General features: G+C 71.0%; 47 protein-coding genes, 1 pseudogene and 1 CRISPR repeat array (1 of these 49 running past the window's edge). Of the genes and pseudogenes, 34 read left to right on the forward strand and 14 right to left on the reverse strand.

What is annotated here, in order from left to right:
• Positions 1–606: IS630 family transposase (locus ABT369_RS39835; RefSeq protein WP_350620454.1), on the forward strand; the 606-nt coding region annotated here is incomplete at its 5' end.
• 18 nt (positions 607–624) lie between these two features.
• A CRISPR array of direct repeats spans positions 625–1507; the repeat unit is 28 nt; unit sequence GTCGTCCCCGCACGCGCGGGGGTACTCC.
• A gap of 498 nt (positions 1508–2005) precedes the next feature.
• Positions 2006–2398, forward strand: a complete 393-nt coding sequence (locus ABT369_RS39840; RefSeq protein WP_350620456.1) for a hypothetical protein — start codon at positions 2006–2008, stop codon at positions 2396–2398.
• Between the two features lie 1036 nt (positions 2399–3434).
• Here the strand turns inward: ABT369_RS39840 and ABT369_RS39845 are convergent.
• Together ABT369_RS39845 and ABT369_RS39850 are read right to left on the reverse strand one after the other, a co-directional pair.
• Positions 3435–4478, reverse strand: coding sequence for a DUF4232 domain-containing protein (locus ABT369_RS39845; RefSeq protein ID WP_350620458.1), 1044 nt, complete (start codon positions 4476–4478; stop codon positions 3435–3437).
• Positions 4478–4978 carry a SigE family RNA polymerase sigma factor gene (locus ABT369_RS39850; RefSeq protein ID WP_350620460.1) on the reverse strand — a complete coding sequence of 167 codons (501 nt, stop codon included), beginning with the start codon at positions 4976–4978 and terminating at the stop codon, positions 4478–4480. Before ABT369_RS39850 ends, ABT369_RS39845 begins: the two co-directional genes overlap by 1 nt.
• Positions 4979–5388: 410 nt before the next feature.
• Here ABT369_RS39850 and ABT369_RS39855 point away from each other — a divergent pair, with 410 nt between their 5' ends.
• The 3 genes from ABT369_RS39855 to ABT369_RS39865 all read left to right on the forward strand — a co-directional run bounded on the left by ABT369_RS39855 (position 5389) and on the right by ABT369_RS39865 (position 9581).
• Entirely contained in the window at positions 5389–6456 is a 1068-nt protein-coding gene (locus ABT369_RS39855) for a hypothetical protein (RefSeq protein ID WP_350620462.1), read from the forward strand.
• Positions 6457–6560: 104 nt separating this feature from the next.
• Complete coding sequence (locus ABT369_RS39860) at positions 6561–7826, forward strand: hypothetical protein (RefSeq protein ID WP_350620464.1); 1266 nt, start codon at positions 6561–6563, stop codon at positions 7824–7826.
• Between the two features lie 963 nt (positions 7827–8789).
• Entirely contained in the window at positions 8790–9581 is a 792-nt protein-coding gene (locus ABT369_RS39865; RefSeq protein WP_350620466.1) for a pentapeptide repeat-containing protein, read from the forward strand.
• A gap of 827 nt (positions 9582–10408) precedes the next feature.
• Here ABT369_RS39865 and ABT369_RS39870 read toward each other — a convergent pair.
• The 4 genes from ABT369_RS39870 to ABT369_RS39885 all read right to left on the reverse strand — a co-directional run bounded on the left by ABT369_RS39870 (position 10409) and on the right by ABT369_RS39885 (position 16363).
• The gene (locus ABT369_RS39870; RefSeq protein WP_350620468.1) at positions 10409–11209 is read right to left on the reverse strand and encodes a proprotein convertase P-domain-containing protein; all 801 of its coding nucleotides are present in this window, start codon (positions 11207–11209) and stop codon (positions 10409–10411) included.
• A 510-nt stretch (positions 11210–11719) separates the two neighbouring features.
• The gene (locus ABT369_RS39875; RefSeq protein WP_350620470.1) at positions 11720–13969 is read right to left on the reverse strand and encodes a DUF8189 domain-containing protein; all 2250 of its coding nucleotides are present in this window, start codon (positions 13967–13969) and stop codon (positions 11720–11722) included.
• 284 nt (positions 13970–14253) lie between these two features.
• Entirely contained in the window at positions 14254–15510 is a 1257-nt protein-coding gene (locus tag ABT369_RS39880) for a hypothetical protein (protein ID WP_350620472.1), read from the reverse strand.
• An 82-nt stretch (positions 15511–15592) separates the two neighbouring features.
• On the reverse strand, positions 15593–16363 hold the full coding sequence (locus ABT369_RS39885) for a hypothetical protein (RefSeq protein WP_350620474.1): 771 nt from the start codon (positions 16361–16363) through the stop codon (positions 15593–15595).
• A gap of 250 nt (positions 16364–16613) precedes the next feature.
• On the opposite strand from ABT369_RS39885, the gene ABT369_RS39890 reads away from it, so the two are divergent.
• The gene (locus tag ABT369_RS39890) at positions 16614–18104 is read left to right on the forward strand and encodes an AfsR/SARP family transcriptional regulator (protein ID WP_350620475.1); all 1491 of its coding nucleotides are present in this window, start codon (positions 16614–16616) and stop codon (positions 18102–18104) included.
• Positions 18105–18120: 16 nt separating this feature from the next.
• Here the strand turns inward: ABT369_RS39890 and ABT369_RS39895 are convergent, their stop codons facing one another.
• The 3 genes and pseudogenes from ABT369_RS39895 to ABT369_RS39905 form a co-directional block, all read right to left on the reverse strand.
• On the reverse strand, positions 18121–18312 hold the full coding sequence (locus tag ABT369_RS39895) for a hypothetical protein (RefSeq protein ID WP_350620477.1): 192 nt from the start codon (positions 18310–18312) through the stop codon (positions 18121–18123).
• A gap of 309 nt (positions 18313–18621) precedes the next feature.
• Positions 18622–18885, reverse strand: a pseudogene (locus tag ABT369_RS39900) (RNA polymerase sigma factor); the annotation flags it as partial.
• A 10-nt stretch (positions 18886–18895) separates the two neighbouring features.
• Positions 18896–19519, reverse strand: coding sequence for a hypothetical protein (locus ABT369_RS39905; protein WP_350620479.1), 624 nt, complete (start codon positions 19517–19519; stop codon positions 18896–18898).
• A gap of 28 nt (positions 19520–19547) precedes the next feature.
• Between ABT369_RS39905 and ABT369_RS39910 the strand changes: the two genes are divergently transcribed.
• From ABT369_RS39910 to ABT369_RS39985, 16 genes are all read left to right on the forward strand, one after another.
• A complete protein-coding gene (locus tag ABT369_RS39910; RefSeq protein ID WP_350620481.1) occupies positions 19548–19835 on the forward strand; it encodes a hypothetical protein in 288 nt (95 codons plus the stop codon).
• A gap of 205 nt (positions 19836–20040) precedes the next feature.
• On the forward strand, positions 20041–21402 hold the full coding sequence (locus ABT369_RS39915) for a S53 family peptidase (protein WP_350620483.1): 1362 nt from the start codon (positions 20041–20043) through the stop codon (positions 21400–21402).
• Positions 21403–21542: 140 nt separating this feature from the next.
• Positions 21543–22052, forward strand: coding sequence for a mycothiol transferase (locus tag ABT369_RS39920; RefSeq protein WP_350620485.1), 510 nt, complete (start codon positions 21543–21545; stop codon positions 22050–22052).
• A gap of 94 nt (positions 22053–22146) precedes the next feature.
• A complete protein-coding gene (locus ABT369_RS39925; RefSeq protein ID WP_350620487.1) occupies positions 22147–23469 on the forward strand; it encodes an NAD(P)/FAD-dependent oxidoreductase in 1323 nt (440 codons plus the stop codon).
• Positions 23470–23547: 78 nt separating this feature from the next.
• Positions 23548–24867, forward strand: a complete 1320-nt coding sequence (locus ABT369_RS39930) for a reverse transcriptase family protein (protein WP_350620489.1) — start codon at positions 23548–23550, stop codon at positions 24865–24867.
• Positions 24868–24888: 21 nt separating this feature from the next.
• Positions 24889–25956 (forward strand): calcium/proton exchanger, encoded by a 1068-nt coding sequence (gene cax / locus ABT369_RS39935; RefSeq protein ID WP_350620491.1) that lies wholly within the window; start codon positions 24889–24891, stop codon positions 25954–25956.
• 61 nt (positions 25957–26017) lie between these two features.
• Positions 26018–26923, forward strand: coding sequence for an expansin EXLX1 family cellulose-binding protein (locus ABT369_RS39940; RefSeq protein ID WP_350620659.1), 906 nt, complete (start codon positions 26018–26020; stop codon positions 26921–26923).
• Positions 26924–26932: 9 nt separating this feature from the next.
• Positions 26933–27385, forward strand: a complete 453-nt coding sequence (locus ABT369_RS39945; protein ID WP_350620492.1) for a MarR family winged helix-turn-helix transcriptional regulator — start codon at positions 26933–26935, stop codon at positions 27383–27385.
• 87 nt (positions 27386–27472) lie between these two features.
• Positions 27473–29716 (forward strand): hypothetical protein, encoded by a 2244-nt coding sequence (locus ABT369_RS39950; protein WP_350620494.1) that lies wholly within the window; start codon positions 27473–27475, stop codon positions 29714–29716.
• A gap of 425 nt (positions 29717–30141) precedes the next feature.
• The gene (locus ABT369_RS39955; RefSeq protein WP_350620496.1) at positions 30142–31458 is read left to right on the forward strand and encodes a ferric reductase-like transmembrane domain-containing protein; all 1317 of its coding nucleotides are present in this window, start codon (positions 30142–30144) and stop codon (positions 31456–31458) included.
• Positions 31455–32963, forward strand: coding sequence for an NADH-ubiquinone oxidoreductase-F iron-sulfur binding region domain-containing protein (locus tag ABT369_RS39960; protein ID WP_350620498.1), 1509 nt, complete (start codon positions 31455–31457; stop codon positions 32961–32963). Before ABT369_RS39955 ends, ABT369_RS39960 begins: the two co-directional genes overlap by 4 nt.
• 4 nt (positions 32964–32967) lie before the next feature.
• Complete coding sequence (locus tag ABT369_RS39965; protein ID WP_350620500.1) at positions 32968–33558, forward strand: sigma-70 family RNA polymerase sigma factor; 591 nt, start codon at positions 32968–32970, stop codon at positions 33556–33558.
• Between the two features lie 119 nt (positions 33559–33677).
• The gene (locus ABT369_RS39970) at positions 33678–34319 is read left to right on the forward strand and encodes a COG4315 family predicted lipoprotein (protein ID WP_350620502.1); all 642 of its coding nucleotides are present in this window, start codon (positions 33678–33680) and stop codon (positions 34317–34319) included.
• Complete coding sequence (locus ABT369_RS39975; protein WP_350620504.1) at positions 34319–35230, forward strand: DUF4142 domain-containing protein; 912 nt, start codon at positions 34319–34321, stop codon at positions 35228–35230. The genes ABT369_RS39970 and ABT369_RS39975 overlap by 1 nt, the downstream gene beginning before the upstream one ends.
• 180 nt (positions 35231–35410) lie before the next feature.
• Positions 35411–35953, forward strand: a complete 543-nt coding sequence (locus ABT369_RS39980; RefSeq protein ID WP_350620506.1) for a hypothetical protein — start codon at positions 35411–35413, stop codon at positions 35951–35953.
• A 312-nt stretch (positions 35954–36265) separates the two neighbouring features.
• Positions 36266–36481 carry a hypothetical protein gene (locus ABT369_RS39985; RefSeq protein WP_350620508.1) on the forward strand — a complete coding sequence of 72 codons (216 nt, stop codon included), beginning with the start codon at positions 36266–36268 and terminating at the stop codon, positions 36479–36481.
• Between the two features lie 104 nt (positions 36482–36585).
• Here the strand turns inward: ABT369_RS39985 and ABT369_RS39990 are convergent, their stop codons facing one another.
• The 3 genes from ABT369_RS39990 to ABT369_RS40000 form a co-directional block, all read right to left on the reverse strand.
• A complete protein-coding gene (locus ABT369_RS39990) occupies positions 36586–37800 on the reverse strand; it encodes an RNA polymerase sigma factor (RefSeq protein WP_350620512.1) in 1215 nt (404 codons plus the stop codon).
• Between the two features lie 10 nt (positions 37801–37810).
• Complete coding sequence (locus tag ABT369_RS39995; protein WP_350620514.1) at positions 37811–38455, reverse strand: LysE family translocator; 645 nt, start codon at positions 38453–38455, stop codon at positions 37811–37813.
• Between the two features lie 484 nt (positions 38456–38939).
• On the reverse strand, positions 38940–40379 hold the full coding sequence (locus ABT369_RS40000) for an MFS transporter (protein WP_350620516.1): 1440 nt from the start codon (positions 40377–40379) through the stop codon (positions 38940–38942).
• A 66-nt stretch (positions 40380–40445) separates the two neighbouring features.
• Between ABT369_RS40000 and ABT369_RS40005 the strand changes: the two genes are divergently transcribed.
• The 8 genes from ABT369_RS40005 (at position 40446) to ABT369_RS40040 (ending at position 52043) form a co-directional block, all read left to right on the forward strand.
• A complete protein-coding gene (locus ABT369_RS40005; protein WP_350620518.1) occupies positions 40446–41684 on the forward strand; it encodes a helix-turn-helix domain-containing protein in 1239 nt (412 codons plus the stop codon).
• A gap of 359 nt (positions 41685–42043) precedes the next feature.
• A complete protein-coding gene (locus ABT369_RS40010; RefSeq protein ID WP_350620520.1) occupies positions 42044–42457 on the forward strand; it encodes a VOC family protein in 414 nt (137 codons plus the stop codon).
• A gap of 14 nt (positions 42458–42471) precedes the next feature.
• Positions 42472–43743 (forward strand): adenosylmethionine--8-amino-7-oxononanoate transaminase, encoded by a 1272-nt coding sequence (locus tag ABT369_RS40015; protein ID WP_350620522.1) that lies wholly within the window; start codon positions 42472–42474, stop codon positions 43741–43743.
• Positions 43744–43969: 226 nt separating this feature from the next.
• Positions 43970–45997, forward strand: coding sequence for a glycosyl hydrolase family 28-related protein (locus tag ABT369_RS40020; protein WP_350620524.1), 2028 nt, complete (start codon positions 43970–43972; stop codon positions 45995–45997).
• 814 nt (positions 45998–46811) lie between these two features.
• Positions 46812–47360 carry a hypothetical protein gene (locus tag ABT369_RS40025; RefSeq protein WP_350620525.1) on the forward strand — a complete coding sequence of 183 codons (549 nt, stop codon included), beginning with the start codon at positions 46812–46814 and terminating at the stop codon, positions 47358–47360.
• Between the two features lie 47 nt (positions 47361–47407).
• Entirely contained in the window at positions 47408–47842 is a 435-nt protein-coding gene (locus ABT369_RS40030) for a T3SS (YopN, CesT) and YbjN peptide-binding chaperone 1 (RefSeq protein WP_350620527.1), read from the forward strand.
• 74 nt (positions 47843–47916) lie between these two features.
• On the forward strand, positions 47917–49476 hold the full coding sequence (locus tag ABT369_RS40035) for an aldehyde dehydrogenase family protein (RefSeq protein ID WP_350620529.1): 1560 nt from the start codon (positions 47917–47919) through the stop codon (positions 49474–49476).
• Between the two features lie 80 nt (positions 49477–49556).
• The gene (locus ABT369_RS40040) at positions 49557–52043 is read left to right on the forward strand and encodes a DUF7933 domain-containing protein (protein WP_350620531.1); all 2487 of its coding nucleotides are present in this window, start codon (positions 49557–49559) and stop codon (positions 52041–52043) included.
• 58 nt (positions 52044–52101) lie between these two features.
• On the opposite strand, the gene ABT369_RS40045 is transcribed toward ABT369_RS40040, so the two are convergent.
• Positions 52102–53427: an MFS transporter gene (locus tag ABT369_RS40045; RefSeq protein WP_350620661.1), complete on the reverse strand. Its 1326-nt coding sequence runs from the start codon at positions 53425–53427 to the stop codon at positions 52102–52104.
• Positions 53428–53446: 19 nt separating this feature from the next.
• Between ABT369_RS40045 and ABT369_RS40050 the strand changes: the two genes are divergently transcribed.
• Both ABT369_RS40050 and ggt read left to right on the forward strand, forming a co-directional pair.
• Positions 53447–54433 carry a GlxA family transcriptional regulator gene (locus ABT369_RS40050; protein ID WP_350620533.1) on the forward strand — a complete coding sequence of 329 codons (987 nt, stop codon included), beginning with the start codon at positions 53447–53449 and terminating at the stop codon, positions 54431–54433.
• Positions 54434–54475: 42 nt separating this feature from the next.
• Positions 54476–56257, forward strand: a complete 1782-nt coding sequence (ggt, locus tag ABT369_RS40055; RefSeq protein ID WP_502891877.1) for a gamma-glutamyltransferase — start codon at positions 54476–54478, stop codon at positions 56255–56257.
• 53 nt (positions 56258–56310) lie between these two features.
• Here the strand turns inward: ggt and ABT369_RS40060 are convergent, their stop codons facing one another.
• Complete coding sequence (locus tag ABT369_RS40060) at positions 56311–56685, reverse strand: HAAS signaling domain-containing protein (RefSeq protein ID WP_350620535.1); 375 nt, start codon at positions 56683–56685, stop codon at positions 56311–56313.
• Between the two features lie 104 nt (positions 56686–56789).
• Here ABT369_RS40060 and ABT369_RS40065 point away from each other — a divergent pair, with 104 nt between their 5' ends.
• Positions 56790–57239, forward strand: a complete 450-nt coding sequence (locus tag ABT369_RS40065; protein WP_350620536.1) for a MarR family winged helix-turn-helix transcriptional regulator — start codon at positions 56790–56792, stop codon at positions 57237–57239.
• A gap of 68 nt (positions 57240–57307) precedes the next feature.
• A protein-coding gene (gene pulA, locus ABT369_RS40070) for a pullulanase-type alpha-1,6-glucosidase (protein ID WP_350620537.1) crosses the window boundary here: on the forward strand, positions 57308–57671 show its beginning. 5375 nt of this gene lie beyond the right edge of the window; 364 of the gene's 5739 nt are visible here — the first part of the coding sequence; the start codon lies at positions 57308–57310; its stop codon lies beyond the right edge, outside the window.

The raw sequence follows: 57671 nt of genomic DNA on the forward strand, positions 1-57671 counted from the left end.
CTCGACCCGCCGGACAAGGCGATGGTCCTCGCGGTCGACGAGAAGTCCCAGATGCAAGCCTTGGACCGCACCGCGCCGATGCTGCCGATGATGCCCGGCGTGCCCGAGCGCCGCACGCACGACTACGTCCGGTACGGCACGACGAGTCTGTTCGCCGCGTTGGACATCGCCACCGGCAAGGTGATCGGTCAGCATCAGCGCCGGCACCGCCATCAGGAGTTCCTCCGGTTCCTGCGCACCATCGACGCGAACACCCCACCCGACCTGGACCTGCACCTGGTCTGCGACAACTACGCCACCCACAAAACCCCAGCGATCCGGACCTGGCTGGCCGCGCACCCCCGCTTCCACCTGCACTTCACACCAACGTCCGGCAGTTGGCTCAACCTGGTCGAACGTTGGTTCGCCGAACTGACCAACCGCAAACTACGCCGCTCCACCCACCGCAGCGTCAAAGCCCTCGAAGACGACGTCAACGCCTGGATCGCGGCATGGAACGACAACCCGAAACCCTTTGTCTGGACCAAAACCGCCGATCAAATCCTCGACAACCTCGCCAACTACTGCAACCGGATCAATAAAGCTTCTAACGACTCAGAACACTAGCCGCCCTGTGGGGGTTCTGTCGTCCCCGCACGCGCGGGGGTACTCCGATGCTGCCGCCGCCGTGGCTGCGGCCCGCACCGTCGTCCCCGCACGCGCGGGGGTACTCCGTGTCCGCGGCGCTGAAGCGCGGCAGCGAGGCGGTCGTCCCCGCACGCGCGGGGGTACTCCAGTCCTCAACACGACGGGCAAGACCGCCGAGCAGTCGTCCCCGCACGCGCGGGGGTACTCCCCAGGGCAACGGCTCGACGATGGCGGCGCTGGCGTCGTCCCCGCACGCGCGGGGGTACTCCTGATCCGGTGATGCAAGCACTGCTGAGGCGAAGGTCGTCCCCGCACGCGCGGGGGTACTCCATGGAGTGACGCACCGTGAAAAACTACGCAGCGGTCGTCCCCGCACGCGCGGGGGTACTCCCGGCGGTTTCGAGCCCGAGTCGGTGAAGGCCGCGTCGTCCCCGCACGCGCGGGGGTACTCCGCACCGCGCCGGCCTGGAGACCGTCAAGGCGTGGTCGTCCCCGCACGCGCGGGGGTACTCCGCTGATGGCCCCGCACCGGCACCTCGTGGAGGAGTCGTCCCCGCACGCGCGGGGGTACTCCCGTCGACGTGACGTGGACGTGCTGGTACATGCCGTCGTCCCCGCACGCGCGGGGGTACTCCCCGGTCCGGGTTGGCCTGAAGGTGCGGTGCGTCGTCGTCCCCGCACGCGCGGGGGTACTCCCCCCGAGCACCTCGCACGCGGGCTGTGGGTGCGGTCGTCCCCGCACGCGCGGGGGTAATCCCCACCTGCTGGCCGCGTGCCCACCAGGCGCTCGGTCGTCCCCGCATGCGCGGGGGTAATCCGCAGAACCAGTTGATCCGCAGGGCCCGTGACGGGTCGTCCCCGCACGCGCGGGGATAATCCGGTGGACCATGACCGATCCGCAGAGCGCCCGCGGTCGTCCCCGCGCGCGGGGGTACTCCGCGGCGCATCGAGGCGGCGCTGCGGTTGCTGCCATCGTCCCCGCGCGCGGGGATAGACCGGTGATGCCGGTCCCTTTCTCGCCCGCCGCCTCGTCGTCCCCGCACGCGCGGGGGTACTCCCGACAACTACCCGGGCATCGAGGCGATGGAGGTGTCGTCCCCGCACGCGCGGGGGTGCTCCCCTGGCCATCGCAGGCCTGGGCGTGTTGCTCGTGTCGTCCCCGCACGCGCGGGGGACTCCGCACCTGGGGCTGTGGCAGCCCCGCCACGTCCGGTCGTTCCCGCACCCGCCCCGTTACCTCGGCGGCCAGGCCATGGGCCGGTGGTCCCTGAGACCGACGGCGACTTGATCGAACCCGCGAGGCAAGCGTCCATGGCGTTGATGCATACGCCGCCCGGCCGAACCGGCCGGCGGCGCCCGACAGCTGAGGAGGCGTCCGTTGCCCGAAACGATCACCCTCGACCACCGACCCGATGCAGCCAGCGTCGAACACCAGCCACCGGTTCCCGTCGTCGCCGATGACGAGCACGAGTTCGTTCCCGCGGCCCTGCGCCGGTTGCGGGACGCGGCCCGCAACTGCTGCCACATCGCCGCGCGCAACGGCTCCTACCCGGCTGACCTGGCCGTGGCCGTTCTGGCCGACACAACGGCGGCGCTCACGGAGCTCGCCGGCTGGGTGGCGCCCTACGCCGGCGACTTCTGGCCAACCGCAGGCGGTGAGGTGGACGTCGCGCGCACGGCGCTGACCGCGGCCCGGGGACATCTCGACGCCGCCCGCCATCACATCGACCTGGTCCCGGCGCAGGACGATTCGGTGACGGCGGTGGTGTAGCTCGCCTTGGCGGCTGTACCCAGTGCGCCCGGCTCGACCGAGCGGGCGCACCCCCGTCACGGCCGCTCGCCGTGGCCGACGATCATGCACCGATCGCCGTCCGGCGGCGTTGACGATCATCGCGGTATGACTCCGAAAGCGGACCGCCCCAGCGTCCGGGCTCGCGTCGTGCATGACCGACGCGCAGGCGTGCCCGTTGCGGCCTTGGCCACGCAGCTATCGCGGCCTCGAGGGCGGTGGCCGCGACCAGGTGCAGGAGCCGATCCGCCGCCGCGGATTCCCCCACAGTAAGGTGCCGCTGGCCGCGGTGGCCACACGACCGCGCCCGCGACGGTGTGGCGCAGGAGGTGGCTGGTGCGCTGCAGGTGGGATCGGTCCGGCTCGGGCCGCAGCCACGGGAAGCCGCCGCGGCACGACACGAGGGTGGCCCCGGCGAGCGGCCCGGCGAGGACGAGCTGCCACCCGTACGACCCAGGCGCCGTCGTACCGCCAGCCGCAACCCACACCCCGCGTCGGCGGCGCCGGCGCCGAGGCCCCGCACAGGCCCATCGCGCAGCGGCGCCCGTTGATCCAGGCCAGGGCCCTTGGCGGCAGGTTGACCGGCATGCGCACAGTGGCGACGGCGCCGCTACGCTCGCGGCTGGTGTGCCGCCCGTCCCGCCGGCCCAGCGGCCGGCAGGTCGGCCCCGGGCGCCGGCCGCCGCGTGGGACGGGTGGAGTGTCGGCGCACCATAAGTGGGATTACGTGCCGGGCACCGAGACTGCCGGTCCTGCGGCACGAGGTTGCGGTCCTGCGCCGACAGGCCGGCCGCAACCGCGGTGGTTGCCGCCGGTGAGGTGACGTCATCAGCCTGCGCCGTGCCGCTGAAAGCGATCGCGCTAAACAAGATCGGAAGGGCGGCCAGGGCGCGAGACAGCATAGGACGTCCTGGATGGCAAACGTGTCGACCTTTCGGCCGCCCTCGCCGGTCTTGACCACGACAGTCTTGGCTCTGAGCCGACCTACCAAACTCGGCTCACTAGTGCAGGCCAGGTCTTACTCGACGATCTGCACCGTCTCACCACCCGTGGCGAGGTTGGCGATTGCTACGGTCCCGTTGGCCAGTGCGGCCATCCAGGTGACTTTGCTTGGGCCTGGTGTGGCAGACGCCGGGACGTCGAGGTGCATTTCGTAGGTGAGTGAGGCGTGCTTCGGGATGGTGGTGGTCGAGCAGTTGAGCTGATATGTGCGGGTGACTTCGCCGACGCCTTGCTGATAGACCGGGCACGGGTTGAGCTTGAACGCCTGGTCGGCGGTGTTCGCGATGGTCACCTGGTAGGTGAGGGTGGAGCCGCGGCGTACGGTACCGGGAGCGGACATACTGACGGTCAGTGGCGCGTTGATGAGCGGTGCCTGGACGTACCAGGGGCTTACAGCGAATTCGCAGCCGGGTGTAATGCCGGGCACCGTGACGTGGTGCTGTCCGATAGTGATGGCGACCGATGAGTAGGTCGGCGGTGCCGCATTGGCGCACGGTGTGACCGTGATGTCCAGTCGGACCGGTTCGCCGGGGTCGACCGTCGCCGGCATCTGTGCACCGGCATGCTGTGCCGCTTGTGTGCTAGCGGCCAGTGCTGTTGGCTCGCCGTCGCCGCTCCGCAGGGCGGTGAGCTGCGGTGCGCTGCCAAGGGTGCATCGGGTGTCGCTGCCGTTGGCGATAAGTACGGTGTACGTCTTCGCGCCGCTCGCGGCAATCGTATTGGATTCGGCCCAGGGTTTGCCTGCCAGGTCGGACTCGGTGCAGGCGCGGACGTCCGGGCGCGGGCTGCGGCGTGTCAAATTCGGCAGGCTGGCTGGTGTGTCTGTCCATGCGATGGTGCCTTGGGCTGGCGTCACTGCTTCCGGGGTGCGGTCCTGCAGGATGTTGACAGCCCCAAGGCCGACGAGCACGGCGGCTGCGACGACGCTGCTGGCGACCGTGTATCGACGTCGGCGCCTCCGCCGGATCCCGGCTTGCACCCGCGGTACCGGCTCGGTCCAGCCCGTCTGCATGTGCCGTTTGTCTGCCAGTTCCTGCCTGATCAGCTGTTCGATGTCCATCAGACGTCGCTTCCATCAAGATCCCGGCTGGCGAGCGCCGCCCGGAGTTTGGCCAATGCGCGCGAGGCGTTGCTTTTCACTGTTCCGACTGAGCACCCGAGCGTGGCTGCGATCTGGCTCTCCGACAGATCGTCGTAATAGCGCAGCACGAGGACGGTCCGCTGCTGCTTCGGCAGCGAGGTGATGGCATCCCACAGCTGTTCATCCCGCGGTTCCGAGTCGACGTGGGCCACTTCAGGCGTGGCGTCCGTGAGTCGCTCGCGTCGCAGCGAGCGCAGCCGGTTTAGATAGCGGTTGACGATGACCCGGCGGACATAACCGCCTGGATCGTCATGCTTGTGCACTCGACGCCACGCCATGCCGGTCCGCTCAAGCGCGTCCTGCACGAGATCCGCCGCGAGGTGCGCGTCACCGCTCAGGAGATAGGCGAATCGCAGCAGCTCGCGGTGTCGGTCCCGCACGTAGCTTTCGAACGACGGCGGGGCGTCCCAGCTTGGCATGCCCCAAGGACACCACAGAGCCGCGAAAGGTTGCATGGTCTCGCGAGGTGTTGCCGGTTGCTTCTCGGCAGCTCCGAGTGCTCCCGTTCAAGTTGGGCCAGCTTGGAGAGGTGCTTGGCGCGTGCCTGATACAGCGGCAGAAGGTGATCTAACTCACTCATGAACATCGATTGCAGATAGTGATCAAGAAGCGGTCGGCTGGCCGAGTGCTGAGCGCTTTGCCGCCACAGTCGATCACGCAGTGTGATCCACTGCTGACAAAAATCCTATCGATCGAGACCCTTGCCCCGGACGGGGCACCCAAGCGTGCGCCCGGACTGCTAGAAAGTCACACGCCGATGGGAGTGGCTACGGCGGCCACCGTAGCCACTCATGTCCTCGGCATCCGCCTCTACCAGAAATGAGGGTCAGTGCAAAGAACCGGAAGAAGTCTACTCGCCATCGCTGCTGTCGCGGCGATTGGCACGGTCGCGCCGATCGCGACTGACACGGCGTCGGCGGCTCCCGCCGAGCGCCACACGCCGGCGGTGCGGTCCGCGCATCTCGGCGGGGACACACTCAAGAGCACCGCCCAGCGCGGCGACCGGATCGACCGCTCCGGACGGGCAGGCAAGCACGTCCGGGACTACCTCGACCAGGAAGCCCGCCGCGGCCGCATGCTCAACGAGGCGGACGTCTCGGTCGCCAGCGTGCCCGACCCGCTCAATCCCGGAGAGAACGTCGACATCGCCTGGACCGGCGAGCAGCCGGTCACCGACATCTCGCTGCAGCAGGTTGACGACAACGGCCGCTCCGGCGCCCAGGCGATCGGCGTCCAGCTGCTTCGCGACGGCCAGGAACAGGCCGGTATCGCGCAGCCGAACGGAGGCTCCGGCTACGACGCCGCCTCGTCGGCCTCCAACATGTACAAGCAGAACAACGGCTGTGTGACCGTCTGGTTCAGCAACGACTACAGCCCCGACCAGCACCAGCTGATTTCCTGTTTCGAGAAGTGGGCCCAGTCCGGCACCAACCACTGGGTGTACAACCGATGGGGCCTGTGGACCCGTGCGACCGACTACGGCGGCCACTTCGCCTCGACGAAGGAATTCACCATCCGTTCGCGGCCGTGGGCCGGTCAGGAGCCCAGGCTCACCAGCCTCAACTCGTGGCAGCCGCCGGGCCCCAGCAGCTCCTGTCAGGAACGTGGTTCGCTCTCACTCGGCGGTACCTATGGCGGCGTCACCGGCACGGTCAGCATCCCGATGCGCACGTGCAGCAACACGATCCTAAAGAACAACACATCCACCAAGATGATCGGTATCGGCATCGAAGGCTCAGAGCCCGGACGTCAGATCCGTATCGATGTCGCAGGCGACTACAACGCACAGAACAACTGGATCATCCCGACCTGGGCCGACTACGCGTGGGCGCAGGTCGACTTCTGGGGCGGCGACCTCTACCACGAGTACTACCTGAACAAGGACTCGGGCTGGTGAACGTAGGCAAACGCCTGCAGTCGTCCGGGCGGCGTGCGCACGCACGCCGCCCGGCGGCTCGCCGGCCCGCAAGCCAGGCCACAGGACGCAACCTTCGGATCGGCATGGCCAGTGCGGCGATCGCCGTAGCAGCCATCGTCGGCGCATCGATGCTCCTCTCGAGCCCCACCAGCGGCCACGAAACAGCGCCGAGCCCGAGCAGCGAGACCGCGGCCAGCGGCGCACGCTGTGACGACGTCGCGACCCGCGAAGAGTGCCGCGACATCGTCGTCAACGGTCGCAACCTCCGCTATACGTTGACCAAGGCCCCCACGCCCACGACGCGCACCGTCATCGCTGACTTCGGCGGACCTGGACTGTCGGTCCTGGGCGACGGCTACCTGCTGACCTTCCTAGCGCAGCATCCAGATGTCGCGAGCAAGTACAACTTCGTCGCGGTCGAGGAGCCCTGGTTCACCCGCGACCCCTCCCCAGATTGCCGGACCCGCCTTACCGCCTTCTACCGGTCGTCACGTACGGCGGCACCCGATACGCAGGCAAACGCTCAGGCGCTGCGCACCTCCTGCGGCCTGACCGCCGCAGGCAATTACCAATGGGGCTTCGACCGGCAGACGTACCGGGACCTTCTCACCGCGATCCAAGCCCAGAACGGCCTGCACTACACGGGTTTCATCGGCCAGTCGTTCGGCTCTGTCCGACTCGGGTACCTAGCCGGAACCGATCTCATCACCAAGCTTGACTGGATCGCCCTCAGCCATCCGTTCCCCGTTGGTGTCACCGGTGAGGAACTTGTCCGGAGTCGCGCCAAAGCGACCGCTGCCCTCGTCGACCAGCTCACCGCGGGCCCCGCTACGCTGCCAGCGGCGGAAACGCCAAGCCGGGCCCTTCCAGTGACCCGTTTCGACGAACTGTCCGCTGCGATCGAACTCGGCTATCTCCCCAGCGTCGAGCAGGACTCCGCGGCGGCAGGGATCGCTGGCAGTCAACGGCCCGCGCTGGTAGCGCGGCTGTCGGATCAGCTGTGGCAACGCTACGGTGATGACGCGATTTCCCCGGCGTACCTGGCCCAGCTGGACGAGCTGTGCACCGCCGTGCCGGTTTCCTCGTCCGCCGGTGTCACCGAGTCACTCGACGGCGTGCTGAACGCAGCGCTGCTGCCATGTCGCGGCATTGCCGCTCGTCCAGCCGACAGGCTGCATCTCGGTTCGGTCAGCACCTGCATCGCTGTCTCCACGGCCGATACTGTGGCGCCTGTCGACCTTGCCGAACGGACTCTGCGCGGTATTAGTGATCAGCTCCGATGGATTAAAATTGATGACCGCAGCCACCGCTCGGGCGATGGCCTCGCTCAATGTCTGGTAGGGCGTTAGGCCCAAGATTGAACGTGCGCTAACCAGTAGTGACTGGAATTCTTGGATCAATCGGCCAAGTTGCTTGAAGTTCAACCTGGCACCGACATAGGGATCGATCATCTCCATGACGGTGTGTCCACCCTCCGCCGCCGTACGGACCACTTGCAGGAACGAGCTTTCGGGATTGTCCGCGAAGGTTCGCCGACGCCCTTGCAATCGACAAAGAAGGTCAACATATTTTCCACCCGAACCTGCGCGGAATACCAGATTGCGATGCTCAAGAGTGCGGATATCGATAGGCCGGGCCGCGTCGGCGCGCCTCTTGGCCGCGCAGAGTCGTCACTAACCCGAGTAACCACCGCGCAGCCGCGACCACCAGCATGCACTGACGCTGGACTTGGGGCCGGACCATCGCACCGTCCGCGGCATGTCTGGAAACGGGATCAAGCCGCGTGTCGCGACGGGTTGGCGGTCATGGACGGGCAGCGTTGCTTGCGGACGCTGATGGAGGTCGGGGCGACGATCTCCCGGATCGCGTCCTCGTCACCCTGCACGAAGCGAGCAACTGCCGGACCGTGTTCCCACTGGTCGAGGCAATGATGACCATCGTCCATCGCAGCCGGAGGTGACCCGGTCTCACGCCGCACGATTTGCCGCGCGAGGTCGAGGACGGCAGGGATAGCCGGGTGGCCATCTGAAGTCCAGTATCCGCCTTTCGCCGATGGCATTCTGTTGCACCCGGCCGATGCAATAGGTGCCATGCCCAGCCTCCGCGTACGACTCGCCGCCGCCCGCGCAGCCTGGAAAACCCCCGTCAGTTCCAGCCCGCCGCGCAGTCCAGCCGCCGCCCTGCGTCGGGCTGGCCGACCGAACACACCCCGGGCGGCCTCCAGAGCGCTTCGCCGGGGCGGGCAGCCGCTCCGCCTGGAAGGATCACCGACACCCGTCCAACTCGACATCCGCCCTGACTGGCGGCAAACGTTGACGGCGTTCGCCGGCATCGTGTCACTCTTACTCGTCGCCGCGGGGCTGTTCTATACCAATGACGCCAATCGGCGGCAACAGCAGGCGAACCGCGATCAGCTTAAAGTCGCCGAGCAGGGGCAGTTCACCGACCGGTTCGGCAAGGCGGTCGAACAGCTCGGCCAAGAAGGCGATGACAAGCTTGGCGTCCGCCTTGGGGGAATTTACGCCCTCGAACGGCTCATGAACGACTCGCCCCGCGACGAGCCCGCCATCATCGAAGTGCTGTGCGCATTTGTCCGCATACACGCCCCAAGGTTGGTCGAGGTTCCGCCGCCAGCCAGGCCGCCGTCCTCGCCGGACGTTCAGGCTGCTGTAACTGTGCTCGGCCGGCGGCCGAGCCCTCTAGCTAAAGGCAATTCGCGTCTCGACTTCAACAGCGCGCTGCTGTCGATGCCCGCCGCCGAACTCCTCGGCTCGAATCTGGCCGGCGCCAATCTTGAGTACGCAAACCTACTCGCCGGGGGTCTGAACAATGCCGACCTGCACGGCGCCTACCTGCGCAATGCCAACCTGCAGGGCGCCGTCCTGCGCGCTGCAAATTTGGACAGCGCGGACCTCAATGGTGCGGATCTGCGCAGCGCGGACCTGCGCAATGCGGATCTGCGCGGTGCGGACTTGAGCGGAGCGGACATGGACGGGAGCCCTGAACAGCTATTTTGCAGCTGGGTCGACGACGCTACGAAGCTACCTCCTTATGTGACACGTCCCATAGAGAATGCGCCGGAGCGCAACCCGGCCTGCAAGTAGGAGCGAAAGGGGCTAGGGGCTTTCTGCTGAGGGCCGCGACTGGCGGCTCGGCGTTCGACGGCAAGATCGGATGTCCGATCATCGGCAGATGGGTGAATTGATCAAGCGCTTCCACTGGGCCGGGTTGCGACGCACCGTAGTCCTCTCGTATCGGCTCAATTGGATGTAGACGAGACTGCGGAAGCCTGCGATCACGGGGTGACCCCGTGATCGGTTGCTCGCTGGTTGCTCAGATGTTCGCTACCTGGCGCAGACGAAAGCGGATGGTGCAGGAACTTGCGCGTCCGATGCGAGGCGAGCCTCGGCCTTGCGGGGATCCGAGCTTGCCGACCAGCACGGACGTTGCGCAACAGCATCGGACGCTCGGCGCTCGCCACGGACTTTTCGTTGTTATGGTTGAACTTGAGCGAGTTGATCGTCCACTTCGGACTTTTAATCCGTAGGTTCAGGGTTCGAGTCCCTGGCGGCCCACTGTATTTCTGCGCCTTCGGCGCGGCGGGGGTTCCCACCCGCACCCCCATGGCCGCTGCGCGGCCACTGGCGAGCGCGTTCGCGCCGCCAGTTCACCCGGCCCGAGGGGTGCGTAGGGCCAGACTGCCAGCGGGGTATGACACTTCGCGCTTCTCGTGGCTCGGTTCAGGGTTCCGGGCCGCCGCGCAAGCACGCGCTCCACGTGGTCGAACTGCCTCCTGGCGAGCGAGTCGTACCCGTCCTCGTCGCTCATCCGGCGCAGCGCGTGGTGCGGGACCGCCTCGGCGCGGTGCGGTGCGCCGAGGCGGTCCGGGAGGGAGCCGAGGCCGACTGGACTCAGCCGGCCGAGGTCACCCTCAGACCTTGATCGACCAGGTGCTGATGTAGCCGGTGTCGGCGGCCGCCGCGTCCTGCACGCGCAGCTTCCAGGTGCCGTTGGGCGCCTTGCCGCTCAGGTTCATCGTGTAGGTCTGGTCGATGTTGTCGGCGCTGCCGCCCGACCGGTTGGACAGGATGTACGGCGTGCCGTCGGGCGCGACCAGCGTGACGACCAGGTCACCCCGGTAGGTGTGCACGATGTGCACCTCGACCGTGCTCGTCGGCGAGGCCGTGGGGGCAGCGCAGCCGGCGATCGTGATCGGGCTGTCGACGGTGCCGGGGTCCGGGATCTTGAGGGCGGTGTTGTTCGTGCCCGGGCACAGCGCCGCGGTCGGGCCCACGTTGATGTTCCAGGTGTTGATGAAGCCGGTGTCAGTGGCCGCCGCGTCCTGCACGCGCAGCTTCCAGGTGCCGTTGGGCGCCTCGCTGCTCAGGTTGACCGTGAAGGTCTGGTCGAGGTTGTCGGCGCTGCCGCCCGACCGGTTGGCCAGGACGTACGTCGAGCCGTCGGGCGCGACCAGCGTGACGACCAGGTCACCCCGGTAGGGGTGCACGATGTGCACCTCGACGGTGGCGTTGGCCGGCGCCGTGCTACCGGCGCAGCCGGCGATCGCGATCGGGCTCTCGACGCTGCCCAGGTCCGGGATCGTCGTGTCCGTGTTATTGACGCCCACGCACGGCGTGGCGGCCGCGGCTGTCCCGCCGGTGGCCAGCACGACCCCCGCCGAGGCGGCCAGCATGAAGGCCGCGAGCCACGTCTTCGCCTTCGTCATACCCATCGGTGGTTGCTCCTCGATCGTGTGCAGTTGGTCTTGAGAAATAGACGGCCTCACGCGCCAATCCGGACGTCAGGAATCCGACGCTCGCGCCCTTGCGTTCAGCCGCCCGCGATGCTGGGCGACACGCGGGTATTGACTGGATACGACGGAGTCGCCCGCCGGGTCTTGGAGTTGACCGGTGTCCTCGACCTGCTGTCCCGGCCGACGGGGATGCCCGGCCCGCTCTGACCCGCGGCAGCATGCGGGCACCAGGCGTGAGGCGGCGGCGCGCACTGCATGCCACCGTCGCCGGCAGCGTGCATGGTGGCGGTCGTGTTTGCTCCGTGGTTGCTCGGATGTTTGCTACCACGTGCGGACGGTGGCGGACGTTCCAGGACTCGCGAGTCGAGGGCCTACGCCGGCCGTGAAACCGCTGCGAGGGAGATCGCCCTGACCAGGATCTTCTGGCGGTGGTGAGGGCGAGCCGGGCGGTGGCTTCGGCTGCTCGGCGGTGGTTGGTGTGGCTTCGACCTATGCGGAGATGTCGCTCCAGGGCTGCCAGCCGCCCCCGTAGTAGCTGACGTTGCCGTGGAAATCCGCAGTGCGGGTGTACAGCTCGGTCGTTCCCCATTTGGCGTTGTAGATGACCGAGGGAGCGACTGCGGTGCTGCCGCCGAGCTTGTTCCAGCCCGACCAGGCGCCGAGGTAGTAGACGTATTCGATCTGGGCCGACGCTGTGCGGACGTAGGCCTCCGTGGTGCCGCTCCTCGGGTTGTAGACGAGCCCGGGGCTGTCGTTCAGCGCGCCGCCGAGATCGATCCAGCCGGCCCAGCCACCGAGGTAGTAGCGGTAGGCGAGCGTGTCGTTCGTGGTTCGCGCGTAAACCTCGGTCGTGCCGTACTTCGGGTTGAAGATCACCTGTGGATCGCCCGTGATGTCGCCCTGCAAGTCGATCCAGTCGGCCCATCCGTTGAGGTAGTAGCGATATTTCACATGCCCGTCGACGCCGCGGACGTACGCCTCCGTGGTGCCGAACTTCGGGTTGTACAGCAGCGCCGGATCGCTGGCGGCGCCGCCGCCCAGGTCGTACCACTCCGACCAGCCGTTGGAGAAGTAGCGGTACTTCAGGTGCCCGTCCGTGGTCCGCGCGTAGACCTCGGTGGTGCCGAATCGCGGGTTGTAGAGCGCCGCCGGCGAGCCGACGATGTCGCCGCCCAGATCGATCCAGTCCGCCCAGCCGCTGGAGTAGTACCGGTACGCGACGTGGCCACTGGACAGGCGCGTGTAGACCTCGGTGGTGCCGAATCGCGGGTTGTACAGCGGCGCCGGATCGTCCGTGGTGTCGCCGCCGAGGTCGGTCCATCCCGTCCATTCATCGGTCCAGGTTGCGTAGACGATGTGGTTGGAGTCCTTTGCTCTCGCGTACGCCTCCGAGGTACCGAAGCGAGGGTTGTACAGGCCCTTGACCCGCGAGCCGAGCAGCGGCGGGTCCTCCTGACGCACGAACAGCAGGCGGTTCGGGCTGCCCGGGCCGGGATTCTTCACCGCGCCCACGGTGGAACTCTGCAGGAGCGCTTGCCGGACCTGGTCCGGGCTGTAGCTCGGGTGCGCCTCCAGAATCATCGCCGCGGCCCCGGCGACATGCGGCGCGGCCATCGCCGTGCCGTCCCTGGAACCGGTGGTGAAATTGATCCAGACGCCGGGGGCGAACAGGCTGACGCACGGCCCGTAATCCGCCCAGGCCGGCCGGTTGTCGTACACATCCGAGGCGCCGACAACCAGTGCCGTCCGCACGCTGCTGGGCGAGTGGTAACAGGCATTGCCGCCCGGATCGTACTCGTAGTCGTCGTCGGCGCCGACCGTCCAGGTGATGCCGGCCTCGATCGAGTACCGCAGGGCATTGTCGATCGACGGGCTGACGCGATCGCCGCCGATACCGAAGAGCGCAACCGCGGGCTTCACCGCGTAGTACGTGACGTAGTCGATGCCGGCGACGATCTCCGAGATAAAGCCGGCGCCGTAACAGTCCGCCACGCGCACTGCGGTGATCTGTACCTTCTTGGCCACGCCGTACTGCGCACCGCCGAGCACGCCGGCGGCGAACGTCCCTCGCCCCTCGCAGTCGTTCAGGACGTTGGGATCGTTGCTGTTGTTGCCGCTCTGGTTGCGGCCGTCAGGGTCGAACGGCCGCCTCACCCGGTCGACGAAATTGCGCCCCCACGTGGCGCGGCCGCCGAAGTCCCAGTTGTACTTGTCGACGCCGGAGTCCACGACATAGGCATGCACCGACGGCGCCTCGTTCGGATAGGTGTAGGAATAGCTCGAACCCGCCCGCTGGTCGATGCGGTCCAGGTTCCAGTACAGCGGGTACGGCTGCGTGCCCTCCGCCCTGGCGTCCCGGCCGCCGGATTGTTCCTTCGGACCGAACCGGACGTCACGTTCGACCGATTCCACCGATGCGTCGCCGGCCAGCCGCTTGGCCTGCTCCTCGCCGAGACCCGAGACCGAGAAGCCCTGCAGGGCGCTGCTGTACTGCAGGCCGACCGTGCCGCCGTACCGGCTGGACAGCGAGTTTGCCGTGGCGCTGACCGCGGCCTTGCGCTGGACCGGATTCCGGCTCTGGGCCTGGAAGCCGGCACTTTTCAACGTGACGACGTATGAACCCTCGATGCCGTCGCCGGCCGCGCCGACGATACTGCCCTCGGCCGGCGATGCGAGCATGACGCCACCGGCGGCCGCGACCAGTGCCAGCGCAGTCCAGCGGCCCGTCTCCCGAAGCAATGCTGCTCTCCTCCCGACAAGGACCGGGCCGCAGCGCGAGCGGCGACCAAGATCCAAACGGGGGAGCCTTCATCGTAGCGAAGCGAAAGCCGAGACAACGACGAACGCGGAAGAAACCGTTGCCCAACAGCATCGGACGCTCGACACCCGCCATGGACTTTTCGTTGCAATACTTGAAATTGAGCGAGTTGATCGTCCACTTCGGACTTTCAGTCCGTAGGTTCAGGGTTCGAGTCCCTGGCGGCCCACTGTATTGCTGCGCCCTCGGCGCGGCGGGGTTCGGTTCAGGTTCCGGGCCGCCGCGCAAGCACGCGCTCCACGTGGTCGAACTGCCTCCAGGCGAGCGAGTCGTACCCATCCTCGTCGCTCATCCGGCGCAGCCGCGCCAGGGCATGCGCGTCTCCGCGCAGGGCGAGCCCGGTCGCCGCGTGAATCCGCGCCTCCCTGTCGTCGCCGTCCAGCCGGGCGGCGAGCAGCTCACGCAGCGCGGGCGTATCGACCGTGGAGTGGACGAGCACGGCCGTAGCCGTCGCGCGTACCGTCGAGTCCGGGTCCCGGGCCAGGCGCAGCATCGTCTCCAGGATGGGCCCCGTCCGATCGTCCGCGCCGGCGTTGTCGAACAGATCCAGGGCCACGCGGCGGCGCACCTGGGGGCGATCGTCCGCGGCGAACGGCAGGAGTTCGTGGAGGAGCGTCGCGTGGAGCTCGCTGAAGCCCGCGTATGCGCCGAGCACACTGCACAGCGTCTCGGTGTCGGTCTCGGCCGCCATCCGCGCCTGGAGCACCGCCCGGGCGTCGGCGGCGTACGGAGCGTCGAACGTTGACAGGTGCAGCAGTTCCGCGGTGAAGCGGCGCACCACCGTGTCCTCATCGGCGAGCCGGGCGGCCGCCCACCGGAAGGTCCCCTCGGCCGGGAATCGCACCCTGATGGCGCGCCGCGACTCCGACCAGGCACACGACTCCGGGTCCGCCGACCACAGGGCCCGCGCCATCAGCTCGTCGCGTGAGACCGGCAGGTCCAGGTGTTGCTCCAGGATGGTGACGACGGCCCGGTGCTCGGTGAGGACCTCAGCCCACCGGTCGTTGGCGGCGCTCAGGCGGATCCGCCGCGCCCGGGCTTCGTGCTCGTCGATCGTGATGTGGTCCCGTGCCACCGTGAACGCGTCGCCGTCAGCCAAACCGGCCCGGCGGCGCAGCTCGGCTTCCGGGTCGACATCGAGCCAGGCCTGCGCCGCGTCGAGCGCACGGCGCAGCGTGGCCTCCGGTGCCGGGTGGCGTTGCAGCAGGTGTTTCACCAGATCGCTGGCCCCGTGGTCGGCCGCCCACACCAGCGGGTCGATCTCGCCCCAAGGGCCGGACGGCAGAGCCTCGCCGTATCCGTAGAGCAGCTGCGCGAACCCGGGGCCGCCCGATCGGGCCACCTCGCCGGCCAGCGCTCGGCCCCCGTCCTGCCACTGGTCCTCGTGCGGCAGGCTGTGCAGGTATCGACGGACGGCCGCCACGTCACCGTCCCGGATGGCATCGACAACCGCCTGCTCCACCCCGCCATCTTGCCCTGCCGCCGCCCGCTGAGGTGGCTGAGCGTGCGCATCGGTGCCCCCGTGGCGCCGATGCGCACGCAGCTCACTGCTGCCTGTACATAGCGGCAGGTGCCTCGACCACCTTCGAGCCGGTCGGCTTCGTGATGGTGACCGGCGAGCCGAAGTCCGAGAACTTCAGGTCGTACTCGCCGTCCTTGCCGTCGTCGATGTGGGGCAGCGTGGCCTTGAACTCGGCCAGGTAGCCCTGCTCGTTGACCGACGCGGTGAACTTCACCGCGCCGGCCCGGTCGGTCGCGATCGCCAGCACGTACTCGAGGAACTTCCGCGAGCCGGCCGTGGTGCCCTGCGCCTTCGTCAGGTCGAGGGTGCCGGTGAACGTCCCCGGCGCGGTCGAGCTGACGTTCTTGACGCCGGTCAGCAGGGTCAGCGGCGTCAGGACGTCGGTGAACATGGCGAACGGGCTCTTCGCGTCGATCTTCGCGATCTTCATGCGCATGGTCTTGCCGCCGAGGTCGCTCAGGCCGGAGAGGTACACGTCGTCGGCGGTGGCGATGATCGTCATGCGATCGGTGCCCGACGTCTGGGTGATCGACCCGATCTTGTGCTGCGCGTCGTAAGCGCACATCACGTTCTCTTCTGCGTTGTCGCTGGCGGCGAGGACCGCTTTCAGGTTGATCCCGGTGGTCTTGGCGACCGCGGCGGCCAGCACCGTCGCGGGTTCCGGCGCCGGAGACGCCGCGGACGAGGCGGGCGGAGCCGCCGATCCGCCGGCCGTATCGGCGGCCCCGCAGCCGGCCAGCGTGGCGACCAGGGCGGTGCCGAGCAGCGAACCGACGATGAATCTGGACAGCATTCGTCCCTCTCACAGATCGTTCTCACAGGCGACCTTCGGCCGCCTGCACATCGTCGAGGAGCCCGCTGACGACCGACTGCCGTCGCACTGCCGGGCGCTGCGATCGCACTGCGGTCGGCGTGTTGCACATGGTCGGAGGGGGGCCGCCGCGTTGCCGTGCCGGCCGTAGACTGTCCGGCGGCACGGGGAGGTCGGGGTGGCCAGCATGCCGGATGGGCACGAGTTGCCCCGTTTTGAGATTCTCGGGCCGGTGCGCGCCTGGCGGGGCGGGGAGGAACTCGACCTCGGGCCGGCGAAGCAGCGGGCAGTGCTGACCGCGCTCCTGATCAACGCGAACCGGCCGGTCTCGACGGCGCAGATCGTGGACACGGTGTGGCAGACGGAGCCGCCGGAGAACGGCGCGAACGTGGTGCAGAAGTACGTGGCCGGGCTGCGGCGGGTGCTGGAGCCCGACCGGTCGCCGCGCAGCCCCGGCAGCCTGCTCGTCCTCACCGACGCTGGATACCGGCTCTCGGTCGGCCCGGAGCGGCTGGATGCCGACGTCTTCCACGGCTATGTGCAGGAGGCGCAAGCCGCGCGAGCTCAGGGCCGGCTGGCCGACGCCAGTGGGCTGCTGCAGCGCGCGCTGGGACTTTGGCGGGGCAGCGCGCTCGCCGGGTTGTCCGGTGCCCCGTTCGACGCGGTCCGGGACCGGCTCGCCGAGAGCCGGGCGACCGCTCTGGAGTCCTGGGCGGCGCTGGAGATGGAGCGCGGCCACCACGCCCGGCTCCTACCGCGGCTCGCCGAGCTGGTCGCCGAGTTTCCTCTGCGCGAGGAGCTGCGGTACCTGTCGATGCTGGCGCTCTACCGGTGCGGCCGGCAGCCGGAGGCGCTTGCCGCGTTCCGCGACGCCCGCCAGCTGCTCGCCGACGAGTTCGGTGTCGAACCCAGCGAGCGGCTGCAGGAGCTGCACCGCGGGATCCTGCGCGCGGAGCCCTCACTGGCCGCGCCCGAACCGCCCCGTCCGGCGGTCGGCGACCACCGGCACCAACCGCCCGCCGCGCGCCCGCCGACCGCCGTGCTGCTGCCCGCCATGCCGCCGCCCCCCGCACCACGATCCGATCGCATGCCGGTCTGGCTGATCTGCATCATCGTGGCCGTCATACCGCTGGTGACGTGCGGGGTGATGAGCTGGGCGGTCGTCGGCGTCCTCGCCGTCCTGCACCGCAGCCGGATACTGGGCCTCGTCGCGGCGGCGTTCCTCGGGCTCCTCGTGTTCTTCTTCGTGGCCATGGAGCTGGATGGGCCGCAGGACGAGGCCGGGACCTGGGCGGGCGTCGGGGTGGTCGCCCTCCTCGTGGCGACGGTGGGTGGCTCGCTGGCCGGCGCGCTCATCACCATCCGCCCTCCCGGCCGCCTTCCGAAGCCGTCCGCCGAGGTCGAGCTGGCCCGGAGGGTACTGCGGGAGCAGGCGCGGCAGCTCGTCAACCACCACCCGTCGATCGCGCGTGAGCTGCGCATCGGGCGGCCCGACCTGCCGCGCACGTTCGACGACGGCGGCCTCGTCGACATCAACAGCGCTCCGGAGACCATCATCGGGTCGCTGCACGGGATCGGGCCGGACGACGCCCGGCGGATCATCGCCGACCGGCACATGCGCGGCCCGCTGGCCTCGGTCGACGAGATGATCACCCGCAACCTCGTGCACTGGTCGGTGGCCCGGGGGCTGAGCGAGACCCTGGTGGCGGTACCGCCCAGCTGACCCCGGGGCCGAGAGGTCAGGCCGGGATCTGCTCGCAGGGGGCGACGGGGCCGTTCGCGAGGCGGATCACGAAGCGCTGCTCGTGCGCGTGGCGATCCACGCGCACGGTGTAGACGAGGGTCTGGTTCTCGCCGATGTACTGCGGGTGCAGCCGGAAGTAGCTGTCGTTGCTCCCCGGCGCCGGCCCCTCCGCGAGGCCGAGCGGCATCTGCGAAACGGCACGTAGTCGGCTCGCGGCTCGCGGCAGGTCCGGTCGTACGGCAGGAAGTCCACGACCGCGCGGATGCCGAACGAGGCCAACCGGTCGCGCAGGCCGTCCGGGTCGCGGTAGTCGAAGATCGAGACTCGCACCGAGCCGTCGGAGTCGCGTTCCACGGCGTAGGCGGGCTGGTTCAGCTGCACCACGACCGCCGTGCCCACGGCCGCCGCTGCCGCCGCCGCGACGACCAGAGGCCAGCGGCGGCGGGCCGGGCGACGCTCGGCCACCACGACCTTCAGCTCGTCCAGCAGCCGGTCCTCAAAAAGCGTAGCCGTGAGCGTTTCCTCCTACGGACAGGGCTTCCTGCAGGTGGCGGCGGGCGCGGTGGAGCCGGACCCGGGCCGCGATCGGGGACACGCCCAGCGCGGCGGCGGCCTCGGCGGTGGACAGGCCGTCCACGGCCACGAGCTCGATGATGCGGCGGGTGGACTCGGGCACGCCGTCGAGCGCCCGGTACACGCGGCGGGCCGCGCTCTCGGCGTCGATGCGCTCCTCGATGCGCGCGATGCCGGCCCGCGACCACGGTGTTACATCAGAGCGAGACGTACTCCCGCGGGACCTCGGTGCGGAAAACCGGCTGCGCGGCGGGGTCCCAGTTCTCCTCGTCCTCGCCGACGCGCTCGGCCAGCTCGAAGAACTCGCTCTCCACCGCGCGCAGCCCGGCCACCGTCCGGGTGAGGTCGAGGCCGGCCCGGCTGACGAACCGCGCGCCGTCGGGGCCGATGGACAGCGCCGCCATCCAGCCGTCGTCCTCGGCCTTCCACAGCTGGCCGCCGGTCTCGGCCCAGAACAGGGCGATCGACTCCGTGCTCGGGCGGGCGGCGGCCAGGGCGAGGAGCGCGGCCTGCACGTCGGGCGCGTAGTACCCGAGGTCGAACAGGTACATCTCCAGCGCCCCGTCGTGGTGTCGCAGCACCGTCCCGCTCGGACCCGTACAGGCGGACTCCACGCGCTCGAGCAGCCATTCGCGGACCGTCAGGCCCTCGGCGGCCTCGTTCCAACCGCCCGGGGACTCCTTGCCGTCCCAGAACCAGCCGGTGAACATCTCCGCCGGGTTCTCGATCGCGGCCTTGCCCGGAATGGGCAGGTCCAGCCAGCGGTCGAAGGCCTCACGGCTCATGGGCAGGCGGGCCGCCACCAGGAAACTGTCCGACATGCGGCGGAGTCTAGGGCAAGCTCGTGTCATGACCGCCATGGTGGAACTGACCCGGCTGCGGGTCGCGACCGAGCAGACCGACGCCTTCCTCGCCGCCCGGCCGGGCATGCTGGCCGACTTCGAGGCCGACCGAGCCGGGTTCCTCGGCGCGCGGCTCGTGCGCCTGCCCGGCGGCGAGTGGCTCGACATCGTGGACTGGGCCTCGGCCGAGGACCGCGAGGCGTCCCGGGCCAAGGGGGCCAACCTCCCCGGCATCGCCGCCTTCTTCGCCACGATCGCCGAGGTCGTCTCGGCCGAGGACGGAACGCCCGCCTAGGGCCTACCTGCTGGGTCGCTGGAAGTTGACTGGGAGCGACCAGACATCGTTACGTGATGGTGGCGGGATTATTCCGGGAAGATGTCCCATTTGGAAGGGCCTCGATGTTGAGAAAGGGTAACGAATAGGGTTTGGCTGATGGCGCGGCAGCCTCGTAGCGGGGTCCGATGGGCGGGTCCAATTTGGCCTTGCTCGAGAGGTGTCGATGAAGCTCATCTCGATCGTGTCCCGGGCCGCCGTAGCGACGGTCGTGACCACCACAGTGGCCGGCTTCGCGGCGGTGACCCTGCCGGCGGCGGCCTCGGCCGCGGTGCCCGCGTTCAAGCTCCGTCCGGCGATCACCGGGCATGTCGAAAAGGTCTCCCGGACCGCCCCGCTGTCCACGTCCGACTGCATCGCGCAGATCGGCATCCACTGCTACTCGCCGCTGCAGTACCGCACGGCGTACAACCTCAACCCGCTGTACTCCCGCGGCATCACGGGCAAGGGCCGCACGATCGTCATCGTCGACTCGTTCGGCTCGCCGACGATCCAGCACGACCTCGAGGTCTTCGACGCGCAGTTCGGCCTGCCGAACACGAACGTCCAGGTCGTCAAGGCCGGCAACGTGCCCCCGTTCGACCCGACCAACGCCGATCACGTCGGCTGGGCCCAGGAGACCACGCTCGACGTCGAGTACGCGCACGCCATGGCGCCCGACGCCAAGATCGTGCTCGTGGAGACGGCGGTCGCCGAGACCGAGGGCGTCACCGGCCTGCCCGAGATGATGGACGCCGAGAAGGCGCTCATCGACAAGGGCGTCGGCGACGTGATCTCGCAGAGCTTCGGCGCGACCGAGAACACGTTCCCCGGCTTCGACAAGGGCGACTTCAGCAGCATCCAGAAGCTGCGGTACGCGTACACCGACGCGGCGCTGCACGGCGTGACGGTGCTGGCCGCCTCGGGCGACGCCGGGGCCACCGACTACCAGGCGAACGGTGAGGACCTCTACACCTACCCGGTCAACTCCTGGCCGTCGTCGGACCCGCTGGTGACCTCGATCGGCGGTACGCAGCTCAACCTCGACAACAGCGGCAAGCGCGTCTCGAACGACGTCGTGTGGAACGACGGCTACGGGGCCGGCGGCGGCGGGCTCTCCCACGTCTTCCCGCGCCCGCTCTTCCAGGCCGGCGTGAAGAACGTGGTGGGCAACCACCGCGGCACGCCCGACATCTCGATGAGCGCCGCGGTCGACGGCGGGGCGTGGGTGTACTACACCTTCGTCGGCGCCGACTCGCCGTGGCACATCTTCGGCGGCACCAGCGAGGCCACCCCGATCTTCGCGGGCATCGTGGCCCTCGCCGACCAGCAGGCGGGCCGCCGCCTGGGCGACATCAACGCGGCCCTGTACCTGCTGGGCGCGGGCAGCACCCACACCCACCTGCCGACCGGCCTGGTGGACGTGACCTCGGGCGACAACAGCTTCGAGGGCGTGACCGGCTTCCCGGCGACGCCCGGCTACGACCTGAGCTCGGGCTGGGGCACCATCGACGCGAACAAGTTCGTTCCGGCGCTGGCCTTCCTGTAGTGCGGTTTTCTCCAGTGGCCCCCGGTTCGCCGGGGGCCACTGGCACGTCGCCGGAGGCCGCTGGCATGTCCGGCGAGGCATCTCCGGGGCCGGGATGGGTAAGGATGCGGGGTGACCAAGCGCGGAAGGAGTGCTGAGCGATGCGCGTGAACGAACTGCTGACCGAGGGCTACGGGCGCCTGCCCGACCTGGTGCGCGGGGCCGTGGAGGGCCTGAGCGCCGAGCAGCTGCACTGGGCACCGCGGCCCGGGGCGAACTCGATCGGCTGGCTCGTCTGGCATCTCACCCGGGTGCAGGACGACCACGTCACGGACCTGCTGGACGGGGCCGAGCAGCTCTGGGTCACCGGGGACCACGCGAAGCGGTTCGGGCTCGAGGCGCACGCGCACGACACCGGCTACGGGCACACGCCGGACGAGGTCGAGGCGGTGCGGCCGGAGTCGCCGGAGGCGCTGCTGGAGTACTTCGACGCGGTTTTCGCCCGCACCCGCACCTTCGTGGCGCGGCTCACCGAGGACGAGCTCGACAAGATCGTCGACGAGCGCTGGGACCCGCCGGTGTCGCTCGCGGTGCGGCTCGTGAGCATCCTCGACGACGCCGTCCAGCACGCCGGGCAGGCCGCCTACGTGCGCGGACTCCTGCCGCAATAGGGCCTTCCGCGAGGTAGTGCAGGACACACCGCAGCGGGGCGGCAACGGTGGTGTACTTGAATAGCAGGGTCCACTGCCCCATCGGGAGATGCACATGGACGAGCGTTCGCAGCGGCATCGGGTGGTCATCATCGGGGCCGGGTTCGGGGGGCTCTTCGCGACCAAGGCGCTCAAGGGCGCCCCGGTCGACATCACCCTGATCAACGGCACCGCCTACCACCTGTTCCAGCCGCTGCTGTACCAGGTGGCGACCGGCATCCTGTCCGAGGGCGAGATCGCGCCGCCGATCCGCGAGATCCTCAAGCGGCAGAACAACGTCAAGACGCTGCTCGGCACCGCGACCCACGTCGACCCCGCGGCCCGGCGCGTCGACGTGGTCGCGCCCGGGGTCGCCTACAGCGTCGAGTACGACTCGCTCATCGTGGCCGCCGGCGCCTCGCAGTCCTACTTCGGCAACAACCGGTTCGCCGAGTTCGCGCCCGGCATGAAGAGCATCGACGACGCGCTGGAGCTGCGCGGGCGGATCTTCGGCGCGTTCGAGCTGGCCGAGATCGAGACCGACCCGGCCGTGATCGAGCGGCTGCTCACGTTCGTGGTCGTCGGGGCCGGCCCGACCGGCGTGGAGATGGCCGGGCAGATCGCCGAGCTCGCGCACCGGCACCTGCCGGGGCAGTACCACAACATCGACCCGCGGCAGGCGCGGATCATCCTCGTCGACGCGCTGCCGACCGTCCTGTCCACGTTCGGCGACCACCTGTCGACCCAGGCGCTGCGGCAGCTGCACAAGCTCGGCGTCGAGGTGGAGCTGAGCACCAAGGTCGTCGACGTGGACGAGACCGGCATCGAGGTCGAGACCACCAACGGGCGGCGGCGCATCGAGTCGGCGACGAAGATCTGGGCCGCCGGAGTGTCCGCGCCGGCCCTGTCGACGCAGATCGCCGAGGCGACCGGGGCGGAGACCGACCGGGCCGGGCGGCTCAAGGTCAATCCCGACACGACGGTGCCCGGGCACCCGGAGATCTACGCGGTCGGCGACATGATGTCGCTCGAGCAGCTGCCCGGGGTGGCGCAGGTGGCCATCCAGAGCGGCCGGCACGCGGCGGGGCAGATCCGCAAGCGCCTCGCGGGCGAGCCGACCGGGCAGCCGTTCAAGTACTTCGACAAGGGCAGCCTCGCCACCATCTCGCGCTTCTCGGCCGTGGCCAGCGTCGGCAAGTTCCACTTCGCGGGGCTGCTCGGCTGGCTGCTCTGGCTCGTGGTCCACCTGCTCTACCTGGTCGGGTTCAAGAACCGCGTGACCGCGGTGCTGCACTGGTTCGTGAGCTTCATCGGCCGCGGCCGCTCCGAGCGGGTGGCCACGTTCCAGCAGGTCTTCGCGCGGCGAGCGATGCAGGAGTACCAGGACCGGTTGCCGTAGGGTTGTCCGCGTGGCAGCGCGTCCCGAGCTGATCGCGGCTCGCCGTGATCGCTCCGGGGCAACCCCGGGGGCGCAACCTTGAGCACCGCAGCACATCGCCGGCCCGCTGCCGCGCTTCGCGCGAGTCTGGGCAGGCACGACCGGGCTACGTCGGGGCGCGCTGCCGCCCATGCCCTCGCGCACGCCTTCCTGGCCGCGGCCGAATGGTCGCGGCCGGTCCTGCTCGAGGCCGGGTTCGAGGCCGTCGGGCGCCGCCCGCGATGGATGGGTCCCCTGGTCTCGGCGATGCTGCGGGGGTACCGCGAAGGCCCCGCCGACCGCCCGCGGGAGCTCGCCGGGTTCCTCGCGGCCCACCTGCCCGGCCGGGTGCCGGCGCGGATCGTGGTGCGCCGGGCGGTGCCGACGCGGGTCGTGCGCATGCGGTGGGACACGCCGCCGCTCGGCGACCTCGCCGCCCTGGCCGAGTTCCTGGAGCTGGACGGCGACCGGCTCGACTGGTTCGCGGACCGGCGTGAGCTGAACCGCAGCAGCACGGTGGAATCGCTCCGGCACTACCGGTACACCTGGATGGGTCTGCGTCTGATCGAGGCCCCCAAGCCGCGCCTGCGCGCCCTGCAGCGGCGGCTGCTGGACGAGGTCCTCGGGCGCGTGCCGGTGCACCCCGCCGCGCACGGTTTCGTGCCGGGCCGCGGCGTGCACACGTTCGCCGCGCCGCACGCCGGGCGGGCCGTGGTCGTCCGGCTCGATCTCGTCGCGTTCTTCTCGAGCGTTTCGGTGCAGCGGGTGTACGGGCTGTTCCGCGCGATCGGCTACCCGGAGCCGGTCGCGCACACGCTGGCCGCGCTGTGCACGACGAGCACGCCGTTCGCGGTCATGCGCGGGCACGGTTCGCTGATGTCGCTGCTGCGCGCCCCGCACCTGCCGCAGGGCGCGCCGACCTCGCCGGCGCTGGCGAACCTGTGCGCCTACCGGCTCGACCGGCGGCTGAGCGGGCTCGCCGCGGCGTTCGGGGCGCGGTACACCCGCTACGCCGACGACCTCGCGTTCTCGGGCGCGTTCCCGCCGTCGTCGCTGGTCGACGCGGTGTCGGAGGTGGTGGCGGACGAGGGCTTCCGCGTGCACCCGGCCAAGACGCGGGTGCGCGGGCGCGGGGACCGGCAGCGGCTGGCCGGGCTCGTGGTGAACGACTCGCCGGCGGCGGCGCGGGACGAGTACGACCGGCTGCGCGCGATCCTGCACGGCGCCGCCCGCGACGGCCTCGACGCCGCCAACCGCGACGGCCACCCCGACTTCGCGGCGCACCTCGCGGGCCGGATCGCCTGGGTCGCCGCCGGCCGCCCGGCCCGGGCCGCGAAACTGCGGGAACTGTACAGGGCGGCCATCGCGACAGATTTGTGATCGAGTGCCATATTCAACGGCGTGACCGTGGAACGGGTTTTCGTTCGCTCCGACTTCACCATCTTCGGCATCTGCGCCGTGTCCGTGGGGCTCGCGGCGGTGACCCGCTACACCGGCGTCTCCTCCGTGCTCGCCTTCGTCGTCGCGGGCGCCGCCGTGGCCGCCCTGGCCTCGCTGGTCGGCCGCAGCGTCGAGCAGCTCGGCGACCGCTTCGGCCCGGGCGCGACGGGCGTGCTGCAGGGCGCGCTGGGCAACCTGCCGGAGCTGTTCATCGGCTTCTTCGCGCTCAAGGCGGGCCTGGTCTCGGTGGTCCAGTCGGCCATCATCGGCTCGATCCTGTCGAACATCCTGCTGGTCCTGGGCCTGTCGTTCGTGGCCGGCGGCCTGAAACACGGCACGCAGAAGTTCAACTCCGAGCGCGCGCGGACCACGATGGTGCTCATGGTGCTGGCGACGGGCGCCCTGGTCCTGCCGAGCCTTGCCTCCTACGTGCACACCCCGGCCGAGCCGCACGAGAAGACGCTGTCGATCTTCGTCGCGATCATCCTGCTGCTCGTCTTCGCCCTGTCGCTGCCGGCGAGCCTGAAGCGCGGCGCGGCGGCGGGCGCGGACGTGCACATGGAGCCGCCGCGCTGGCCGATCTGGCTGGCCGTGGCCCTGCTGGCGGTCGCGAGCGGGTGCGCGGCGCTCGTGTCGGACTGGTTCGTCTACGCGCTGGAGCCGGCGATCGACGCGCTGGGCATCTCGCAGGCGTTCGCGGGCCTGGTGATCGTGGCCATCGCCGGCAACGCGATCGAGAACGTGATCGGCATCAAGCTGGCGTACAAGAACCAGTCGGACTACGCGCTGAGCGTGATCATCAACAGCCCGCTGCAGATCGCCCTGGTCCTGGCCCCGGCCCTGGTGCTGCTCAGCCTGCTCACGGCGACGACCCTGACGCTGGTCTTCGCCCCGATGCTCATCATGGCCGTGGCGATCACGGTGATCGCCGTGGCCTTCATCGTCTTCGACGGCGAGTCGACCTGGCTGGAGGGGGCGACCCTCGTCGCGCTCTACTGCATCATCGCCGCCGTGTTCTGGTGGGGCTGAGTTTTAAGCTTCGCTTTCGTCTGCGGTTTCGGCCTCGGCGGCTCGGTACGCTGCGGCCGTGATGGAGCTGGACGGACCGCGCGGGCATCGGGCCGCGCCCTGGTGGCGCGGCCGCCGCGCGCTCATCGTGGCCGGGGCCGGCGTCGTCGTGGCCGGGGTCGCCACCGTGGCGCTCGTGGCCCAGGCATCCGGCTCCGCCTGCGCGGCCACCGTCGGGTCCGGCAACGGTCAGGCCACCTACTACGCGGCCGACGGCGGCGGGAACTGCTCGTTCGACAAGGTGGCGGAGCCGCTCGTCGTCGCGCTCGGCAACGCGGAGTACCAGAGCGGGGCGGCCTGCGGCGGGTACCTCGACGTCAAGGGGCCCAAGGGCAGCGTCCGCGTGAAGATCACGGATCGCTGCCCCGAGTGCGCCGCGGGGCACATCGACCTCAGCCGCCAGGCGTTCGCCAAGATCGGGGCGATCGGCGACGGGATCATCAAGGTCTCCTACAGCCAGGTGACCAACCCCAGCGTGCCCGGCGCGATGACGGTTCGCGTCAAGGAGGGCTCGTCGCAGTACTGGCTCGCCCTGCGCTTCGACAACACCGGGAACCCCCTGGCCGGCGCCGAGATCCAGGTCGGCGGCTCCTTCAAGGCGCTCGCCCGCACCGACTACAACTACTGGATCGCCGAGAGCGGCGCCGGCAACGGGCCGTTCACCGTGCGGGTCACCGACACCGCGGGCCGGCGCACCACGCTCAACGGGGTCGCGCTCAGCGTCGGCACCGTGCAGAAGCCCGGCGCGCAGGCCGCCACGACCTCGCCGTCCGCGCCGAAGCCGAGCCGCCCCCCGGTCACCGGATCCGCGGCACCCACCGAGCTCGCCGTCGTCGCGCCGTCGTCCGCCTCGAGCGAGCCGACGCCGGACGCGAGCCCCGGAAAGGTCCTGAGCAGCCCCGGCGACCTCCATCCCTGCCGCATATAGTCATCTTCAGTGACTACAACACCCACCGATCTCGGCGTCCTCTCCGCGCAGGTGCTCTTCGCGCTGCAGAAGGAGCTGTTCGGGCGCCTGGCCGAGCAGGGGCACCCGCGGCTGCGCCCGCGCCACGGGGCCGTGCTGGCCTACCTCGACCCCGAGGGGAGCCGCGCCACCGAGCTCGCGGCCCAGTCGGGCCAGCACAAGCAGGTCATCGGGACGCTGGTGGACGAGCTGGAGGAACTGGGGTACGTCCAGCGCCGCCCCGACCCCCAGGACCGCCGCGCGAAGCTGGTCGTCCCCACCGAGCTGGGCCTGGACCAGGGGCGCAAATCGCGAGCCATCCTCGCCGACATCGAGGCCCGGCACGCGGCGGACGTCGGCGCGGACGCGTACGCCGCATTCAAGACCGTGCTGATCCGCATCGCGGCCCGCCAGCGGGTGAATTCGCCGCCGTTTCCCGGCTGAGCGCCGCGCGCTCGGGTAGGAAAGCGGGTCATGGCCCTGCTCGCTGAGCGCGACAAGTCGGAAACGCAAGCCAGGCGGACATCCCGGGTGTCGTGGCGGTCGGGGTGGTGGCCGGCGGGGCTGGTCTTCGTCGCGACCGGGGCCGTGCTGCACGCGTACGGCGTCTCGCTCCCGGCGTACCTCACGTTCGCCGCGTACGTCGGCCTCGCCGTGACGCTGCCCGGGATGCTGCTGTGGCGGCTCATCCACCGCGGCTCCCGCGGGCTCGGCGAGGACCTCGCGGTGGGCACGGCCGTCGGCTACGGCGTCGAGGTGCTCGCCTACGTCCCCGCCCGCGCGCTCGGCGTCCCGCTCGCCGCGCTCCTGGTGCCGGCCGGTGTCCTCGGGACTTTTGCGGGGATCAAACGGCTGCGGCGGTACTGGCGCGGCAACGGTCCGGCCGGCCGCGCCCCGGTCGCGCACTCGTGGACCCTCGCCGTGATCGCCCTGGTCCTGCTGTTCTGGAGCACGCTCTACTACCGCCACCACGGCTTCGGCTGGCCGAGCTACGGCAAGCCCGACATCGACCTGCCGTTCCACCTGGCGCTGGTCGGCGAGCTCAAGCACCACATGGACCTGGTCACGCCGTGGGTGACCAGCGAGCCGATCTACTACCACTGGTTCGCCTACGCCGACATGGCCGCGGCCAGCTGGGCGACCGGCAGCGAGCCGTACGTCCTGGTGACCCGCCTGTCCATGCTCCCGGTGATCTTCGCGCTCGTGGTCGCGGTCGCGGCCGTCGGCCGGCGCGTCGGCGGCTCGTGGACGGCGGGGGCCGTCACGGCACTGGCCGCGTTCTTCGCGCTCTCCCCGGACCCCTACGGCTGGGTGCAGGACCTGTTCTACCGCGACTACGGCTTCAACGCGACGGACGACGGCTCCAACATCCGGCTCACCCTGTGGACGAGCCCGACCCAGACGTTCGGGGCGCTGCTGTTCGTACCGCTGATGCTGGTCCTGCTCGACCTGCTGCGCGAACACGGTGCGGACCGGCGGCGCCGCCTCGCGTTCCTGCTGCTCCCGGCCGCGGTGATGGGCGCCAAGGCCAGCTTCCTGCCGACCCTCTTCTGCGGCCTGCTGCTGGTGCTGGCCGTCCACCTGCTCGTGCACCGCCGCATCCACCGGGTCGCGGCCGCCGCCCTGGCCGTCGTCCTCGGCTGGCTGATCTTCGCCCAGCTGGTCCTCTTCGGCGGCGAGAGCCAGGGCCTGGGCCTGGGCCCCCTGGACGCCCTGCGCCGCAACCCGGCGGGCGTGACCACCCACTACACCGAGGACCCGCGCTCGTACCGCCTGATCGTCCTGCTGGCCCTGACGGCGCTCGGCTGGCTGGCGATCTGGGGCGGCGCGCTGGGCCTGCGCCGGCGGCTCCTGGGCCCGGATGCCGTGCTGCTGCTCGGCCTGGGCCTGGCCGGCTTCTCGATCCTGGTCCTGTTCGGCCACTCGGGCGGCCAGGCGGAGGGCTTCTTCCTGCAAGGCGCCCGGCCCTACCTCGCGGCGCTGGCGACCTGGGGCCTGCTGTCCCTGGTCACCTCGGCGCGCGCGCTCTACGCGTTCGGGGCCGGCGTGGGGCTCGTCTACGCCCTGCGCCTGCTCGACGGCTCGACCGTCCCCGTCATCGGCCCCGAGCGCCGCGCCGCCGCCGTGACCGTGGACCTCGTCTGGCCGTGGGCCGTGATCGGCGTGCTCGCGGTGGCCGGGCTCCTGGCGGCCCGCCGGCGCCCGGCCGTCTACGGCCTCGTGGCGGTCTTCCTGCTCGGCTGCACCGCCCCGACCGCCGTCCGCCAGCTCACCTACGCGGTCCAGGACGGCCGCGAGAACGGCTGGTCCGAGCGCGCCGACCTCTGGCCGATCGTCACCCAGGGCACCCTCGAGGCGGGCCGCTGGCTGCGCGAACATTCGTCGCCGAACGACCTCGTGGCCACCAACATGCACTGCGCCTACGAGGGCCGCCGGGGCCGCTCCGCGTGCGACCGCCGCCACTTCGGCATCGCCGCCTACAGCGAGCGCCGGGTCCTGGTCGAGTCGTGGGCCTACACCGCCGAGGCCCACGACCAGGAGGCGATCCAGGGTGTACCGCAGGAGCACACCGCCTACTGGAATCCGCGGATCCTGGCCGACAACGACGCCGCCTTCGCCAACCCGTCCCGGGACACGATCGGCGTGCTCCGCGACCGGTACCACGTCCGCTGGCTCTTCACCGAGGACGACATCATGCCGCCCTCGCCGGAGCTGTCACGCTATGCGACGCTGACGTTTCGCTCCGGAGCCTGCGCCGTCTACCGGCTCGACTGAAGCGCACGACTTGTGCGGGTCCGAACGACGTGATCATTGCCCGGCTCAAGAGTTTCCGAAAGAAGCCCTAACGGGCACTTAAGCAACGGTTCACGGAGCCCGCTCGATTGCGCCTCGAAGTGGATCGATGACGGATTCTCTCGCCGTGTGCGCCATGTGCGGGAGATGATCGACAAATCGGGCAAATCCCCCCGCGATCCGCCCGTAATTCGCGATGAGAGCGCTCCACGGTGATGCCTGGCGATCCTTAGGCAAACAATAAAGAGGATTAACAGACCTTGAAATTGGGTCTGTGGATCATGTTCCGCAGGCGTGGAAGTGCACGATGAAACTTAAATTGACCCCCTCCTCGACCCCTGCCTAGGTTGGTTTCGCCGGTTGGTGGAAACCGCCGGAAACCAGCCCGACAGGATAGAGGAACTGCAATGGTTCAGCCGCACCCGTCGGTCTCCGGCGGGGCCCAGCCACCACGCGGTCGATCCACACGGGGCGGTCCGCCGTCCGCGGTCAACGTCGGGCTCGTGGCCCTCGCCGGGCTGCTGCTGCTCGGCGTGGCGACCGGCGGCGGGCGCGAGACGATGACCCAGCTCTTCGGTTTCCTGGTCTTCTACTGCGGCGTCTTCACGCTCGTGTCGCTGACGCTGACGGTCATCGTCGGCCTCGTCGCCACCGACCGCATCATGCTCGTGGCCCGGCACCGGGTCTGGGTCCAGTCGGTCCACCGCACCCTCGGCATCGTCGCGATCGCCATGCTCGGCCTGCACATCGGCACCGAGCTGATGACCGCGCGGGTCAGCGTGTTCGGCGCGCTGATCCCGTTCACCACGGCGCCGTTCACCATCGGCGCGGGCACGATCGCGGCGTACCTGATGGTCCTGGTGATGTGGACCGGCATGGTCCGCGCCCGCTTCGCGCAGACCGGCAAGCCGTGGATGTGGCGGCCGGTGCACGCGACGGCGTACCTCTGCTGGCCCGTCGCCCTCTGGCACGGCCTCAACGCCGGGCGCCCGCCGGCCGTCTGGGTGACCGCGAGCTACCTGTTGCTGGCCTTCCTCACCTTCGTCGCGCTCGGCCTGCGGCTGTCCGTCGAGCGCAACCGGCGCCGCCAGCAGCTCGCCGCCGACCGCACCACCACCCTCATCGCGCCCGTGGGGCGGCCGGAGCCGGTCTCGTACGAGCGCCGCGCCACCCGCTCGCGCTCGGCCGGCCGCTTCCAGTGGGACGCGCCTCCGGCCGACCAGTCCTGGTCCACCCAGGACAGTGCCCCCGACCTGCGCGCCGACTACCGTCGCGAGGCCGTCGTCGAGCCGGTCACCGCCATTCCCTCCTACGACGAGCGCGCCGACTACCGTCGCGAGGCCGTCGTCGAGCCGGTCACCGCCATCCCCTCCTACGACGACAGCTTCGTCGAGCCGGTCTTCGAGCAGACCTTCCGCGGCGTCGCGACGCCGGTCTACGACGACTACGACCCCTACGCCGCCTACTCGCCCGAGACGTCCACAGTGGACGACACGGCCGGCATGACGCTGCGGGACCGGTTCGCCGCGCGGCGTTCGGCCGCGGCCGCCGCGGAGGCCGAACAGGACCGCTACGCCGACGACGACACGCCCACGCTGGTCAACCTCGACACCCGGCGCGAGCTGCGCCGCCAGGAGCGCGAGGCGAGCCGCGGCCGCCGGCACCGCGCCGACGGCGACGACGACCTGGACTTCTGGAACCGCATCCGGGGCGAGGCCCGATGAGCTCACGCAGTCGCGGCTCGACCGCCACCGCCGCACCGCCGGTGCCGACGGTGCTGTCGATCGGCCCGGCCCGGCTCACCGCCGGGCTCGACCGGGCCGAGCGGCTGGACCTGCGCGCGCACCAGCAGGTGCACGGCCCGATCGGCCCGCTGTCGATGCGCGGCCTGCTCGAGCTCGCCGAGGACATCCAGCTCACCGGCCGCGGCGGCGCCGGCTTCCCGTTCCACAAGAAGGTCAAGGCCGTCGTCGACGTCGTCGAGCGGCGCATGCTCGCGCCCTTCGTGGTGGTCAACGCGACCGAGGGCGAGCCGGCCGCGTGGAAGGACAAGGTCCTGCTGACCCGCGCGCCGCACCTCATCCTCGACGGCGCCGCGCTCGTCGCGTGGGCGCTGCGGGCGGTGGAGATCGTGCTGTGCGTGGCCGACGACGGGGTGGGGGAGCGCTCGCTGCTCAACGCCCTGGCCGAGCGGGACATGCCGGTGTCGTCCCGCGTCGTGCGGGTGCCGCACCGGTTCATCTCCGGCGAGGGCGGCGCCCTGGTGCAGGGCATCAACGGCTTCCCGCACATCCCGCCGGGCATCAAGCGCCGCGCGGCCGAGGCCGGCGTGGAGGGCCAGCCGACGCTGCTGTCCAACGCGGAGACGTTCGCGCAGCTCGCGATCGCGGCCCGGATCGGGCCCCGGCGCTACTGCGAGGTCGGCGACGCGGAGAACAAGGAGCCGGGCACGGTCCTGCTCAGCGTCACCGGCAGCGCGCGACACCCGGCCGTGGTCGAGTGCCCGACCGGCACGCCGCTGGAGGAGGTGCTCGACCTGTGCGCCGTCCCGGCCGGGCCGGCCGTGCTCACCGGCGGCTTCCACGGCCGCTGGCTGGACATGGCGCTGGCGTCCCGCGCCGCCGTCTCGCGCCGCGGCTTCAAGGCCGTCGGCGGGTCGCTCGGCGCCGGGATCATCCTGCCCATCGGGCCGGAGACGTGCCCGGTCGGCGAGGTGGCGCGGGTGGTGCGGTATCTGGCGGCCGAGTCGGCGGGCCAGTGCGGTCCGTGCCGGCTGGGCCTGCCCGACCTGGCCCGGGCCGTGGACGGGCTCACGTCCGGGGCCGGGGATCCGGCCGTCGTGCGTGCGGCCGCGGCCGCGGTCAAGGGACGGGGGGCTTGCAGTCATCCGGACGGTACGGCGGGATTCGCCACGTCCGCCCTGGAAGTCTTCGCCGACGACCTGGCCCGCCACGCCCGAGCCGGCGACTGCGGACGTTCGGTCGCCGGGGTGCTGCCGGTGCCCACCGCCCGCGACGAGGGCGGCACGCGGCGGCTGCACGTCGACTGGTCCCGCTGCGACGGCCACGGCCTGTGCGCGGACGTGGCTCCCGACCTGATCCGGCTGGACGGCAACGGCTATCCGGCCTTCATGGACGCACCCGTGCCGGTGCGGCTCGAACCCGTCGCCGCGCAGGCGGTGGCGATGTGCCCGGCACTCGCGCTGCGTATGGCTGCCCCGAAACGGTGACGCGATGATCGAGGCCTACGGCAACCGAACCCACCGGCCCGCGCCCGGCCCCCGGGACGCGGACGACGAGCTGCTCGTCGCCCTGTACCGCGAGCACGCCGACGCCCTGCTGCGCTTCGTCGCCCGCCTGACCGGCGGGGACCGGCAGCGGGCCGAGGACATCGTGCAGGAGACCCTGCTGCGCGCCTGGCGCAACGCGGACCGCTTCGACCACAACGCGGTCGGCTCGCTGCGCCCGTGGCTGTTCACGGTCGCGCGGCGCATCGCCATCGACGAGCACCGCAGCGCGAGCGCCCGGGCCGGGGAGACCTACGGCCAGGACCTCGACGAGCTGTGGCTGGCCGACCTCACGCAGTCCGACGAGACCGAGCGCGTGCTGGCCAACATGGTCGTGATGGACGCGCTGCGCAGCCTCAGCCGGGCGCATCGCGAGATCCTCGTGGAGACCTACCTGCGGGATCGGACCGTCAACGAGGTCGCCGAGCGGCTGGGGCTCCCGCTGGGCACGGCGAAGTCGCGGGTGTACTACGCCCTGCGCGCCCTTCGCGCCGCGCTCGACGCCCGCAACGGTTCTACGGACCGCGGCCCGCGATAGTTCGAGGAAGCTCCCAGCAATCTTTGTGAATTTGTCCACTGTGGATCTTTCAGTCTCGGCCCTGCTCGCCGCCCGTACCACTTGGCGGAACGCGAGAAACGCCAACCGAGGAGGATCCAGTGGCAGCAACCAGGCTCACCGCCACCGTGGCGGGATGTGCCGCGGCGGCGGCCGCGCTGGCCGCCCTGACCGCGTGCGCGCCCCCCGGGGCCAACGTCGACAACACTGCCGATGCCGCTCAGGCCCAGGCCCAGGTGCCCGCGCTCAACGACGTGGCCGGGGAGAGCGCGGTGCCGGTCGTCGCGCCCGTCGGCTCGCAGACCACCGCGCTCAAGGCGGCGTCGATTCCCAAGATGGGCAAGGTCGTCACCGACCAGGACGGCTTCGTCCTGTACCGATTCGACAAGGACACCGCCAAGCCGCCGAAGTCCAACTGCGTCGACAAGTGCGCGCAGGTGTGGCCGCCCGCGATCACCGACGGCAACCCGGACCTCTCCGGCGTCGACCCGGCCGTCGTCGGCACCGTGACCCGCGCCGACGGAGCCCGCCAGATCACGCTGGCCGGCTGGCCCGTCTACCGCTACATCGGCGACCCGAAGCCGGGCGCCTGGAAGGGACAGAACGTCGGCGGCGTCTGGTTCGTCGTGGCGCCCGACGGCAAGAAGAACCTCACCTGCCTCCCCACGCCCGCGCCCACCGCGGTGGAGCCTCCGGGTGCCTCGGCCGCGCCGACCGGTGACGGCGGGACCGGCGGCTACTGATGTACTCCGTCGAGCCCGACGGCGCCGGCCCCCGGCCGTGGCCGCGCCGCCGCACCTGGCCCTGGTGGGTGCTGATCGCCGCGGCCGTGGGCGTCATCCTGGGCGTGCCCTCGTGGCGCGCCGCCCTGACCGGTGGTCAGGCGGGCTCGGCAAACCCGCAGCAGACGGCGCCGGCGGCGGGCTACCCCGCCGGCGCCTCCCAGGCCGCCCAGAACCCGGTGCAGGTCGCCGCCACCGGCACGCAGGCGGCCGGGGCCCTGCCCGCGGGCTACACGATGACCAGCTCCGGCCCGCTCGGCCCGGTCGACCGCGAGTTCCTGACCAAGGTGCGCCAGGCCGGGCTCTGGGAGGGTCCGGCCGGCAACATGGCGCAGACCAAGGCCGGCGACGATCGGGTCAAGGAGGTCGGCAAGCAGCTCGCCACCGACCACAAGGGCCTCGACCAGCAGGTGCGGCAGGTGTCCGCGCAGCTCGGGGTACCGCTGCCGGACAAGCCGAGCGACGAGCAGCAGGGCTGGCTCAACGAGATGACCGCGGCCCAGACGGGCTCGCAGTTCGACGACGTCTTCGCCAACCGCCTGCGCGCCGCGCACGGCAAGGTCTTCGCGCTCGTCTCGCAGATCCGCTCGAACACGCGCAACGAGCTCGTCCGAACCTTCGCCCAGACCGCGGTCAACGTCGTGATGAAGCACATGACGCTGCTGGAGAGCATCGGCAACGTCGACTTCGGGTCGCTGCCCGAGCCGGTCAGCGGGGCGGCGCCCGCGAACAAGAGCAACAGCGCGCCCGCCGTGGCCTTCCAGCCGAACGCCGTCTGGGCGGTCGCGGGCCTGGCCGTCGCGATCGGGGCATTCGCCGCGTTCCGCATCTTCCGCGGTTCCCGGCGTTCCCGGCATCGAACCGCCTATTGATCCCGTCCACTGTGGACGCGTAGTCCTCGGCGCCGTCGAGTGCAAGGAAGGCCTCGGCGGCGCCGAGTCGGTTGCCGCTTTTGCCGCCCGGCATCGACTGTTATCGTGCGCTAGGCCCGCGTGAGCGGGGCGGTTGCCGACGCGCACGGGGAGGACGCGGTGACCTACGGGGGTAGTGCCATGCCCGCCGGCGAGGTGCCGGTGGAAGTGGGCGAGGCCGCTCAGGCTCGCGGGTTCGGCCCGCTGTTGAGCGAGCGGCAACTGGCCCGGGCCCGCAACCGGTTCCTGCTGTGGCTGGCGATCGCGGCCGGGTGTCTCGGCCTGCTGATCGGGACCGGCGCGCTGGGCAGCCGGCTGAGCGTTTTCGACGCTCTGTACTCGGTCGTCCGGTTCATCGGCCTGTTCTTCTGTTTCGGCATGGTCTTCGCGATCGTGAGCGCCATCCGGACGCTGGTCGTGGGTAATCGCGCTTACTTTGTCTACAGCGAGGGCTTCGTCTACCGACACAACGGGAAGGTCCAGGCGTTCTCGTGGCCTGAGACCACCGGACTACAGTCGGTGCTCGGCAAGCGCGGCGATGCGGCCGGAAAGCTCAGTCACTACAACCTGCTCGTTCAGGGGAGCGAGCCCATCATGATCCCGATCAACATCGTCAACGGGCGGGACGAGTTTCTCGACCACCTGATGGCGGCGCTGACCCGCCACGGCCGGCCCATCACCTGACAGGAACCATCTCTCATGCAACCTGGATATCCGCCGCCCTCTGATCCGCAGTACGGGCAGCCTCAGCCGTACGGGCAGCCTCAGGCGCCTCAGCCGCCCTACTCGGCTCCGCCCTTTCAGCAGAGTGCGCCGCCGGCTTATGGGCAGCCGCCTGTTTCTGGGCAGCCTGTTCCTGGACAGCCTGTTTCTGGACAGCCTGGTTATGGGCAGCCGCAGGCTTATGGGCAGCCTGCTTATGGGCAGCCGCCGGCGCCCTATGGGCAGCAGCCGCCTCCGCCGCCTTACGGGCAGCCGCAGCAGCAGCCGCACTACATGCAGGTGCAGCAGTCGCCGGCCGCTCAGAGCGCGGTGTCCTCGAAGGGGAAGCGGGAGATCATCTTCGGCCTGATCCTGATCGCGGCCGGCGTCGGTATCACGGTGTGCACCTACATGTCCGGTTCCTCGGTGTATCTCGTCGCGTGGGGCCCGGTCATCTGGGGTGTCGTCCAGCTCATCCGGGGCATCGTCAACGTGGCTCGCGGCCGCTAGGTTTTCGCTCTTCCGCCGGGGTGTGGTTCGTCCGCACCCCGGCGGTTCGCTGTTCGGAAAAGTGTCGTACCCCGCGGTTAGCCTCATCCCCAGAGCGCGTTGCTTCACAACTCCACAGGGAGAGCGGCGGCCTTCTGCTCGAGGTATCGCTGCTCGGGAAGACTGGTGGTGCGCTTGGCGGCGAGGGCATACCACTCGCGTGCCTCGGCGGGGGAGCCGGCCATCTCCAGCAGGTGCGCGCGCACGGCGGCGAGGCGGTGGTGGGAGGCCATCCGCTCGTCCGCGTCGAGGGTCGCCAGCAGCTCCAGCCCGGCCTGCGGGCCCTTCGCCATGGCCAGCGCGGCGGCGTGGCTCAGGGTGACCATCGGGTTCGGGGCGATGCGGGTCAGGAGCTGGTACAGGGCGACGATCTGCGGCCAGTCGGTCGCCGCGGCGTCGGCGGCCTCGTCGTGGACCGCGGCGACGGCGGCCTGCAGCTGGTAGGGGCCGGCCGACCCCTGCGGCAGCGTGCGCGTGATGAGCTCGGTGCCCTCGTCGATCATCGGGCGCAGCCAGCGCGAGCGGTCCTGCTCGGCCAGGGGCACCAGCGTGCCGTCGGGCAGCGTGCGGGCCGGGCGGCGGGCGTCGGTGAGCAGCATCAGGGCCAGCAGGCCGGCGACCTCGCCGTCGGCCGGGAGCAGCCGGTGGACTTCGCGGGTGAGCCGGATGGCCTCGGCGGTCAGGTCGCCGCGGTGCAGGTCGGCGCCGGAGCTGGCGGTGTAGCCCTCGTTGAAGATGAGGTACAGGACCTGGAGCACGACCTCCAGGCGGGCCGGGCGCTCCTCGGGCGGCGGCGGGGCGAACCGGGCGCCCGCCGACTTGATCTTGGCCTTGGCGCGGCTGATGCGCTGGGCCATCGTGGCCTCGGGGACGAAGAAGGCGCTGGCGATCTCGGCGGTGGTGAGGCCGCCGACCGCGCGCAGGGTCAGCGCGAGCTGCGACGCCGGCGACAGGGCCGGGTGGCAGCACAGGAAGAGCAGGGTGAGGGTGTCGTCGCGATCGGGGACGGCGTCGGAGGGCTCCGGCTCGAGGGCGGCGACGGCCTGCTCGCGCCGGCGGCGGGCGTCGTCGGAGCGGAACTGGTCGGTCAGGCGGCGCACGGCGACCGTGATGAGCCAGCCGCGCGGGTTGGCCGGGGTGCCCTCGGCGGGCCACTGCAGGGCCGCCGCGAGCAGGGCCTCCTGCACGGCGTCCTCGCAGGCGTCGAACTGGCCGTATCGCCGGATCAGGATGCCGAGCACCTGCGGGGCGAGCGTGCGCAGCTCCTCCTCGACCGTCACAGCATCATCTCTACACCACCACGGGCCGGGCCTTGTCAGTTGCCAGCTTCACGGCGATGAGCCCGAGGAGCGAGCCGGTGACGTACCGCTGGACGCGCAGCCATGTCGGGCGCCGGGCGAGGAACGCCGCGATGGCGCCGGCCGCGCACACGATCCCGGTGTTGACCAGCATGCTGACGGCGATCTGCACGCCGCCGAGCAGGAAGGCCTGCGCGACGAGATGGCCGGCGTGGACGTCGACGAACTGGGGGATCAGCGAGGCGTACATGATCGCCGCCTTCGGGTTGAGCAGGTTGGTCATCAGGCCCATCGTGAACAGTCGCCGGTTCGAGTCCGGGGGCAGCTCGACCGGGGTGAACACCGAGGTGCCGCCGGGGCGGACCGCCTGCCACGCGAGGTAGGCCAGGTAGGCGGCGCCGGCGAGCTTGACCGTCGTGTAGAGGGCCGGGACGGCCGCGAAGACCACCGAGAGCCCGGTCGCGGCGAGGGCCAGATAGGCGAGGAAGCCGACCGCGACGCCGCCGAGCGAGGTCAGACCGGCGCGGCGGCCCTGGGTGATGCTGCGCGAGACGAGGTACATCATGTTCGGGCCCGGCGTGAGCACCATCCCGAGCGCCACGAGCGCGACGCCCGCCACCGCACCGACAGAGATCATGAGCCCCACCCTGCCCGGCCGCCCGGCTACGGAGAACAGCCAATCCGCGGAGACTGGCGTACGACGCCGGGAGTAGGCGCGGTTACGCCCCTCGGGCCACGACCGGAGCCCGCGACTTTGCCAGGCTGAAGGCGTGCGATTCACACCGAGATGGCGCAAGGCGATCCTGACGCTGCACGTGGTCACCGCGGTCGGGTGGCTCGGCACCGACGTGGTGCTGCTCACGCTCGGCATCGCTGGGCTGAGCGGGGCCGCCGACCGGGCGGTCGTCTACCCGGCGACGGGGTTGATCGGCATCGCGCTGTTCGTGCCGCTGACCTTCCTGGTCTGGCTGGTCGGCGTGGTCAACGCGATCGGCACCCCCTGGGGACTGATCAAGTGGTGGTGGGTCGCGGTGAAGCTCGGCATCGTGACGGTGATGCTGGGGCTGGTCACGTTCGCGCTGTACCCGAACCTGGCCGACGCCTCCGACCTCGGCGCCGCGCTACCGGCGCAGGAGCGCCTCAACCTCGTCATCGCGCCCGCCGTGTCCAGCTCGCTGTTGCTGTTCTCGACGATCCTGTCGACGTACAAGCCCTGGGGCCGCGCCCGCCGCGGTGAGCAGCGTCGCCGCGCCCAGCAGACCGACGACCAGGCCGGGGCGCAGCGCCTCGGCGAGCAGGCCGGCCAGCGCCGGTAGGAGCCCCTGCGCGGTCATCAGACCGGTGCTGAGCAGCCCGAACGCCTGCCCGCGGCCGTCGGCGGGCAGCGCGTCACGGAACGCGGCCTGCACGCCGAGCCCGAACGCGGAGCCGACCCCGACGACCACGAGCGCCGCGGCGAGCAGCGGCCAGGTCAGGTGGCCGCCGGCGCCGGCCGGGACGGCGAAGGCCAGGCAGGGCAGGCCCATGAGCGCGATGAGCGCCGGGACGAGCCGCTCGCGCCGGGCAGGGGCGAGCACCCGGCCGATGATGAGGTTCCCGGCGACCATGCCGACCGGGATCGCGGCCAGCAGCCAACCGGCGACGCCGGCGGGGAAGCCGCGCCCGGCCGCGTACGGGACCATGAGCGCCTCGGCACCGGTGATGAACGCGGGCGGGAGCCACTGCACGAGCAGCAGGCGGCGGATCGTGCGATCGCGCAGCAGGGCCGCGTTGCCGCGCCAGCTGGCCGCGGCGAGACCGTTCGCCTTGCCGGACCTGGCCTTGCCGGACCTGGCCTTGCCGGACCTGGCCTTGCCGGACCTGGCCTTGCCGGACCTGGCCTTGCCGGACCTGGCCTTGCCGGACCTGGCCTCTCCAGCTCTCGCCGACCCGCCGCTCGTCGGCTCGGATTTCGTCGGTTCGTTGTTCGCTGACGCGCTGTTCGGGGCGGGGTGGTCGGCCAGGGCCAGGCGGGTCCAGACGGCGGCGATGACGTGGCCGATGGCGGCCAGCAGCATCGCGTTGCGTCCGCCCACGGTCGCGACCGCGACGCCCGCGCCGGCCATGCCGACGAGCTGGGCCAGCGACGAGGCGACATTCGACAGAGAGCGGCCCAGCACGTACGCGTCGCCCGTCAGGGCCTCGGCGATCAGCGCGTTCTGGGCGCCCATGAACACCGGAGTGAGCAGGGCCGCGGCGGCGACCAGGGCCAGCGAGGCCCAGACCGGTAGCGCGACGGCGGCCAGCACGGCGGCGACGGCGGCCTCGGCGAGGTACCCGAGCACGATGAGCCGCCGCGGCCGGATGCGGTCGGCGAGGGCGCCGAGGACGCTCGCCCCGATCAGCTGCGGCAGGAAGCCGATGCCGTAGGCGAGCGCGGCCAGCGCCGGGGAGTCGGTCGCGGCGTAGACGAGCAGTGAGAGCGCGACGATGCGCAGGGTGTCCGCGAGGATGCTCAGCGTCCGGGTGCCGAACAACACGCGGAACGTCCCGTCGCGCAGCACGGCCGTGTACGTGGTCATGGGATTCAGCCTCGCGGGGCGCGCCGCTTCCGCAGACTCATTCGTCCCCGGACGTAAGGTCGAGGCATGCTCCGCCTCGAGGTCGCCGCCGAGGACCTGCTGCACACCCGGTTCGCGGTGTCGCCGTTGTTCGAGCTCGGCGGGCTGCTGCGGCGGCTGAGCGGGCTGGCGCCGCTGGGCCCGTTCGCGCGGCTGCGGCCCGCGTTCGAGCGGCTGCGCGCCGAGACCGACCTCGACGCGGTGGTGGCGCTGCACACCGCGGAATACGGGGCCGACTTCGTGGGGCCGCCGCCCGCCGGGATGCAGCAGACCTGGCAGGACGACCTCGCCGCGGTGCGCGCGACGCCGCTGCCGGTGGCGCGCCGGGAGATCGCGCGGGCGCTGGGCGAGGGGCCGCGGATCGGCGACGCGACCCTGGCGGTGCTGCGCTCGGACGACGTGGTGGCGCGCCTGGCCACGGCGCTGGAGGCGGCCTGGCTGACACTGCTGGCGCCGGACTGGCCGCAGCTGCGGGCGATCTGCGAGAGCGATGTCGTGCACCGGGCTGGGCGGCTGGGCGGGGGCGGATGGGCGGCGGCGTTCGCGGGGCTGCACCGGCGGGTGCGGTGGCACGACGGGGCCGTGGAGCTCACGGGCAAGACCTCCCCGCCGACCTCCCACCGCAGCCGCCGCGCCCGGCCTGCGCAGCCGCCCTCGCCCGCCGAGCCGCCCTCGTCCGCCGAGCCGCCCTCGCCCGCCGAGCCGCTGACGCCTGCGGAGCTGGCCTCGCAAGCGGAGGTGCTTACGCCCGCTGATCCGGCTTCGCCAGCGGAGCCGCTCACGCCCGCTGAGCCGCCCTCGCCAGCGGAATCGCTCACGCCTGCCGAGTCGGCCTCGCCCCGGTTGCTCGATGGGCGCGGTACGGCCGTTCGCACCGTGGCCTCGGACGGGGCCGGGCTGCTGCTGGTGCCGTCGGTGCTGATCTGGCCGGGCGTGGGGGCGTACACAGATCCGCCGTGGCGGCGGGCGCTCGTCTATCCGGCGCGGGGAGTCGCCGCGCTGTGGGAGGGCGCGCCGGAGGGCGGCGGAGCGCTGGGGGAGCTCGTCGGACAGTCGCGGGCCCGGGTGCTGCTGGCGCTGGAGGAGCCTGCGAGCACCACACAGCTCGCCGCGCGGCTGGGGCTCGCGGTCGGCGCGGTCGGGGACCACCTCGCGATCCTGCGGCGCAGCGGGCTGGTGCGCTCGGCGCGGGCCGGGCGGTCGGTGCTCTACCGGCGCACGCCGCTCGGCGACGCCCTCGCGGCCCAGGGCGCCGGCGACTCGTGACGCGGCGCGCACCCGGTAGGCGGCTTCGGGCGCGGCCCCGGGCGCCGGCGGCTCGTGGCGCGGTAGCTGCACGTGGCGGGCGCTTCGGGCGCGGCCCCGGGCGGCGGCGGCTCGTGAAGCGGTAGGCGCACGTGGGAGGCCGCCTTGGGCGCGGTCGAGGGCGGCGGCGGCTCGTGAAGCGGTAGGCGCACGTGGGAGGCGGCTTTGGGCGATGGCGCGCGTGGTAGGCGGCTTCGGGCGATGGCCGTGCGAAGGGGCGGCGTTCGGGGCGTGAACCTTCGTCGCATCGGGACACCGAGCGGCTCGGCAGAACTACGCTGCGGGTAATCGCGCACGTCACACGACCAAGGGAGTTTGCTGTGGCTTCGAGGCTCAACCCGTACATCAACTTCCGGGGCAACGCCCGACAGGCGATGGAGTTCTACCAGAACGTGTTCGGCGGGGAGCTGCGCATGAACACGTTCGGCGAGTTCGGCTCGGAGGACGCGGCCATCGCCGACCAGATCATGCACGCGCAGCTCGAGAGCCCGAGCGGATACACGATCATGGGGTCCGACACGCCGCCGAACATGACGCTCACTCCCGGCGACCACATCTCGATCAGCCTGAGCGGCGACGACGCCGTGGCGCTGCGCGGCTACTGGGAGAAGCTCTCCGCCAGCGGCAAGGTGTCCATGCCGCTGGAGAAGCAGATATGGGGCGACGAGTACGGCTCCTGCGTCGACCGGTTCGGCATCCAGTGGATGGTCAACATCGGCCAGCCGCAGGGCTGACTATCGTCGGGGGCATGCCCACCGAGGACGACCTCACCGCACTCGATCGCGAGCACGTCTGGCACCCGTATGCGCCGATGCCGGCGACCCAGCCGCCGCTGGTGGTGTCGTCGGCATCGGGCGTGCGGCTCACCCTCGCCGACGGCCGGGAGCTGATCGACGGGATGTCCTCGTGGTGGGCGGCGATCCACGGGTACCGCCACCCGGCCCTGGACGCCGCGGTGCGCGACCAGCTCGGCCGGATGAGCCACGTGATGTTCGGCGGCCTGACCCACGAGCCCGCGATCCGGCTGGCCAAGACGCTGGTGGACATCACGCCGGAGCCGCTGCGGCACGTGTTCCTGTGCGACTCCGGCTCGGTGGCCGTCGAGGTCGCGGTGAAGATGTGCCTGCAGTACCACCGCTCGCTCGGGCGAGGTGGCAAGCGCCGGATGCTCACGTGGCGGGGCGGCTATCACGGCGACACGTTCCACCCCATGTCGGTCACCGACCCCGACGGCGGGATGCACAGCCTCTGGCGCGGCGTGCTCCCCGAGCAGGTCTTCGTGCCGATGCCGCCGGTCGAGTACGACCCGGACTACGTCGGCCTCGTCGCGGCGACGCTGCGGGAGCACCGCGACGAGATCGCCGGCATCATCGTCGAGCCCGTGGTGCAGGGGGCCGGCGGGATGCGCTTCCACAGCCCGCGCTACCTCCAGGACCTGCGCGAGCTCGCCGACGAGCACGACGTCCTGCTCGTGTTCGACGAGATCGCGACCGGCTTCGGCCGCACCGGCGCACTGTTCGCGGCCGACCTGGCCGGCGTCGCGCCCGACGTGATGTGCGTGGGCAAGGCGATGACCGGCGGGTACCTCTCGATGGGGGCCACGCTCTGCGTCCCGCGCGTCGCCGAGGGCATCAGCCGCGGCGAGACCCCGGTGCTCGCCCACGGCCCGACGTTCATGGGCAACCCGCTCGCCTCGGCCGTGGCCAACGCCTCGATCGAGCTGCTGCTCGCCGGCGACTGGGCCGCGAACGTCCGCCGCATCGAGGCCGGACTGCGGGCGGGGCTGGAACCGGCCCGCGCCCGGCCCGGCGTGCGTGAAGTGCGCGTACTGGGCGCGATCGGGGTCGTGCAGCTCGACCACGACGTGGACATGGCCGCCGCCACCGCGGCCGCGGTCGGGCACGGAGTCTGGCTGCGGCCGTTCCGCGATCTGATCTACACGATGCCGCCGTACGTCACCGGCGACACCGACCTCGAAAGCATCTGCGCGGCCGTCGTCGCTGCGGCGGAAGTCGCCTAGTTCGTCCATTTGGGACAACGCGCCGTGCAAGAAGGCGGCAGTGTTACGCAATTATGTCGCAAGACCTTGTGCAAGGGGGTGCGGCCGCCCTAATGTCACCTCACTCACGGCGTCCGCCCCCACAACGCCTCGAGCGTCCGAGGTGCACACCCCATCACCCCGCTCGACGTCCCGCCATCTCGATGCATCTGGGTGCGCCGCCTACCCAAGAGAAACGAGTCAATCGATGTCACGGAGCACCACTGGAGCACCACCGCGGTGGTCTGCGGCGGCGACCGCGGCCGCCGTCGGCCTCGGGCTCATCGTCGCCGGTGGCACCACCGCCTACGCCGCCTCGGACGCGCCGGCGGTGACGCGGGCGGGCCTGAACCCCGCGCTCGTCGCGGGCCGGGGCGCCAACGTCGGCTTCGCCGAGCAGGAGGCGGAGAACGCCAAGACCAACGGGGTGGTCATCGGACCGGACCGCACGGCGTACACGCTGCCGGCGGAGGCGTCGGGCCGGTCGGCGGTCAAGCTCACGCCCGGGCAGTACGTCGAGTTCACGCTGCCCAGCTCGGCCAACGCGATCAACGTCCGTTACAGCATTCCGGACGCCCCGAACGGCGGCGGCATCACCGCGCCGCTGGACGTGACGGTCAACGGCAAGTCCAAGCAGACGATGACGCTGACCTCGCAGTACTCCTACTTGTACAACCAGTACCCGTTCACCAACGACCCCAACGCGGACCTGCTGCACAACGACTGGTGGATCACCGAGTGCGCGTGCGTGCCGGCCGCCACCACGCCGGCGCCGCAGATCACGAAGCCGTTCCGGCCGTTCCACTTCTACGACGAGCAGCGGCTGCTGCTCGGCAAGACGTACAAGGCGGGCGACAAGGTCCGGCTCACCGTCCCGGCCGGCAGCAACGCCGCCTGGACCGCCATCGACCTGCTCGACTCGCAGCTCGTGGCCGCCCCGAAGGTCAACCTGATCGCGTCGAACGTGCTGTTCTTCGGCGCGGACCCGACCGGCAAGCGCGACTCCGCGGACGCGTTCGACATGGCGATCGCGTTCGCCAAGTGGACGCACCTGAAGGTGTACGTGCCGCCGGGCACGTACCAGGTGAACCGGCACATCATCGTCGACAACGTCACGATCGAGGGCGCCGGCTCGTGGTACACGATCATCAAGGGTCACGAGGTCGCGCTCAGCGTGCCCGCGCCGGACAAGTCGACGCACACGGGGGTCGGCTTCTACGGCAAGTACTCGCAGGACGGCGGCAGCCGCAACGTGCACCTGTCGGGCTTCTCGATCATCGGTGACGTGCGCGAGCGCATCGACACCGACCAGGTCAACGGCATCGGCGGCGCCATGTCGGACTCGACCATCGACGGGCTCTACATCCAGCACACCAAGGTCGGGCTCTGGTTCGACGGCCCGATGAACAACACCAAGGTCACCAACACCACGGTGGTCGACCAGATCGCCGACGGTCTCAACTTCCACACCGGCGTCACCAACTCGACGGTGTCGAACAGCTTCTTCCGCAACACCGGTGACGACGCGCTCGCGATGTGGGCGGAGACGACCACGAACGCGAACAACACGTTCGACCACAACACCGTCCAGACCCCGACGCTGGCCAACGGCATCGCGATCTACGGCGGCAAGGACATCACCGTCTCCGGCAACCTGGTCGCGGACCCGATCCGCGAGGGCAGCGCGCTGCACCTGGGCACCCGCTTCGGCGCCCAGCCGTTCGCCGGCACGATCAACGTCAAGGACAACACCACGGTCCGGGCCGGGACCTACGAGCTCAACTGGAACATCGGCCTGGGTGCGATCTGGCTGTACGCGCTCGAGCGCAACATGGACGCGAACGTCCAGGTCACCGGGGACAACTTCCTCGACAGCACCTACAACGCGATCATGCTGGTCGTCGACTTCCCCGTGAAGGACCAGTACTCGATCACGAACGTCCACTTCAAGGACATCAAGGTGGACGGCACCGGCACCTCGGTCGTCTCGGCCCGCGTGGCCGGCTCGGCGACCTTCGAGAACGTCGACGCCCGCAACGTGGGCGCGGTCGGCGTGAACAACTGCGGCTCGTTCCACTTCACCCCGGCCGGCTCGGAGTTCTCCCTGACCGACCTGGGCGGCAACGACGGCGGCGGCACCACGGGCCCGTGGCTGGCGTCGTGGGAGCTGCCGAACACCATCACGTGCGACGACCGCCCGCCGGTCGTGGTTCCGCCGGCTCCGCAGCCCTGGTAACCATCGCGTCAACGAGTGCCCCCGCCGATCTTCCGGGATCGGCGGGGGCACTTGCCGTTTTGCGGATCAGAGCTTCCGCGATGTCCGCTGTGGCCTGGGACTTCGAGGTGCGGCTCGTCCGGCGGGCGCGAAGGGCTCACCACCGCTCAGAGCCGGAGTCCGCGCTGGTCGAGCTCAACGGGCTCGAACGGTGGCAGTGCCTCCCAGCCGCGGCCCCAGGTGCTCCAGAGCGTCGTCGTCGGGCTCCAGGTTGCGGCCGAAGCGGAGCGCAATGCTCACCCCGCTCGCCGGGACGTGCTCACTACTGCTCCCCGGGCCGCGCGAAGTGGCCGGGCGGCCGCCGCACCCCACTGACGGCGGCCGCCCGGCCACTCCCTCAACTCGGCGAAGAGCACTCTTCGCCGGCCCCCTGCCCACGCCGGCGTCGATCGGCCGGAGAGACCTCGCGGCCGCTGCGCCGGTCGACGGCGGACGTCGTGCCCCGTGGTCGCGGAGCGGTGCAGGTCCGGCCGAGACGGGCGAAGCGGTCGCGGGGCCCGGCGAGACCCCGCGACCGCGGCTCTGTGCCGACACCGCCGAGCGGAACGCACCTGTACGCGGTCCGCTCGGCGGCCACCGTCCGCATCGCCCCGTTCCCCCGTGTTCTCGATGCGGACGAGCCACCGGCCTATCCAGTTGCGAACTCAGTTGGTGCCAAGCACGCGACCGCCCCCCGGTCCTGAACGCCTTGTGGCTGGTGGGTCCGGATAAGCGTATCTAGACGTCTAGGTGAGCGCAATTGTTGATTTGCGGAATTGTGGATTAGCCTTGCGGCGTGCGGGGCCGCCTCTTTCCAGTCGCCGATGGCTGGTACGAATGGCGCCAGGACGAGCCGCCGCTGGCCGGGACGGTGCTGGTGCGCGTCGGTGTCGGCGAGGGCGGGCGGCTGGTGCTGACCGGCCTTCGCATCGACGGGACGCCGAGCGCGGAGCTGTTGCGCGCCATCCCGGTCGGGCGCATCGAGGCGGCGGCCAACGCGCAGTTGGCGGCTGAGGGGGCGGCTGGGAGTACGACTCCTGTGTTGAGCCTTCGGGCCAGGCCGACCGTCGCGCCGGTGGCCGAGGACGTCGGGTGGGAGATGGTCGAGCCCTCGCTCGCCGTCGTGCGCGCGGCCCCGGCCGAGTCCGTGCGCCTGCGCGGGCGGCCCGACATCTTCTATCGGGAGGTTGCCGACGTGTACCTCGAGTACGCCGCGGCATCGCCCCGCCCCGCCTGCGATCTGGCCGACCGGCACGGGGTGCCCGTGAGCACCGCGCACCGCTGGGTGAAGGAGGCCCGCCGGCGCGGGTTCCTGCCGCCGGGGCGCCCGGGCAAAAGCGGCTGACGCCACCGTGGCACGGGTCGCGTGCGCGTCACTTGTATCGTGAACGCGTGTCGATTGACGGCGCCTTGCGGGCGAGGGTGCACGGGCTCGTCACCGAGTATCTCGGGGGACAGGACATCCCGGCGGACCTCGTCGCCAAGCCGGTCGCGATCCGGTCCGGGACCGCGGTCGTGTACTTGCGCCTGATCGCCAGCGAGCCGCCGTTCGTGCGCGTGTTCTCGCCGCTGCTGCGGAAGCTGGAGTGCTCGCCGGAGCTGCTGACCGAGCTCAACGAGCTCAACGGGCGGCTCAACTTCATCCGGCTGTTCTGGCGCGACGGGAGCGTGCTCGCGGCGGTCGAGATGCTGGCGTCCACGCTGGACCCGATCGAGCTCAGCAACGCCTGCGACTGGGTGGCCGACGCGGCGGACTACTACGACGAGCGGCTTCGCGACCAGTTCGGCGGGCAGTTGGCGTTCGACCCGCCGGATGCGCAGAGTTAGCAGTACACACTCAGGGTAATCACTCCCGAGGACCTCTGGCGAAACTGTCACACCCCAGGTCCAAGATGAGACCCATGAAGCGCCTCATCGTCTCGACCGTCGGCGGCCAACCCGTCACCGCCACCGAGCACCGCGTCCCCTCCCTGAACCCCTCCCGGCTGGACGATGTCGTGGCCGAGGTCGCGCTCGCCGACGCCGACACCTTCGTCGCCGCGTGCCGCTCCGCCCGTCGCGCGCAGAAGGCCTGGGCCGACGTGCCGGCGCCGGTGCGCGGCCGGGTCGTGGCCAACCTCGGCCGCCTGGTCGAGGCCAACTTCGAGGCCCTCGCCGCGCTGGTCACGCGCGAGGTCGGCAAGACCCTGACCGAGGCCCGCGGCGAGGTGCAGGAGATCGTCGACACCTGCGACTTCTTCCTCGGCGAGGGGCGGCGGCTCTATGGGCAGACGGTGCCGAGCGAGATGCCCGACAAGCAGCTGTTCACGTTTCGGGTGCCGGTGGGTGTGGCGGCGATCGTGACGGCGGGCAACTTCCCGGTGGCGGTCCCGAGCTGGTATCTCGTGCCGGCCCTCCTGTGCGGCAACGCCGTCGTGTGGAAACCGGCCGAATACGCGGCCGCGTGCGCCGAGGCGTTCGCCGAGCTGATCCGGCGGGCGGGGGTGCCCGAGGGCGTGTTCGAGGTGGTGTATTCGGACGGGCCCACGACCTATGCCGGCCTCGAGGCCGGGCTGCGCGAGCAGCTGATCGACAAGGTCGGGTTCACGGGCTCGTCCGAGGTCGGGGCGCGCATCGGTGAGCTGGCCGGGCGGCACCTGCAGAGCGCCTGCCTCGAGCTCGGCGGGAAGAACCCGATGGTCATCACCGAGGACGCCGACCTCGACCTGGCGGTGCACGGAGCGCTCTTCGCCGGCTTCGGCACCGCGGGGCAGCGCTGCACCTCGCTGGGGACGCTGATCGTCCACGACAGCGTGCTGGACGAGTTCACGCGGCGGCTCGAGGACGCGGTGCGGGGCGCGACCGTCGGCGACCCCGCAGACCCCTCGGTGCTCTACGGGCCGCTGATGAGCGAGCGGTTCGCGGAGCGGTATGAGGGCTATCTCGAGTGGATCGAGGACCATCACCGGGTCTCGGGCTCGTCCGGGGTCGGGCGGATCACGGCCGACAATCCGCGGGCCGGGTTCGTCGGCGATCCTGCGGCCGGGCTGTTCTACCACCCGGTGCTCGTGCACGGGGTTCGGCCCGAGGACAAGGTCTTCCAGCAGGAGACGTTCGGGCCGCTGGTGGGCATGGTGCGGTATTCGGCGCTGGAGGAGGCGATCGAGCTCGCGGACGCGCCCGGCTACGGGTTGTCGGCCGCGATCTACACCACCGACCCGCGCAAGGCGTTCACGTTCCGGCGGGGCACCCGGGCGGGCATGGTCAGCATCAACAACTCGACGTCGGGGGCGGAGGCGCACCTGCCCTTCGGGGGCAACGGGCGCTCGGGCAACGGCAGCCGGCAGTCGGGGGTGTGGGTGCTCGACCAGTTCACGCGCTGGCAGTCGATGAACTGGGACTACTCGGGGCGGCTCCAGCGCGCGCAGATGGACACGCTGACGATTTCGCCGGACCTGGATTATCGGCTCAGCCCGGAGTAAATCGGATATTTGCCGTAAATTGCCCCTCGGGGTGGCTCGCGCTCGATTCCGCGCGGGCGCCCCGGACGGGGGGAGCAATGATGTTTCGGCAGAAGGGGGCACGGTCGACGCGCTGGGCCGCGGTGGCGGTGCTCGCCACGTGCGGCGCGCTGGCCGTGCCGCAGACGGGCTTTGCGGCGGCGGCCGGGCCGGCTGGGGAGACGGGCGCCCGGCCTGGGCTCGCCGACCGTGCGGATCAGACCGACCGTGCGGCCGGCCTCGGCAAGGGCCGCAAGAGCGATCACGCGGCCGGTTTTGGCAAGGCCGGTAAGAGCGACCAGGCGGCCAAGGCCGGCGCCGACAAGAACGACCAGGCTGGGAAGGGCACCCAGACCGGCAAGAGCGACCAGGCTGGGAAGGGCGCCCAGACCAGCAAGAGCGCCCAGACCGGCAAGGCCGCCCAGACCGGCAAGGCCGCCCAGACCGGCAAGGCCGCCCAGACCGGCAAGGCCGCCCAGACCGGCAAGGCCGACCAGACTGGCAAGAGCCACCAGACCAGCAAGAGCGACGCGGCCGGCCAAGGCGACCGAACCGGGACAAGCAGCGGCCAGCAGGGCTCGGGCAAGAGCGCGGCCGGGAAGACGGCCGGGGTCGCGGCGGCTGTTGGTCGAGCGGCGGACGTCGCCGGCGGCAGTGGCGCGAACGCGGGCAGCACAATCGCCGGGCGCCAGGGTGCGGGCGGGGTGAAGGGGACCGGGGCGCGGGTGTTCGCCTGTGCCGAGGCCAGCGCCATCACGGTCGGGGCGACCTGGGCCGATGCCACGGTCGACGATCACGAGCAGACGCAGCTCGTCGTCGCGATCAGCCGGCCCGACGGGTGTCTGGCGGCCACCGGGCTGGGGTTCACGATCACGCTGCCGGGCGAGGGGACGCTCTGGCGGTCCCTGGGCAGCGAGGTCTCGACCTGCACCAACGCCGCCTTCACCACCGATGTCGGCGATCCGGTGCTCACCGCTTCCAGCGTCCAGATGGCCGACGGGATGACGGACTGCACGATCCGGTTCCCCGTCCTGGCGGACTCGTCCGGAAGCTACACGGTGGCGGCGGCGCAGTTCACCAGCGTCACGGGGCTGACGGTCGACCAGACCGCGCAGACGCTGACCGTGACCACCGCCAAGCCGCGCGTCGGGGCCAGCCTCTCGCCGTCGCAGATCACGGTCATGGAGAGCAGCACGCTGAAGGTGAACATGAGCCGGACCGATCAGCGGGCCGCGGCGGTCTCCAGCGGGCTCGGGTTCCGGCTCAACCTGCCGAGCGGCGTGACGATCGGCAGCGGCACTCCGGCGAACACGTGCGGGGGCACGGTCACGGCCGCGAGCGGGGCGGGCTTCTTCACGCTTGCCGGGGCGTCGCTCACCGGCTTCCCCGACTGCGTGGTCTCGGTGCCGATCACGAGCTCGATCGGCGGCACGTACGACTTCGATGACACGTCCGTGGCCGACCCGGTCGGGGTGCAGGCCGCGATGGCGGGCGGCTGCGCCGAGCGCACGCGGGCCAAGTCGAGCGGCGGTGCGTCGGGTGCGGGCAAGCGGGCCGAGGGAGGGTGCCGGCCCTCGCTGCAGGTGAACCTCAAGCCGCAGGCGATCAGCTTCACGGCCCCGGCCGACTGGTCGGTGTCGAAGCACACCGTGCCGCTCGTGGCCACGGCCGAGTCGGGGCTCGCCGTCGCGTTCACGAGCTCGACGCCGGCGGTGTGCACCGTCTCCGGGAGCACGGCCACGCTGGTCACGCCCGGGTCGTGCACCATCCTGGCGGACCAGGCCGGGAACACCACGTGGGACGCGGCGGAGCAGGTGCCGCAGACGTTCACGGTCGGTGCGCCGACGCCGGCTCCCACCGCGGTCACGGCCACCGGCGGCGTCTCGTCGCTCGCGGTCAGCTGGACCGCGCCGGGAGACGTGACGGGGGTGACGGGCTACACGGCGTACGCGAATCCGGGGCCGGCCACGTGTTCGACCAGCTCGGCGGCGGTGACGTCGTGCGTGATGGGCGGCACGGCGGGCGTGAACTACACGGTCACCGTCGTGGCCAACAACGCGCTCGGGGACTCGGCGGCCGCGGGGCCGTCGAACCAGGCCACGCCGACCGCGCCCACGATTCCGGCCACGCCGCCCGACACCGATCTCACGCTCACGACCGACAAGGGGCTCATCACCACCGCGGAGCCGGGGCAGGACATCGTGGTGATCGGGACCGGGTTCATGGCGTACTCGACCGCGACCATCGTCGTCTACTCCACGCCGATCGAGCTCGGCACCGTCGTCACCGACGGGCAGGGCAACTTCAGCAAGCCGGTGCGCGTGCCGCCGGATCTCGCGGTCGGCGGGCACCAGCTCGTGGCCGCGGGGATCGGGCCGAACGGGCAGCCGCACAGCCTGAAGATGGCGATCAACGTGCGGGCGGCCGGTAGCGGGCTCGCGGTGACCGGCGCGCCGATCGCGGCGATGCTGCAGCTGGGGCTGGCGACCATGTTCGGCGGTGGGGCGCTGCTGTTCGCGAGCCGCAACCGTCGCCGCCGGCTCGCGTAGCCGCGGCAAGAACGCGAAGCGGCCGGTCCCGGGAAGGGGCCGGCTGCTTCCATATGCGTCAGGCGGGGACGGCGGCCGGAGCGGGAGTGAGGGCCGGAGCGGACCGGCGGGTCTTGAACAGCAGCAGCGACAGCGCCGCGGCGCCGATCGACAGGCCGCCGGCGATGTACCAGGCGAGGTCGTAGTTGCCCAGGCGGTCGCGCAGGAGGCCCGTGGCCGTCGCCGCGATCGCCGCGCCGAACTGGTGGGACGCGAAGACCCAGCCGAAGACCACCGGCCCGCTCGCGCCGAAGTACTCGCGGCAGAGGGCCACGGTCGGCGGTACCGTCGCCACCCAGTCCAGGCCGTAGAACAGGATGAACACGAGCATGCTGGGGCGCACCGTGGCCGCGAACAGCATGGGCAGCACGAGCAGCGACAGGCCGCGCAGGGCGTAGTACCAGCCCAGGAGCACCCGGCTGTCCATGCGGTCGGTCAGCCAGCCCGAGGCGATCGTCCCCGCGATGTCGAACAGGCCGACGAGGGCCAGCAGCGAGGCCGCGGTCGGCTCGGCCATGCCGTGGTCGTGCGCGGCGGGGATGAAGTGCGTGCCGATGAGCCCGTTCGTGGTCGCGCCGCAGATCGCGAAGCCGCCCGCCAGCAGCCAGAACGCGGGCTTTCCGGCGGCCGTGCGCAGGGCGCCTAGGGCGCGCCGGGCCGCGCCGCCGGTCGCGACGGGCGGCGGCACGACGTCGGCCGAGCCGTACGGGGCCACGTTCAGGTCGGCGGGGTGGTCCCGCAGGCGCCACATGACCAGCGGCACCACGGCCAGGGCCGCGCCCGCGACCGTCAGGGCGGCCGAGCGCCACCCGTGCGCCTCGGTCAGCAGCGCGAGCAGCGGCAGGAAGACGAGCTGGCCGGCCGCGCCGCCCGCGGTCAGCACGCCGGTGACCAGGCCGCGGCGCTTGACGAACCAGCGACCGGTGACGGTCGCCACGAAGGCCAGCGCCATCGAGCCGGTGCCCAGGCCGACGAGCACGCCCCACAGCGCGATGAGCTCCCAGCTGTGCTTCATGAACACCGTCAGGCCGCTGCCGGCCGAGACGAGCAGCAGCGCGTACGCGACCACGCGCCGGATGCCGAAGCGCTCCATCAGCGCGGCGGCGAACGGGGCGGTCAGGCCGAAGAGCAGCAGGTTGATCGACACCGCGAGGGAGATGGTCCCCAGCGACCAGCCGAACTCGTCGTGCAGCGGGTGGATGAGCACGCCCGGAGTCGCGCGGAAGCCCGCGGCGCCGACGAGGGCGACGAACGCGACGGCGGCGACGAGCCAGGCCGGGTGCAGTCTCTTCACGGGATCATTGCAGCCCGCTCGAGACGGAAAGACGAGTGGCCCGAGAGCCATCATGCGCAAGAATTGAGCCATGACCGAGCAGCACCTCGTGGCCATCGTCGTCATGGACGGCCTGGTGCCGTTCGACCTGGGCACACCGACCCAGATCTTCGGTACCGCACGGGACGAGACCGGGCATCGGAAGTACAAGGTCCTCGTCTGCAGTCCCGACGCGCGCCCGGTCGAGGCGTCCGCGGGCTTCAAGGTCATGCCGGACCACGGCCTCGAACTGCTGCGGGCGGCCGACACCGTGGTCGTGGCCGGAATCCACAGCGGCGATCCGGTCGAGCGCGGCACAGTCGACCCGCGGATCAAGGACGCCCTGCAAGAGGCGCACAAGGCCGGGAAGCGCGTCATGTCCATCTGCACGGGAGCGTTCGTGCTCGCCGCGGCGGGGCTGCTGGACGAGCGGCCCGCGACCACGCACTGGTGGTGGGCCGAGAGGTTCCGGGAGTTCTTCCCGCAGGTCAAGCTCGACGCCGACGTGCTGTTCGTGGACGACGGCGACGTGCTGACCAGCGCCGGGGTGGGTGCCGGGATCGACCTGTGCCTGCACGTCGTGCGCACCGACTTCGGCAGCGAGGTCGCCAACCGCGCGGCCCGGCGCAGCGTGGTGCCACCGTGGCGGGACGGTGGGCAGGCCCAGTACATCGAGCGCCCCCTGCCCCGCCCGGCCGACGCCACCCTGGCCGCCACCCGATCGTGGGCGGCCGAGCGGCTGGATGCGCCGTTGTCCCTGCACGACCTGGCCGCGCACGCCAACATGAGCGTGCGCACGTTCACCCGCCGCTTCCGCGAGGAGACCGGGGTGAGCCCGGCGCGCTGGCTGCTGCAGCGGCGCGTCGACCACGCCCGCGCCCTGCTGGAGAGCACCGATCTGCCGGTCGAGGTGGTGGCCCGCCGCTCCGGCCTGGGCACGGCCGCGGGGCTGCGCCAGCACCTGCAGAACACGATCGGGGTCGCCCCCAGTGCCTACCGCCGCACGTTCCGGGTTGTGCCCGGGGTCAGCGGCGGGTAGGCAGGTATGAGCGATCGCCGTCGATCTCTATGGGAGGCAACCGTGCGAAGGCTCATCCCCCTGCTGCTCATCCCCCTTCTGCTCATCCCGGCCGCGCCCGCGTCCGCGTCCGCGGAGAGAACGAACGGCCCCACGGCGACCGGGTACGGCGGCGCGGTCGCGTCGGTCGACCCCACCGCCACCGCGGCCGGCCTCAGGGTCCTGCGCGACGGCGGCAACGCGGTCGACGCGGCGCTCGCGGTCGCGGCCACGCTGGGCGTGACCGAGCCGTTCTCGTCGGGCATCGGTGGCGGCGGATTCTTCGTGTACTACGACGCCCGCACCGGCCGCGTCTCGACCCTCGACGGCCGGGAGGCCGCGCCGCGCTCGATGGGCGAGAACGCCTTCGTCGACCCGGCCACCGGCCAGCCGATGGCGTTCCAGGAGGCGCGCGTCAGCGGGCTTTCGGCGGGTGTACCGGGATCCCTCGCGACCTGGCAGGAGGCGGCCCGGCGCTGGGGCACCCGCCCGCTCTCGTCCGCGCTGCGCCCCGCGGCCCAGGTCGCCCGCGACGGTTTCCTCGTCGACGCGACCTTCAACCAACAGGTCAAGGACAACGCCGCCGCGTTCGCGCAGTTCGAGCCGACGGCGAAGCTGTTCCTGCCCGGCGGCGCCCCGCCGGCCGTCGGCACCACGCTGCGCAACCCGGATCTGGCCGCGACCTACGACCTCGTCGCGCGGCGCGGCACCGGCGTCTTCTACACCGGCGAGGTCGGCCGGGACATCGTCTCCACCGTGCAGCACCCGCCGGTGGCCGCGAACCCGGGCCAGCCGTGGCAGTACCCGATCCGCCCCGGCGGCATGACGCTGAACGACCTGCGGGCCTACGACGTGCGCAACCCGGCGCCGACGAAGGTCTCCTACCGCGGCTACGACGTCTACGGCATGGCCACGCCGTCGTCCGGCGGCTCCACCGTCGGCGAGGCGCTGAACATCCTCGAGCGCTCCGACCTGTCGAAACTCGACAAGAGCCAGGCGCTGCACCGGTACCTCGAGGCAAGCGCCCTGGCCTTCGCCGACCGCAACCGCTACGTCGGCGACTACACGCCCCGGTCGCTGCTCGACGCGCTGCTGACCGACGGCTTCGCGGGCGAGCGCGCGTGCCGGATCGATCCCGCGAAGGCGCTCGCGAAGCCGGTCCCGCCGGGCGACCCCGATGGGCGTTACGACCGGCGCTGCACCACGACCACCGGCGGGGCGAGCCCGGACAAGGGCCTGTCGACGACCAACCTCACCGTCGCCGACAGGTGGGGCAACGTCGTGGAGTACACGCTGACCATCGAGCAGATCGGCGGCAACGCGATCGTCGTGCCGGGCCGCGGCTTCCTGCTCAACAACGAGCTGACCGACTTCAACTTCACCAACACGCAGGCCCCGGCGCAGGACCCGAACCTGCCCGGCCCCGGCAAGCGGCCGCGCAGCTCCATGGCCCCGACGATCGTCCTGCAGCACGGCAAGCCGTTCCTCGCGGTCGGCTCGCCGGGCGGCTCGACGATCATCACGACCGTGCTGCAGATCCTGGTCAACCGCCTCGACCTCGGCATGACGCTGCCGCAGGCGGTCGCGGCCCCGCGCGCGTCGCAGCGCAACACCGCGGCCGTCACCGCGGAGCCGGCGTTCATCGGCTCGGCCGAGGGCACGGCGCTGGGCGCGCTCGGCCACACGTACACGCCGATGGCCGAGATCGGCGCGGCCACGGCCATTGAGTTCCTGCCCCACGGCAAGCTCCTGGCCTGCGCCGAACCGGTGAGACGCGGAAGCGGATCCGCCGGCACGGTGCGGTAGGCGCGGTGCTCCCCGGCCGCCTCTTCCCGGAGGCGGCCGGGGGCATCACAAGATCAGCGGTGGCCGACGACCAGTGCCAGGAAGCCGATGGCGAGGCCGCCGAGCACGCACAGCGAGGCCACCGCGGCGATGGTGATGAGCACCCAGATGAGCGCGGCCGACTTCTTCTTCGGCTCGATCAGGATCGGTTCGTCGTCCGGATCTTCGAGCCGGGCCCGCTCGGCCACCTCTTCGGGGTCGCCGAGCAGGTCGAGGATCGAGCGCACCTCGACCTCAGTCTCCTGGCCCGGGCGGATCTCGGCGCGCTTGGCCGAGATGTGCTGGGAAAGGCCGGCGAGCAGCTCGGCGCGCCGGTTCGCGGGAACGCCGTTCAAGGCCTGCTCGACGGCGCGGAGATAGTCGTTGACCACGTCATCGTAGGTGTTCATGCGGCCCTCGTTCCGAGAATCCGGTCAACTGGTGAGCATCGGGGTCCAGCCTCCCCCGCTTGCGGTGAGCCGCAAAGAACTTTCTGCCCGTGCAAAAATGAAGCATGACCCGCTGGCTCGACGAGGATGAGCAGGCCGCCTGGCGCGCCTTCTACAGCGCGACCACGCTGCTGATCGACCGGCTCGACCGCGAGCTGCAGCACGACGCCGGCATGCCGCACGCCTACTACGAGATCCTCGTCGTGCTCTCCGAGTCCCCGGACCGTTCGCTGCGGATGAGCGAGCTGGCGGTCAAGACGCGCTCGTCGCGCAGCCGCCTCTCGCACGCCGTCACCAAGCTCGAGTCCCGCGGCTGGGTCAAGCGCCGCGACTGCGACGACGACAAGCGGGGCCAGTTCGCCGACCTCACCGACGAGGGTTTCGCCGCGCTGGTGAGTGCCGCGCCCGGGCACGTCGAGACGGTCCGGACCCACCTCTTCGACCCGCTCACCCCGCAGCAGATCGAGCAGCTGAGGCAGATCAGCGAGGCGATCAACGGGACACTCAAAGCCTGATTGTCAAGGCTTGTAAGGATCTCCATCGATCGATACGGTGCCCACCTCGCCAGAGAGGTAGGCCCGCCATGCCGTCCGCCAAGCAACTCTCCTTAGGGATCCTGACGACCCTTGCCGTGCTGGCCGCGCTGCCCGGTGACAACCCGCGCACCCCGGACGTCGCGCAGCACCCGACGAGCTATACGGCCGAGGGCGTGCCGGAGTGGTCGAGCGAGCCCTCCATCGCGAGCCTGCTCGACAACACCGGGAAGGCTCCGGCCAAGCGCGCCGAGCAGTTCTACTTCGTGCTCGCCGACCGCTTCGCCGACGGCGACCCGCGCAACAACACCGGCGGGCTCACGGGCGACCGGCTCAGCACCGGCTACGACCCCACCGACAAGGGCTTCTACCACGGCGGCGACCTCAAGGGCGTCATCGACAAGCTCGACTACA

Origin of the sequence: Dactylosporangium sp. NPDC000244 (assembly GCF_040300725.1) — a bacterium.
GTDB lineage: Bacteria > Actinomycetota > Actinomycetes > Mycobacteriales > Micromonosporaceae > Dactylosporangium.

What these genes read in the sequence shown, in the direction of transcription:
- ABT369_RS39845 (WP_350620458.1), bottom strand. Translation starts at nt 4,478, where the DNA reads ATGGACATCGAACAGCTGATCAGGCAGGAACTGGCAGACAAACGGCAC.
- ABT369_RS39850 (WP_350620460.1), bottom strand. Translation starts at nt 4,978, where the DNA reads ATGCCAAGCTGGGACGCCCCGCCGTCGTTCGAAAGCTACGTGCGGGAC.
- ABT369_RS39860 (WP_350620464.1), top strand. Translation starts at nt 6,561, where the DNA reads ATGGCCAGTGCGGCGATCGCCGTAGCAGCCATCGTCGGCGCATCGATG.
- ABT369_RS39870 (WP_350620468.1), bottom strand. Translation starts at nt 11,209, where the DNA reads ATGGGTATGACGAAGGCGAAGACGTGGCTCGCGGCCTTCATGCTGGCC.
- ABT369_RS39885 (WP_350620474.1), bottom strand. Translation starts at nt 16,363, where the DNA reads ATGCTGTCCAGATTCATCGTCGGTTCGCTGCTCGGCACCGCCCTGGTC.
- ABT369_RS39895 (WP_350620477.1), bottom strand. Translation starts at nt 18,312, where the DNA reads ATGCCGCTCGGCCTCGCGGAGGGGCCGGCGCCGGGGAGCAACGACAGC.
- ABT369_RS39905 (WP_350620479.1), bottom strand. Translation starts at nt 19,519, where the DNA reads ATGTCGGACAGTTTCCTGGTGGCGGCCCGCCTGCCCATGAGCCGTGAG.
- ABT369_RS39910 (WP_350620481.1), top strand. Translation starts at nt 19,548, where the DNA reads ATGACCGCCATGGTGGAACTGACCCGGCTGCGGGTCGCGACCGAGCAG.
- ABT369_RS39915 (WP_350620483.1), top strand. Translation starts at nt 20,041, where the DNA reads ATGAAGCTCATCTCGATCGTGTCCCGGGCCGCCGTAGCGACGGTCGTG.
- ABT369_RS39920 (WP_350620485.1), top strand. Translation starts at nt 21,543, where the DNA reads ATGCGCGTGAACGAACTGCTGACCGAGGGCTACGGGCGCCTGCCCGAC.
- ABT369_RS39925 (WP_350620487.1), top strand. Translation starts at nt 22,147, where the DNA reads ATGGACGAGCGTTCGCAGCGGCATCGGGTGGTCATCATCGGGGCCGGG.
- ABT369_RS39940 (WP_350620659.1), top strand. Translation starts at nt 26,018, where the DNA reads ATGGAGCTGGACGGACCGCGCGGGCATCGGGCCGCGCCCTGGTGGCGC.
- ABT369_RS39955 (WP_350620496.1), top strand. Translation starts at nt 30,142, where the DNA reads ATGGTTCAGCCGCACCCGTCGGTCTCCGGCGGGGCCCAGCCACCACGC.
- ABT369_RS39960 (WP_350620498.1), top strand. Translation starts at nt 31,455, where the DNA reads ATGAGCTCACGCAGTCGCGGCTCGACCGCCACCGCCGCACCGCCGGTG.
- ABT369_RS39965 (WP_350620500.1), top strand. Translation starts at nt 32,968, where the DNA reads ATGATCGAGGCCTACGGCAACCGAACCCACCGGCCCGCGCCCGGCCCC.
- ABT369_RS39975 (WP_350620504.1), top strand. Translation starts at nt 34,319, where the DNA reads ATGTACTCCGTCGAGCCCGACGGCGCCGGCCCCCGGCCGTGGCCGCGC.
- ABT369_RS39980 (WP_350620506.1), top strand. Translation starts at nt 35,411, where the DNA reads ATGCCCGCCGGCGAGGTGCCGGTGGAAGTGGGCGAGGCCGCTCAGGCT.
- ABT369_RS39985 (WP_350620508.1), top strand. Translation starts at nt 36,266, where the DNA reads ATGCAGGTGCAGCAGTCGCCGGCCGCTCAGAGCGCGGTGTCCTCGAAG.
- ABT369_RS39995 (WP_350620514.1), bottom strand. Translation starts at nt 38,455, where the DNA reads ATGATCTCTGTCGGTGCGGTGGCGGGCGTCGCGCTCGTGGCGCTCGGG.
- ABT369_RS40000 (WP_350620516.1), bottom strand. Translation starts at nt 40,379, where the DNA reads ATGACCACGTACACGGCCGTGCTGCGCGACGGGACGTTCCGCGTGTTG.
- ABT369_RS40005 (WP_350620518.1), top strand. Translation starts at nt 40,446, where the DNA reads ATGCTCCGCCTCGAGGTCGCCGCCGAGGACCTGCTGCACACCCGGTTC.
- ABT369_RS40015 (WP_350620522.1), top strand. Translation starts at nt 42,472, where the DNA reads ATGCCCACCGAGGACGACCTCACCGCACTCGATCGCGAGCACGTCTGG.
- ABT369_RS40020 (WP_350620524.1), top strand. Translation starts at nt 43,970, where the DNA reads ATGTCACGGAGCACCACTGGAGCACCACCGCGGTGGTCTGCGGCGGCG.
- ABT369_RS40035 (WP_350620529.1), top strand. Translation starts at nt 47,917, where the DNA reads ATGAAGCGCCTCATCGTCTCGACCGTCGGCGGCCAACCCGTCACCGCC.
- ABT369_RS40040 (WP_350620531.1), top strand. Translation starts at nt 49,557, where the DNA reads ATGTTTCGGCAGAAGGGGGCACGGTCGACGCGCTGGGCCGCGGTGGCG.
- ABT369_RS40045 (WP_350620661.1), bottom strand. Translation starts at nt 53,427, where the DNA reads ATGGCTCTCGGGCCACTCGTCTTTCCGTCTCGAGCGGGCTGCAATGAT.
- ABT369_RS40050 (WP_350620533.1), top strand. Translation starts at nt 53,447, where the DNA reads ATGACCGAGCAGCACCTCGTGGCCATCGTCGTCATGGACGGCCTGGTG.
- ABT369_RS40060 (WP_350620535.1), bottom strand. Translation starts at nt 56,685, where the DNA reads ATGAACACCTACGATGACGTGGTCAACGACTATCTCCGCGCCGTCGAG.
- ABT369_RS40065 (WP_350620536.1), top strand. Translation starts at nt 56,790, where the DNA reads ATGACCCGCTGGCTCGACGAGGATGAGCAGGCCGCCTGGCGCGCCTTC.